53 protein-coding genes (1 of these 53 running past the window's edge) are annotated in these 57,671 nt (G+C 71.1%); 46 read left to right on the top strand and 7 right to left on the bottom strand.

Annotation, left to right across the window (positions count from 1 at the left end; genetic code table 11):
* Nucleotides 1–239, bottom strand: partial view of a hypothetical protein gene (locus ACWCXX_RS29330; protein ID WP_451132410.1) — the 5' end (the start) only. 1,432 nt of this gene lie to the left of the window's left edge; only the first 239 of its 1,671 coding nucleotides appear in the window; its start codon is at nt 237–239; the stop codon falls past the left edge of the window.
* A 146-nt stretch (nt 240–385) separates the two neighbouring features.
* Entirely contained in the window at nt 386–2,611 is a 2,226-nt protein-coding gene (locus tag ACWCXX_RS29325) for an elongation factor G-like protein EF-G2 (protein WP_451132409.1), read from the bottom strand.
* 261 nt (nt 2,612–2,872) lie between these two features.
* On the opposite strand from ACWCXX_RS29325, the gene pgsA reads away from it, so the two are divergent.
* From pgsA to ACWCXX_RS29250, 15 genes are all read left to right on the top strand, one after another.
* On the top strand, nt 2,873–3,544 hold the full coding sequence (gene pgsA, locus ACWCXX_RS29320) for a phosphatidylinositol phosphate synthase (RefSeq protein ID WP_451132407.1): 672 nt from the start codon (nt 2,873–2,875) through the stop codon (nt 3,542–3,544).
* On the top strand, nt 3,541–4,476 hold the full coding sequence (locus ACWCXX_RS29315) for a phosphatidylinositol mannoside acyltransferase (protein WP_451132405.1): 936 nt from the start codon (nt 3,541–3,543) through the stop codon (nt 4,474–4,476). Before pgsA ends, ACWCXX_RS29315 begins: the two co-directional genes overlap by 4 nt.
* On the top strand, nt 4,473–5,633 hold the full coding sequence (locus tag ACWCXX_RS29310; RefSeq protein WP_451132403.1) for a glycosyltransferase family 4 protein: 1,161 nt from the start codon (nt 4,473–4,475) through the stop codon (nt 5,631–5,633). Before ACWCXX_RS29315 ends, ACWCXX_RS29310 begins: the two co-directional genes overlap by 4 nt.
* A 195-nt stretch (nt 5,634–5,828) precedes the next feature.
* Nucleotides 5,829–6,326 carry a hypothetical protein gene (locus tag ACWCXX_RS29305; protein ID WP_451132418.1) on the top strand — a complete coding sequence of 166 codons (498 nt, stop codon included), beginning with the start codon at nt 5,829–5,831 and terminating at the stop codon, nt 6,324–6,326.
* 171 nt (nt 6,327–6,497) lie between these two features.
* Complete coding sequence (pdxS, locus tag ACWCXX_RS29300; RefSeq protein ID WP_451132401.1) at nt 6,498–7,418, top strand: pyridoxal 5'-phosphate synthase lyase subunit PdxS; 921 nt, start codon at nt 6,498–6,500, stop codon at nt 7,416–7,418.
* Between the two features lie 6 nt (nt 7,419–7,424).
* Entirely contained in the window at nt 7,425–8,018 is a 594-nt protein-coding gene (gene pdxT, locus ACWCXX_RS29295) for a pyridoxal 5'-phosphate synthase glutaminase subunit PdxT (protein ID WP_451132399.1), read from the top strand.
* A gap of 60 nt (nt 8,019–8,078) precedes the next feature.
* Nucleotides 8,079–8,831, top strand: coding sequence for a YebC/PmpR family DNA-binding transcriptional regulator (locus ACWCXX_RS29290; RefSeq protein ID WP_451132397.1), 753 nt, complete (start codon nt 8,079–8,081; stop codon nt 8,829–8,831).
* Between the two features lie 160 nt (nt 8,832–8,991).
* A complete protein-coding gene (gene ruvC, locus ACWCXX_RS29285) occupies nt 8,992–9,552 on the top strand; it encodes a crossover junction endodeoxyribonuclease RuvC (RefSeq protein ID WP_451132395.1) in 561 nt (186 codons plus the stop codon).
* The gene (gene ruvA / locus ACWCXX_RS29280) at nt 9,549–10,175 is read left to right on the top strand and encodes a Holliday junction branch migration protein RuvA (RefSeq protein ID WP_451132393.1); all 627 of its coding nucleotides are present in this window, start codon (nt 9,549–9,551) and stop codon (nt 10,173–10,175) included. Before ruvC ends, ruvA begins: the two co-directional genes overlap by 4 nt.
* Before the next feature lie 82 nt (nt 10,176–10,257).
* Entirely contained in the window at nt 10,258–11,331 is a 1,074-nt protein-coding gene (gene ruvB / locus ACWCXX_RS29275) for a Holliday junction branch migration DNA helicase RuvB (protein ID WP_451132391.1), read from the top strand.
* A 166-nt stretch (nt 11,332–11,497) separates the two neighbouring features.
* Nucleotides 11,498–11,965, top strand: coding sequence for a preprotein translocase subunit YajC (yajC, locus tag ACWCXX_RS29270; RefSeq protein ID WP_451132389.1), 468 nt, complete (start codon nt 11,498–11,500; stop codon nt 11,963–11,965).
* 147 nt (nt 11,966–12,112) lie between these two features.
* The gene (gene secD, locus ACWCXX_RS29265; RefSeq protein ID WP_451132387.1) at nt 12,113–13,870 is read left to right on the top strand and encodes a protein translocase subunit SecD; all 1,758 of its coding nucleotides are present in this window, start codon (nt 12,113–12,115) and stop codon (nt 13,868–13,870) included.
* Nucleotide 13,871: 1 nt separating this feature from the next.
* Nucleotides 13,872–14,960 carry a protein translocase subunit SecF gene (gene secF, locus ACWCXX_RS29260; RefSeq protein ID WP_451132385.1) on the top strand — a complete coding sequence of 363 codons (1,089 nt, stop codon included), beginning with the start codon at nt 13,872–13,874 and terminating at the stop codon, nt 14,958–14,960.
* Nucleotides 14,960–15,511, top strand: coding sequence for an adenine phosphoribosyltransferase (locus ACWCXX_RS29255; RefSeq protein WP_451132383.1), 552 nt, complete (start codon nt 14,960–14,962; stop codon nt 15,509–15,511). The genes secF and ACWCXX_RS29255 overlap by 1 nt, the downstream gene beginning before the upstream one ends.
* A 170-nt stretch (nt 15,512–15,681) precedes the next feature.
* Nucleotides 15,682–18,255 carry a RelA/SpoT family protein gene (locus tag ACWCXX_RS29250; protein WP_451132381.1) on the top strand — a complete coding sequence of 858 codons (2,574 nt, stop codon included), beginning with the start codon at nt 15,682–15,684 and terminating at the stop codon, nt 18,253–18,255.
* 234 nt (nt 18,256–18,489) lie between these two features.
* On the opposite strand, the gene ACWCXX_RS29245 is transcribed toward ACWCXX_RS29250, so the two are convergent.
* Both ACWCXX_RS29245 and ACWCXX_RS29240 read right to left on the bottom strand, forming a co-directional pair.
* Nucleotides 18,490–19,719 carry a DUF349 domain-containing protein gene (locus ACWCXX_RS29245; RefSeq protein WP_451132379.1) on the bottom strand — a complete coding sequence of 410 codons (1,230 nt, stop codon included), beginning with the start codon at nt 19,717–19,719 and terminating at the stop codon, nt 18,490–18,492.
* A gap of 199 nt (nt 19,720–19,918) precedes the next feature.
* Nucleotides 19,919–20,707, bottom strand: a complete 789-nt coding sequence (locus tag ACWCXX_RS29240; protein ID WP_451132377.1) for a peptidylprolyl isomerase — start codon at nt 20,705–20,707, stop codon at nt 19,919–19,921.
* Between the two features lie 149 nt (nt 20,708–20,856).
* On the opposite strand from ACWCXX_RS29240, the gene ACWCXX_RS29235 reads away from it, so the two are divergent.
* From ACWCXX_RS29235 to ACWCXX_RS29220, 4 genes are all read left to right on the top strand, one after another.
* Entirely contained in the window at nt 20,857–21,543 is a 687-nt protein-coding gene (locus tag ACWCXX_RS29235) for an MBL fold metallo-hydrolase (RefSeq protein WP_451132375.1), read from the top strand.
* Nucleotides 21,544–21,558: 15 nt separating this feature from the next.
* Nucleotides 21,559–22,839: a histidine--tRNA ligase gene (gene hisS, locus ACWCXX_RS29230; RefSeq protein WP_451132373.1), complete on the top strand. Its 1,281-nt coding sequence runs from the start codon at nt 21,559–21,561 to the stop codon at nt 22,837–22,839.
* Nucleotides 22,840–23,390: 551 nt separating this feature from the next.
* The gene (locus tag ACWCXX_RS29225; RefSeq protein ID WP_451132371.1) at nt 23,391–24,026 is read left to right on the top strand and encodes a vitamin K epoxide reductase family protein; all 636 of its coding nucleotides are present in this window, start codon (nt 23,391–23,393) and stop codon (nt 24,024–24,026) included.
* A 69-nt stretch (nt 24,027–24,095) separates the two neighbouring features.
* Entirely contained in the window at nt 24,096–25,478 is a 1,383-nt protein-coding gene (locus ACWCXX_RS29220) for a replication-associated recombination protein A (protein WP_451132369.1), read from the top strand.
* 21 nt (nt 25,479–25,499) lie between these two features.
* Here the strand turns inward: ACWCXX_RS29220 and ACWCXX_RS29215 are convergent, their stop codons facing one another.
* Entirely contained in the window at nt 25,500–26,201 is a 702-nt protein-coding gene (locus ACWCXX_RS29215) for a DUF2470 domain-containing protein (RefSeq protein WP_451132367.1), read from the bottom strand.
* A 188-nt stretch (nt 26,202–26,389) separates the two neighbouring features.
* On the opposite strand from ACWCXX_RS29215, the gene rpsD reads away from it, so the two are divergent.
* Complete coding sequence (gene rpsD / locus ACWCXX_RS29210) at nt 26,390–27,004, top strand: 30S ribosomal protein S4 (protein WP_072484525.1); 615 nt, start codon at nt 26,390–26,392, stop codon at nt 27,002–27,004.
* 15 nt (nt 27,005–27,019) lie between these two features.
* On the opposite strand, the gene ACWCXX_RS29205 is transcribed toward rpsD, so the two are convergent.
* Nucleotides 27,020–29,209: an ATP-binding protein gene (locus ACWCXX_RS29205; protein WP_451132365.1), complete on the bottom strand. Its 2,190-nt coding sequence runs from the start codon at nt 29,207–29,209 to the stop codon at nt 27,020–27,022.
* A 222-nt stretch (nt 29,210–29,431) separates the two neighbouring features.
* Here ACWCXX_RS29205 and ACWCXX_RS29200 point away from each other — a divergent pair, with 222 nt between their 5' ends.
* The 13 genes from ACWCXX_RS29200 (at nt 29,432) to nusB (ending at nt 42,776) form a co-directional block, all read left to right on the top strand.
* Complete coding sequence (locus ACWCXX_RS29200; protein WP_451132363.1) at nt 29,432–29,869, top strand: DUF948 domain-containing protein; 438 nt, start codon at nt 29,432–29,434, stop codon at nt 29,867–29,869.
* A gap of 7 nt (nt 29,870–29,876) precedes the next feature.
* Nucleotides 29,877–30,239, top strand: coding sequence for a DUF6167 family protein (locus tag ACWCXX_RS29195; RefSeq protein ID WP_451132361.1), 363 nt, complete (start codon nt 29,877–29,879; stop codon nt 30,237–30,239).
* The gene (gene alaS, locus ACWCXX_RS29190) at nt 30,239–32,908 is read left to right on the top strand and encodes an alanine--tRNA ligase (protein ID WP_451132359.1); all 2,670 of its coding nucleotides are present in this window, start codon (nt 30,239–30,241) and stop codon (nt 32,906–32,908) included. Before ACWCXX_RS29195 ends, alaS begins: the two co-directional genes overlap by 1 nt.
* Before the next feature lie 17 nt (nt 32,909–32,925).
* Nucleotides 32,926–33,390 (top strand): Holliday junction resolvase RuvX, encoded by a 465-nt coding sequence (ruvX, locus tag ACWCXX_RS29185; protein ID WP_451132416.1) that lies wholly within the window; start codon nt 32,926–32,928, stop codon nt 33,388–33,390.
* Nucleotides 33,391–33,486: 96 nt separating this feature from the next.
* Nucleotides 33,487–35,241, top strand: coding sequence for an endolytic transglycosylase MltG (gene mltG / locus ACWCXX_RS29180; protein ID WP_451132357.1), 1,755 nt, complete (start codon nt 33,487–33,489; stop codon nt 35,239–35,241).
* Entirely contained in the window at nt 35,228–36,064 is an 837-nt protein-coding gene (locus ACWCXX_RS29175) for a shikimate dehydrogenase (RefSeq protein WP_451132355.1), read from the top strand. The genes mltG and ACWCXX_RS29175 overlap by 14 nt, the downstream gene beginning before the upstream one ends.
* A gap of 146 nt (nt 36,065–36,210) precedes the next feature.
* A complete protein-coding gene (gene aroC, locus ACWCXX_RS29170) occupies nt 36,211–37,395 on the top strand; it encodes a chorismate synthase (RefSeq protein WP_451132353.1) in 1,185 nt (394 codons plus the stop codon).
* The gene (aroB, locus tag ACWCXX_RS29165; RefSeq protein ID WP_451132351.1) at nt 37,392–39,038 is read left to right on the top strand and encodes a 3-dehydroquinate synthase; all 1,647 of its coding nucleotides are present in this window, start codon (nt 37,392–37,394) and stop codon (nt 39,036–39,038) included. The genes aroC and aroB overlap by 4 nt, the downstream gene beginning before the upstream one ends.
* Nucleotides 39,035–39,475 carry a type II 3-dehydroquinate dehydratase gene (gene aroQ / locus ACWCXX_RS29160; protein WP_451132349.1) on the top strand — a complete coding sequence of 147 codons (441 nt, stop codon included), beginning with the start codon at nt 39,035–39,037 and terminating at the stop codon, nt 39,473–39,475. The genes aroB and aroQ overlap by 4 nt, the downstream gene beginning before the upstream one ends.
* A 130-nt stretch (nt 39,476–39,605) precedes the next feature.
* On the top strand, nt 39,606–40,427 hold the full coding sequence (locus tag ACWCXX_RS29155; protein ID WP_451132347.1) for a Pro-rich N-terminal domain-containing protein: 822 nt from the start codon (nt 39,606–39,608) through the stop codon (nt 40,425–40,427).
* A gap of 190 nt (nt 40,428–40,617) precedes the next feature.
* Nucleotides 40,618–41,724 (top strand): M24 family metallopeptidase, encoded by a 1,107-nt coding sequence (locus tag ACWCXX_RS29150; protein WP_451132345.1) that lies wholly within the window; start codon nt 40,618–40,620, stop codon nt 41,722–41,724.
* 51 nt (nt 41,725–41,775) lie between these two features.
* Nucleotides 41,776–42,342, top strand: coding sequence for an elongation factor P (gene efp, locus ACWCXX_RS29145; RefSeq protein ID WP_283850645.1), 567 nt, complete (start codon nt 41,776–41,778; stop codon nt 42,340–42,342).
* 2 nt (nt 42,343–42,344) lie between these two features.
* On the top strand, nt 42,345–42,776 hold the full coding sequence (gene nusB / locus ACWCXX_RS29140) for a transcription antitermination factor NusB (protein ID WP_451132343.1): 432 nt from the start codon (nt 42,345–42,347) through the stop codon (nt 42,774–42,776).
* 180 nt (nt 42,777–42,956) lie between these two features.
* Here nusB and bldD read toward each other — a convergent pair whose 3' ends face one another.
* Nucleotides 42,957–43,457, bottom strand: a complete 501-nt coding sequence (gene bldD / locus ACWCXX_RS29135) for a transcriptional regulator BldD (RefSeq protein ID WP_014044812.1) — start codon at nt 43,455–43,457, stop codon at nt 42,957–42,959.
* A gap of 221 nt (nt 43,458–43,678) precedes the next feature.
* Between bldD and pyrR the strand changes: the two genes are divergently transcribed.
* From pyrR to metK, 13 genes are all read left to right on the top strand, one after another.
* Nucleotides 43,679–44,263, top strand: coding sequence for a bifunctional pyr operon transcriptional regulator/uracil phosphoribosyltransferase PyrR (gene pyrR / locus ACWCXX_RS29130; RefSeq protein WP_451132342.1), 585 nt, complete (start codon nt 43,679–43,681; stop codon nt 44,261–44,263).
* Nucleotides 44,264–44,353: 90 nt separating this feature from the next.
* Nucleotides 44,354–45,331, top strand: a complete 978-nt coding sequence (locus ACWCXX_RS29125; RefSeq protein ID WP_451132340.1) for an aspartate carbamoyltransferase catalytic subunit — start codon at nt 44,354–44,356, stop codon at nt 45,329–45,331.
* A gap of 2 nt (nt 45,332–45,333) precedes the next feature.
* Nucleotides 45,334–46,620 carry a dihydroorotase gene (locus ACWCXX_RS29120; protein ID WP_451132338.1) on the top strand — a complete coding sequence of 429 codons (1,287 nt, stop codon included), beginning with the start codon at nt 45,334–45,336 and terminating at the stop codon, nt 46,618–46,620.
* On the top strand, nt 46,617–47,198 hold the full coding sequence (locus ACWCXX_RS29115; protein WP_451132336.1) for a PH-like domain-containing protein: 582 nt from the start codon (nt 46,617–46,619) through the stop codon (nt 47,196–47,198). Before ACWCXX_RS29120 ends, ACWCXX_RS29115 begins: the two co-directional genes overlap by 4 nt.
* Complete coding sequence (gene carA / locus ACWCXX_RS29110; protein WP_451132334.1) at nt 47,195–48,337, top strand: glutamine-hydrolyzing carbamoyl-phosphate synthase small subunit; 1,143 nt, start codon at nt 47,195–47,197, stop codon at nt 48,335–48,337. Before ACWCXX_RS29115 ends, carA begins: the two co-directional genes overlap by 4 nt.
* A complete protein-coding gene (carB, locus tag ACWCXX_RS29105) occupies nt 48,330–51,638 on the top strand; it encodes a carbamoyl-phosphate synthase large subunit (protein WP_451132332.1) in 3,309 nt (1,102 codons plus the stop codon). Before carA ends, carB begins: the two co-directional genes overlap by 8 nt.
* A 64-nt stretch (nt 51,639–51,702) precedes the next feature.
* Nucleotides 51,703–52,812, top strand: coding sequence for a quinone-dependent dihydroorotate dehydrogenase (locus tag ACWCXX_RS29100; RefSeq protein WP_451132330.1), 1,110 nt, complete (start codon nt 51,703–51,705; stop codon nt 52,810–52,812).
* Nucleotides 52,809–53,648, top strand: coding sequence for an orotidine-5'-phosphate decarboxylase (gene pyrF / locus ACWCXX_RS29095; protein ID WP_451132328.1), 840 nt, complete (start codon nt 52,809–52,811; stop codon nt 53,646–53,648). Before ACWCXX_RS29100 ends, pyrF begins: the two co-directional genes overlap by 4 nt.
* 245 nt (nt 53,649–53,893) lie before the next feature.
* Nucleotides 53,894–54,217, top strand: a complete 324-nt coding sequence (locus ACWCXX_RS29090) for an integration host factor (protein ID WP_014157387.1) — start codon at nt 53,894–53,896, stop codon at nt 54,215–54,217.
* Between the two features lie 38 nt (nt 54,218–54,255).
* Nucleotides 54,256–54,873: a guanylate kinase gene (gene gmk / locus ACWCXX_RS29085; protein ID WP_451132326.1), complete on the top strand. Its 618-nt coding sequence runs from the start codon at nt 54,256–54,258 to the stop codon at nt 54,871–54,873.
* A 152-nt stretch (nt 54,874–55,025) separates the two neighbouring features.
* Entirely contained in the window at nt 55,026–55,298 is a 273-nt protein-coding gene (rpoZ, locus tag ACWCXX_RS29080) for a DNA-directed RNA polymerase subunit omega (RefSeq protein ID WP_003970369.1), read from the top strand.
* 132 nt (nt 55,299–55,430) lie between these two features.
* Entirely contained in the window at nt 55,431–56,633 is a 1,203-nt protein-coding gene (coaBC, locus tag ACWCXX_RS29075; RefSeq protein ID WP_451132324.1) for a bifunctional phosphopantothenoylcysteine decarboxylase/phosphopantothenate--cysteine ligase CoaBC, read from the top strand.
* A 240-nt stretch (nt 56,634–56,873) separates the two neighbouring features.
* The coding region (gene metK / locus ACWCXX_RS29070) for a methionine adenosyltransferase (RefSeq protein ID WP_451132322.1) at nt 56,874–57,671 on the top strand (798 nt) is incomplete at its 3' end.

Here is a 57,671-nt window from a genome sequence, read left to right as displayed (position 1 = left end):
TGGACGGCGCGGGAGAACGCCTCGCCGAGATTGGGCTTGAAGTAGTCGGCCTTGATGAACTTGGAACGGCCCGCTTTCACTTCGGACTTGTGCCACTCGCTGTTGGCTTCAAGGATCTTCTCCACCGGGCTGTCGCGGTACGCGGCGGAGGCGAGGGCGTTCGTCGCCACCGCCTGCCCGCCCGAGCCCTGGAGCGGGATCTGCGCTCCGGGAGAGAAATCGAATCCGTCGTTGGCCACTGTCGCCCCCACTCGCCGCCAAGAACCGCTCCTGCGGCTGTTTCCCAACTGCCGTGCCCGGCACACCTTCTGAGCTGGGACCAAAGCGTATCGTCCGGATCGGTGCGCCGCTGGCACCTGTGGACAAAGGTGGCCGGCCGTGCTGTTCAGACATGGCTCGGGTCGTTCTCCCGGCCCTCCCTGAGACGTTCCGCGAGCTGCGGGGGCATCGCCTCGTGCCGGGCGTACGCCCGGTCGAAGCGGCCGGCGCCGTGGGAGAGGGACCGCAGGTCGACGGCGTACCGGCCGATCTCCAGTTCGGGCACCTCGGCCCGTACGAGGGTGCGTCCGGAGCCGGACTGTTCGGTTCCGATCACTCGGCCGCGGCGGCCGGACAGGTCGCTCATCACCGGCCCGACGTAGTCGTCGGGGATCAGCACCCGGATCTCGTCGACCGGTTCCAGGAGCTGGATGCGGGCGTCCGCGGCGGCCTCGCGCAGGGCCAGCGCGCCCGCCGTCTGGAACGCGGCGTCGGAGGAGTCCACCGAGTGGGACTTGCCGTCCCGCAGGGTGACGCGCACGTCGACGAGCGGATGCCCGGCCGCGACCCCGCGGGCCGCCTGGGCACGCACGCCCTTCTCCACGGAGGGGACGAACTGCCGGGGCACCGCCCCGCCGACCACCTTGTCGACGAACTCGACGCCCGACCCGGCGGGCAGTGGTTCCACGTCGATCTCGCAGATGGCGTACTGGCCGTGGCCGCCGGACTGCTTCACGTGCCGGCCGCGCCCGGTGGACGGGGCGGCGAACGTCTCGCGGAGCGCCACCTTGTGCGGCACGGCGTCGACCTGGACGCCGTAGCGGTTGCGCAGCCGGTCCAGCGCCACGTCCTGATGGGCCTCGCCCAGGCACCACAGCACCACCTGATGGGTGTCCTGGTTCTGCTCCAGGCGCATGGTCGGGTCCTCGGCGACCAGCCGGGAGAGCCCCTGGGAGAGCCTGTCCTCGTCCGCCTTGCCGTGCGCCTCGATGGCGAGCGGCAGCAGCGGGTCGGGAGTGGTCCAGGGGTCCAGCAGCAGGGGCAGGTCCGGGTCGGAGAGGGTGTCCCCGGTCTCGGCGGTGCCCAGCTTGGCGACACAGGCCAGGTCCCCCGCGATGCACGCGGTCAGCGGGCGCTGCTGCTTGCCGAAGGGAGTGGAGAGCGCGCCGACGCGTACCTCGGCCTCGTGGAAGGGACGGGCCTCGTGGGCGGGGTCGGTGAGACCGTGGCCGAACACGTGGACGGTCTCGTCGGGGCGCAGGGTGCCGGAGAAGACGCGTACGAGCGAGACCCGGCCGACGTACGGGTCGGAGGACGTCTTGACGACTTCGGCGGCCAGCGGCCCGTCCGGATCGCAGGCCAGGGCCGGGCGCGACGCCCCGTGCAGGGGAGTGACGCCGGGCACCGGGCGCTCCGGCGGGGTCGGGAAGCCACTGGTGATCAGGTCCAGGAGCTCGACGGTGCCGACGCCCGCGCCGGCGCCGTCGGCCGCGGGGGCGGCGGCGAGCACGGGGTGGAAGGTGCCGCGGGCGACGGCGCGCTCCAGGTCGTCGACGAGGGTCGCGACATCGATCTCGGCCCCGCCGAGGTAGCGGTCCATCAGGGTCTCGTCCTCGCTCTCGGCGATGATCCCCTCGATGAGCCGGTCGCGGGCTTCCCGGAGCGGTGCCCGCCGGGCCTCGTCGGGCGGCTTCTCCTGCCGTTCGCCCGAGGAGTAGTCGAAGACCTGCCGGGTGAGGAGCCCGGTGAGTCCGGTGAGCGGGGCGTGCCCGTCGGGCCCCTCGGGACCGTGGAGGGGCAGATGGAGCGGGAGCACGGCGTCGGGGTCGTCACCGCCGAAGATCTCGCCGCAGATCCCGGTCATTTCGTCGAAGGAGGTGCGCGCCGTGTCGAGGTGCGTGACGACGATCGCGCGCGGCATGCCGACGGCCGCGCACTCCTCCCACACGGCACGGGTGGCACCGGCCACCGCGTTCGCCTCCTGGGCCGCGGAGACGACGAACAGAGCGGCGTCCGCCGCCCGCAGACCGGCCCTGAGCTCCCCGACGAAATCGGCGTAGCCGGGCGTGTCCAGCAGATTGATCCGGCACCCGGCCCACTCGACGGGGACCAGGGAGAGCTGTACGGAACGCTGCTGCCGGTGTTCGATCTCGTCGTAGTCGGAGACGGTGGTGCCGTCCTCGACCCGGCCGGCCCGGTTGACCGCCCCCGCGGTCCGTGCCAGGGCCTCGACGAGTGTGGTCTTCCCGGAACCGCTGTGGCCGACGAGCACCACGTTCCGCAGGGACGAGGGCCGGTCGGCCGTCGTCGCCCCGCCGGCGGCCCCGGTGTGCGCGCGTGTCCTGTCACCCATGATGTGCCTCCCGGATGGTGGCGCCGGACGGAAGGACCGGCGCGGGGTGGGGAGAGAAGTCACGGGCACGGGGAGCCGCCGCGGCGGCCACGACGACACCCGCGGTAATTCGAGCTTTCCACTCGGGCCGGAATGCGTCCATACAACGTCCCCGCCCCCCTGCCGCCCGGGTGCCCGGACGGTGGAGCCGGGTGGGCGTGACTACGATGGGCCAGCCGGTGGCCGAAGGGGCCGCTCGGCCCACCGACCCTCGGGAAGGCCATGCTGAACAAGTACGCGCGTGCATTTTTTACGCGTGTCCTCACACCGTTCGCCGCACTGCTCCTCCGTCTCGGCGTGAGCCCTGACGCGGTCACGCTGATCGGTACGGCCGGAGTGGTGGCGGGTGCGCTGGTCTTCTTCCCGATGGGGGAGTTCTTCTGGGGCACGATCGTCATCACGATCTTCGTCTTCTCCGACCTCGTCGACGGGAACATGGCCCGGCAGGCCGGCATCTCCAGCCGCTGGGGCGCGTTCCTGGACTCGACGCTGGACCGGGTCGCCGACGGGGCGATCTTCGGCGGCTTCGCGCTCTGGTACGCGGGCAGGGGCGACGACAACGCGCTCTGCGCGGTCGCGATCTTCTGCCTGGCCAGCGGCCAGGTGGTCTCGTACACGAAGGCGCGCGGCGAGTCGATCGGGCTGCCGGTCGCCGTCAACGGGCTCGTGGAGCGCGCCGAGCGGCTGGTGGTCTCGCTGGTCGCGGCCGGGTTCGCCGGCCTGCACAAGTTCGGGGTCCCCGGCATCCAGGTGCTGCTGCCGATCGCGCTGTGGATCGTCGCCGTGGGCAGCCTGGTGACGCTCGTGCAGCGGGTCGTGACCGTGCGCCGCGAGTCCGCCGAGGCCGACGCCGCCGAGGCCGCTGCCGCGCAGGGGAGCGGGGCCACCCAGTGAGCGACGCACCGGGGAACGAGCGGACCGGGCTGCGCGACCGGCTGACGGACGGCCTGTACGGGCTCGGCTGGGCCGCAGTCAAGAAGCTTCCCGAACCGGTCGCCCGGTCCCTCTTCCGGACCATCGCCGACCGGACGTGGAAGCGGCGCGGCAAGGGAGTGCTGCAGCTGGAGGCGAATCTGGCGCGGGTCCTGCCCGAGGCGTCCCCGGCCCGGCTGGCCGAGCTCTCCAAGGCCGGCATGCGCTCGTACATGCGCTACTGGATGGAATCGTTCCGGCTGCCCGCCTGGAGCCCGGAACGGATCAAGGCGTCCATAGAGGTGACCGACGCGCACCGGCTGACCGACGGTCTGGACACCGGCCGCGGCGTCATCCTCGCCCTGCCGCACCTGGCGAACTGGGACCTGGCCGGCGCCTGGGTCACCACCGACCTCAAGGTGCCCTTCACCACGGTCGCCCAGCGACTGAAGCCGGAGACCCTGTACGACCGGTTCGTCGCCTACCGCGAGGGGCTCGGCATGGAGGTCCTGCCGCACAGCGGCGGCGCCGCCTTCGGCACCCTGGCCCGGCGGCTGCGCTCGGGCGGGCTGATCTGCCTGGTCGCCGACCGCGACCTGTCGGCCTCCGGGGTCGAGGTGTCCTTCTTCGGCGAGACCGCGCGCATGCCCGCGGGCCCGGCGCTGCTCGCCCAGCAGACCGGTGCGCTGCTGCTGCCGGTGACGCTCGGCTACGACGACACGCCCGTGATGAAGGCGCGCATCCACCCGCCGGTCGAGGTGCCCGCCGCGGGCGACCGCACGGAGAGGACGGCCGCGATGACCCAGGCCCTGGCCGACGCCTTCGCCACCGGGATCGCCGAGCACCCGGAGGACTGGCACATGCTGCAACGGCTCTGGCTCGCCGACCTGGAGCCCCGGGAGGACCGGCCGTGAAGATCGGCATCGTCTGCCCGTACTCCTGGGACGTGCCCGGGGGCGTGCAGTTCCACATCCGCGACCTGGCCGAGCACCTGATCCGGCTGGGGCACCAGGTGTCGGTGCTGGCCCCCGCGGACGACGAGACGCCGCTGCCGCCGTACGTGGCGTCGGCCGGCCGGGCCGTACCCGTCCCGTACAACGGCTCCGTGGCCCGGCTGAACTTCGGCTTCCTCTCCGCCGCCCGGGTCCGCCGCTGGCTGCACGACGGCACCTTCGACGTGATCCACATCCACGAACCGACCTCGCCCTCGCTCGGGCTGCTCGCCTGCTGGGCCGCGCAGGGACCGATCGTGGCCACGTTCCACACCTCCAACCCGCGCTCCCGGGCCATGATCGCGGCGTACCCGATCCTGCAGCCGGCCCTGGAGAAGATCAGCGCGCGGATCGCGGTGAGCGAGTACGCGCGCCGCACCCTGGTCGAGCACCTGGGCGGCGACGCGGTCGTCATCCCGAACGGCGTCGACGTCGACTTCTTCGCCGCGGCCGAGCCCAGGGCCGAGTGGCAGGGGGCGACGATCGGCTTCATCGGGCGCATCGACGAGCCCCGCAAGGGCCTGCCCGTCCTGATGCGGGCCCTGCCCGCGATCTTCGAGGCGCGCCCGGACGCCAGGCTCCTGGTGGCGGGCCGGGGCGACGAGGAGGAGGCCGTCGCCTCGCTGCCCGGGAAGATGCGCGAGCGCGTGGAGTTCCTGGGCATGGTGAGCGACGAGGACAAGGCCCGGCTGCTGCGCAGCGTCGACGTGTACGTCGCCCCCAACACGGGTGGCGAGAGCTTCGGGATCATCCTGGTCGAGGCCATGTCGGCCGGTGCCCCGGTCCTCGCCAGCGACCTGGACGCGTTCGCGCAGGTCCTGGACCAGGGCGCGGCGGGCGAGCTCTTCGCCAACGAGGACGCGGACGCGCTGGCCGAGGCCGCGATCCGGCTGCTCGGCGACCCGCGGCGCCGCACGGAACTGAGCGAGCGGGGAGCCGCCCACGTGCGGCGGTTCGACTGGTCGACGGTCGGGGCGGACATCCTCGCGGTGTACGAGACGGTGACGGGCGGCGCGGCCTCGGTGGCGGCCGACGAACGCCCGGGGCTGCGCGCCCGGCTCGGCCTGGCACGGGAATAGGGTTTTCCGTTCGGACCGGGCCGCGCGCCGGGGCCCGTACGGTGCTCCGCCGTGCTGCCGTCCGGCGCGCTGTCGTACGACCGGGGCCGTCCGCGCCGGACTGCGGGCGGTCACACCGTGTGCGCACCGGCGGTAGCCTTGCCGCCCGTGATCGAAACCCTCATCTGGATCGCCGTCGCGGTCGTCGCGACCGGCATGTACCTCAGCTGGACCGCCGGACGGCTGGACCGGTTGCACACCCGTATCGACGCCGCCCGCGCCGCCCTCGACGCGCAGCTCCTGCGCCGTGCATCGGTCACCCAGGAACTGGCCACGTCCGGTGTCCTCGACCCGGCCGCTTCCATCGTGCTGTACGAGGCCGCGCACGCCGCCCGCCAGGCGGAGGAGGAGAACCGCGAGGTCGCCGAGAGCGAGCTGAGCACCGCGCTGCGCGCGGTCTTCGGCGAGGCGGCGCAGGTGGAGGCGGTGAAGGAGGTCCCCGGCGGCGAGGAGGCGGCACTGGAACTGGCCGCCGCCGTGCGCCGCGTCCCGATGGCCCGGCGGTTCCACAACGACGCGGTGCGCGCGGCGCGCGCGCTGCGCCGCCACCGCAAGGTGCGGTGGTTCCGGCTGGCCGGCCACGCCCCGTTCCCGCTCGCCTTCGAAATGGACGACGAACCGCCGGTGGCCCTCGCGGACCGCCCCGTCGGCTGAGCCGCCATCGTCCCTCCCGCGCGTGACCGGGGCCACATCCCGGTCCGTACACGTGCAAAACGATCCACCGGCCTCCTATTGGCCCTTGTCGTGGACTGCTCCCGGAGAGTTTGCTCAGCTCTGCGCCAACCAGCGCTTTTCGGCAACTTTTTCTCCGAGTGAGGTCGCTCCATGTCCACGCTTCCCTCCACCCCGCAGTCCGCCGACTCCCCGGCCACCGGAACCGCCCGCGTCAAGCGCGGCATGGCCGAGCAGCTCAAGGGCGGCGTGATCATGGACGTCGTCGACGCCGAGCAGGCGAAGATCGCCGAGGACGCGGGCGCCGTGGCCGTCATGGCCCTGGAGCGGGTTCCGGCCGACATCCGCAAGGACGGCGGCGTGGCCCGGATGTCCGACCCGAACATGATCGAGGAGATCATCGAGGCCGTCTCCATCCCGGTGATGGCGAAGTCGCGCATCGGCCACTTCGTCGAGGCCCAGGTCCTGCAGTCCCTGGGGGTCGACTACATCGACGAGTCCGAGGTCCTCACCCCGGCCGACGAGGTCAACCACAGCGACAAGTTCGCCTTCACCACGCCGTTCGTCTGCGGCGCCACCAACCTGGGCGAGGCCCTGCGCCGGATCGCCGAGGGCGCGGCCATGATCCGCTCGAAGGGGGAGGCCGGCACCGGCAACGTCGTCGAGGCGGTCCGCCACCTGCGCCAGATCAAGAACGAGATCGCCCGGCTGCGCGGCTACGACAACAACGAGCTGTACGCCGCCGCCAAGGAGCTCCGCGCCCCGTACGAGCTGGTCAAGGAGGTCGCCGAGCTCGGCAAGCTGCCCGTGGTGCTGTTCTCCGCCGGTGGTGTCGCCACCCCGGCCGACGCCGCGCTCATGCGTCAGCTCGGCGCAGAGGGCGTCTTCGTCGGCTCCGGCATCTTCAAGTCCGGCGACCCGGCCAAGCGCGCCGCCGCGATCGTGAAGGCCACCACGTTCTACGACGACCCGAAGATCATCGCGGACGCCTCCCGGAACCTGGGCGAGGCCATGGTCGGCATCAACTGCGACACCCTGCCCGAGGCCGAGCGCTACGCCAACCGCGGCTGGTAAGCACCGATGAGTGACACCCCTGTGATCGGAGTCCTGGCGCTCCAGGGCGACGTACGGGAACACCTGATCGCCCTGGCCTCGGCGGACGCCCTGGCCAGGCCGGTCCGGCGTCCCGAGGAACTCGCCGAGGTCGACGGCCTGGTCCTGCCCGGCGGCGAATCCACCACGATGTCCAAGCTCGCCACCCTGTTCGGCATGCTGGACCCACTGCGCGAGCGGGTCCGCGCCGGCATGCCGGTCTACGGCACCTGCGCCGGAATGATCCTGCTGGCCGACAAGATCCTCGACCCGCGCGCGGGCCAGGAGACGATCGGCGGGATCGACATGATCGTGCGCCGCAACGCCTTCGGACGGCAGAACGAGTCCTTCGAGGCCGCCGTCGAGGTCGCCGGCGTCGAGGGCGGCCCGGTGGAGGGCGTCTTCATCCGCGCCCCCTGGGTGGAATCGGTCGGTGCGCGCGCCGAGGTGGTGGCGGAGCACGACGGGCACATCGTCGCCGTACGTCAGGGAAACGCCCTGGCCACGTCATTCCACCCGGAATTGACCGGAGACCACCGCGTTCACGCGTTGTTCGTGAACATGGTGCGCGCAGTCGGCTGACTCGATCCCGGTAGGATCTCTCGGGTTCGAATCGTTTTTGGTGACGCGAAGGAGAAGGCAGTGTCCGGCCACTCTAAATGGGCTACGACGAAGCACAAGAAGGCCGTGATTGACGCCAAGCGCGGCAAACTCTTCGCGAAGCTGATCAAGAACATCGAGGTCGCCGCCCGTACCGGCGGTGCGGATCCCGATGGAAATCCGACCCTTGTGGACGCCATCCAGAAGGCGAAGAAGAGCTCCGTACCGAACAAGAACATCGACTCCGCGGTCAAGCGCGGCGCCGGTCTCGAAGCGGGCGGCGTCGACTACCAGACGATCATGTACGAGGGCTACGGTCCGAACGGCGTCGCGGTGCTCATCGAGTGCCTCACCGACAACCGCAACCGTGCCGCGTCCGACGTGCGGGTCGCCATGACCCGCAACGGCGGTTCGATGGCCGACCCGGGCTCGGTCTCGTACCTCTTCAACCGCAAGGGCGTCGTGATCGTCCCCAAGGGCGAGCTGACCGAGGACGACGTCCTGGGCGCCGTCCTCGACGCGGGCGCCGAGGAGGTCAACGACCTCGGCGAGACCTACGAGGTCGTCAGCGAGGCCACCGACCTGGTCGCGGTCCGCACCGCGCTCCAGGAGGCCGGGATCGACTACGACTCCGCCGACGCCAACTTCCTGCCCACCATGCAGGTCGAGCTGGACGAGGAGGGCGCGCGCAAGATCTTCAAGCTGATCGACGCGCTGGAGGACAGCGACGACGTGCAGAACGTCTTCGCCAACTTCGACGTCTCGGACGAGGTCATGGAGAAGGTCGACGCCTGAGCCGGGCTCAGCGGCACAGCCTTCGCGGACGGGCCGGCGGGGAACACACCCCGTCGGCCCGTCGCATTGTCGGCCCGTCGCACCGTCGGTGCGAGGCATTGTCAGTGCAAGCGGATAGCCTGCGGGAACAGTTGAACGATTGGCGCGGAAGGGGCGTCCCATGCGGGTACTCGGCGTAGACCCGGGGCTGACCCGGTGCGGTGTCGGCGTGGTCGAGGGCGTCGTCGGCAGGCCCCTGACGATGCTCGGCGTCGGAGTGGTGCGCACCCCGACCGACGCGGAGCTCGGTCACCGGCTGGTCGCCATCGAGCGCGGCATCGAGGAATGGCTCGACGAGCACCGGCCGGAGTTCGTCGCCGTGGAGCGGGTCTTCAGCCAGCACAACGTGCGTACGGTGATGGGCACCGCCCAGGCCAGTGCCGTCGCCATGCTCTGCGCGTCCCGGCGCGGCATACCGGTCGCCCTGCACACCCCCAGCGAGGTCAAGGCGGCCGTGACCGGCAGCGGCCGCGCCGACAAGGCACAGGTCGGCGCGATGGTCACCCGGCTGCTGCGGCTCGATGCCCCGCCGAAACCGGCCGACGCGGCGGACGCCCTCGCCCTCGCCATCTGTCACATCTGGCGCGCCCCCGCCGTCAACCGCCTCCAGCAGGCACAGGCGGCCGGCACCCGGCGCGCCCCCCGTACATCCGCGGTTCCCGTCCGGAAGGTCCCCCGATGATCGCCTTCGTCCGTGGCCCCGTGGCCGCCCTCGCCCCGACCGCGGCCGTGATCGAGGTCGGCGGCGTCGGCATGGCCGTCCAGTGCACGCCGAACACCCTCGCCGGCCTCCGGATCGGCACGGAGGCCAGACTCGCCACCTCCCTCGTCGTACGGGAGGACTCGCTCACCCTCTACGGCTTCGCCGACGACGACGAGCGGCAGATCTTCGAGCTGCTCCAGACCGCCAGCGGGGTCGGCCCCCGGCTCGCCCAGGCCATGCTCGCCACCCACAGCCCGGACGCCCTGCGCACCGCGGTCGCCACCGGCGACGAGAAGGCGCTCACCGCAGTCCCGGGCATCGGCAAGAAGGGCGCGCAGAAACTCCTCCTCGAACTGAAGGGCAGACTCGGCGAGCCCATCGGCACCCACAGCGGCCGGCAGGGCATCGGCACCGCCGTCACCTCCTCCTGGAGCGACCAGCTCCAGGCCGCCCTGATCGGCCTCGGCTACGCCACCCGCGAGGCCGACGAGGCGGTCGCCGCCGTCGCCCCGCAGGCCGAGGCGGCCCTCGCCGAGGGCGGACAGGCCCCCGTGCCGCAGCTGCTGCGCGCCGCACTGCAGACCCTCAACCGCGCACGCTGACCGGAGCGCGACACCCCGGGGACACCCCGACGCCGGGCCGGGCACCGCACGGCACCGAACCATCCGAGGCGGGACAGACCACATGAACTGGGACGAGACCGGACCCGACATCGACGAGCGGCTCGACGAGCGCCTCGTCCGGGCCGACGCGGACGGCGAGGACACCGCGGTCGAAGCGGCCCTGCGGCCGAAGGACCTCGACGAATTCGTCGGCCAGGAGAAGGTGCGCGAACAGCTCGACCTGGTCCTCAAGGCGGCCAGGGCCCGCGGCGCCACCGCCGACCACGTCCTGCTCTCCGGCGCCCCCGGCCTCGGCAAGACCACCCTCTCCATGATCATCGCGGCCGAGATGGGCGCACCGATCCGGATCACCTCGGGCCCCGCCATCCAGCACGCCGGCGACCTCGCCGCGATCCTCTCCTCCCTCCAGGAGGGCGAGGTCCTCTTCCTCGACGAGATCCACCGCATGTCGCGCCCCGCCGAGGAGATGCTCTACATGGCGATGGAGGACTTCCGGGTCGACGTAATCGTCGGCAAGGGCCCCGGAGCCACCGCCATCCCGCTGGAACTGCCGCCCTTCACCTTGGTCGGCGCGACCACCAGGGCCGGACTGCTGCCGCCGCCGCTGCGCGACCGCTTCGGCTTCACCGGCCACATGGAGTTCTACACCCCCGTCGAACTGGAACGCGTCATCCACCGCTCCGCCCGCCTGCTCGACGTGGAGACGGACGCGGACGGCGCCGCCGAGATCGCCGGACGCTCCCGCGGCACCCCCCGCATCGCCAACCGGCTGCTGCGCCGCGTCCGGGACTACGCCCAGGTCAAGGCCGACGGACGGATCGACCGCCCGGTCGCCGCCGCGGCCCTCGGGGTGTACGAGGTCGACGCCCGGGGCCTCGACCGGCTGGACCGGGCGGTGCTCGAAGCCCTGCTCAAGCTCTTCGGCGGCGGCCCCGTCGGGCTGTCCACCCTCGCGGTCGCGGTGGGGGAGGAGCGCGAGACGGTCGAGGAGGTCGCGGAGCCCTTCCTGGTCCGGGAAGGACTGCTCGCCAGGACGCCGCGCGGGCGGATCGCGACTCCCGCGGCCTGGGCGCACCTCGGTCTCGTGCCCCCGCAGCACGGCGGAAAGGGACAACAGGGCCTGTTCGGGGCGTGAAGTGTCACAGGTTGGCCGAAGCAGGAACCACGGCGCGGCGTCGGGCGTTGTTCCATCGATGCGGACTCGCTTAGACTCCGCCGATGCCGCCCTTAGCAGGTCGGTGTGCCCACCCCCGTAGATACAGGCCGCCCTCCAGCGCGGTCGTGCGAAGGAAACTCGTCCCGTGAATCCCGTGACTCTCCTCCCCTTCATCGTGCTCATCGGGGCCATGTTCCTGATGACGCGGTCCGCCAAGAAGAAGCAGGCGGCCGCAGTCCAGATGCGCAACGAGATGCAGCCCGGCACCGGCGTCCGGACGATCGGGGGGATGTACGCCACCGTCAAGGCGGTTCACGACGACACGGTCCTCCTCGAGGTCGCGCCCGGCGTGCACGCCGTCTACGCCAAGAACGCCGTCGGTGCCGTCCTCGACGACGAGGAGTACAACCGCATCGTCCACGGCGACGACGCCCTCGACGGCGCGATCGTGCCGGACGACGCCTCCTCGCTGACCGAGGCCGACGAGGCCGCCTCGGACGACGCCGCGATCGACCTGGAGAAGAAGGCCGGGGCCGACGACGCCGAGCCGACGGACGCCAAGTCCGACAAGAAGGCCGAGGGCAAGGCCGACGGCGAGGCCGACGCGAAGTAGTCCACGAACCGGGGAGTGTCGTGGGCCCACCGGCGTCCGGCACTCCCCGGACCGTGCGATCTTCTGCGGGGGCGGGTCCCCACTACACTTCGTGGCCGCTCGGGCGCGTACCCGCCGCGGGGCGGTTGGACAGGGAGAAACGAGAAGGTGGCAGCACCGAAGAAGAGCCGGGGAGCCTCCGGCGGTCAGGGCAAGCCGGGGCGTTCCCTGGCTCTGATCCTGATCGCCATGGTCGCGCTCACCGGCGGGATGTTCCTGGCTGATCAGCCGACTCCGCGGCTCGGCATCGACCTGGCGGGTGGCACGTCCATCACGCTGGAGGCGAAGAGCGAGCCGGGCCAGGAATCGGCGATCAACAAGACCAACATGGACACGGCGGTCCAGATCATGGAGCGCCGTGTCAATGGTCTCGGTGTCTCCGAGGCCGAGGTCCAGACACAGGGCGATCGCAACATCATCGTCAACATCCCCAAGGGCACGAACTCCGCCCAGGCCCGTGAGCAGGTCGGTACCACCGCCAAGCTCTACTTCCGGCCGGTGCTGACCGTCGCCCAGGGCGTGCCCACCCCGGAGCCCAGCACCTCGCCGTCCGGCAAGCCCTCCCCGTCCGCCAGCCCGAGCGTCTCGGCGTCGGAGGGCGCCACCGCGACGGACAAGGGCAAGTCCTCGGCGTCGCCGAGCGCGAGCGCCACCACCCAGGGCCGCGCGGTCACCGGAGCCCTCAAGGCCGACTCCACGCCGAGCCCGAAGGGAAGCGCCTCGCCGAAGGCCGACGCCTCGCCGTCGCCCTCCGCAGGGGGCGAGGCCGCCGCCGCCAAGCTGCAGAAGCAGTTCGCGGCGCTCGACTGCACCAGCAAGGAATCCCGCTCCAAGGCCGCGCAGGGCGTCAAGCCCACCGACAGCGCGGTCGCGTGCAGCTCCGACGGTGCCGAGAAGTACGTCCTCGGCCCGTCCGAGGTGTCCGGCACCGAGGTCGACAGCGCCAAGGCCAACTTCGACCAGCAGCGCGGCATGTGGATCGTCCAGATGGAGTTCACCGACAAGGGCTCCAAGCAGTTCCAGAAGATCACCGGCAAGCTCTCCCAGCAGCAGCCGCCGCAGAACCAGTTCGCCATCGCGCTCGACGGCGAAGTCGTCTCGGCGCCCTCCGTCCGCACGACGCTGAGCGGCAGCGCCGAGATCTCCGGCAGCTTCACCCAGCAGTCCGCCGAGGACCTGGCCAACGTGCTCTCCTACGGTGCGCTCCCGCTCTCGTTCAGCGAGCAGAGCGTCACCACCGTCACTGCCGCGCTCGGCGGCGAGCAGCTCCGGGCCGGCCTGATCGCCGGTGCCATCGGGCTGGCCCTGGTGGTCATCTACCTGGTCGTCTACTACCGGGGCCTCGCGTTCATCGCCCTCCTGAGCCTGCTGGCCTCCGGCATCCTGACCTACACGCTCATGTCGCTGCTCGGCCCGGCCATCGGCTTCGCGCTGAACCTCCCGGCGGTCTGCGGCGCCATCGTCGCCATCGGTATCACCGCCGACTCCTTCATCGTGTACTTCGAACGGGTCCGGGACGAGATCCGCGAGGGCCGTACGCTCCGCCCGGCCGTCGAACGCGCCTGGCCGCGTGCCCGCCGCACCATCCTGGTCTCCGACTTCGTCTCGTTCCTCGCCGCGGCGGTGCTCTTCGTCGTCACCGTCGGCAAGGTCCAGGGATTCGCCTTCACGCTGGGTCTCACCACCCTGCTCGACGTGGTCGTGGTGTTCCTCTTCACCAAGCCCGTCATGACGCTGATGGCCCGTACGAAGTTCTTCTCCGGCGGTCACCCGTGGTCCGGCCTGGACCCGAAGCGGCTCGGCGCCAAGCCGCCGCTGCGCCGCTCGCGCCGTGTCAACGCCCCCACTGACCCGAAGGAGGCGTGAGATGTCGCGACTCGGCACCATCGGCGCCCGTCTCTACCGCGGCGAGGTCGGATACGACTTCATCGGCAAGCGCAAGATCTGGTACGGGGTCTCGGTCCTGATCACCATCACGGCCATCGTCGGCCTGGTGGTCAGCGGACTCAACATGGGCATCGAGTTCAAGGGCGGGGCGGTCTTCACCACCCCGAAGACCAGCGCCACCGTCTCCGAGGCGGAGGACCTGGCGACGGAGGCCTCCGGCCACCAGGCGATCGTCCAGAAGCTCGGCAACGGCGGCCTGCGCATCCAGATCACCGAGGTCGACACCGCCAAGTCGGACCAGATCAAGGAGCAGCTCTCCAAGGACCTCGACGTCCCCGCGGAGAAGATCGCCGCCGACCTGGTCGGCCCCAGCTGGGGTGAGCAGATCGCCAACAAGGCCTGGACCGGCCTCGGCATCTTCATGGTCCTCGTGGTGATCTACCTGGCCATCGCCTTCGAATGGCGCATGGCCATCGCGGCCCTGATCGCGCTGATCCACGACATCACCATCACGGTCGGCGTCTACGCCCTGGTCGGCTTCGAGGTCACCCCGGGCACCGTGATCGGTCTGCTGACGATCCTCGGCTACTCCCTGTACGACACCGTCGTGGTCTTCGACAGCCTCAAGGAGAGCACGGTCGGCATCACCAAGCAGACCCGCTGGACCTACAGCGAGATCGCCAACCGGTCCATCAACGGCACGCTGGTGCGCTCCATCAACACCACCGTCGTGGCACTGCTGCCGGTCGCCGGCCTGCTCTTCATCGGCGGCGGCGTACTCGGTGCGGGCATGCTGAACGACATCTCGCTGTCGCTCTTCGTCGGCCTCGCCGCCGGTGCGTACTCCTCGATCTTCATCGCCACCCCGCTCGTCGCCGACCTCAAGGAACGCGATCCGCAGATGAAGGCCCTGAAGAAGCGGGTCCTCGCCAAGCGCGCGGCAGCCTCCGCCAAGGGCGAGACCGCCGACGGCGAGCCGTCGGACGACGACCCGGCCCCCGCCGCCGCGGTCGTCGGCCAGCGCCAGCAGCCCCCCAGGGGCCACGGCCGGACCTCGGGGAAGCGCTGATGAGCAGCACCGTCGAAAGCACCCGTGAGATCCTGCTCAGCCGGATCCGCGACGTGCCGGACTACCCGAAGCCGGGCGTGATGTTCAAGGACATCACCCCGCTGCTCGCGGACCCGACGGCGTTCACGGTCCTCACCGACACCCTCGCGGAGCTGTGCGTACGGCACGGCGCCACGAAGGTCGTCGGCCTGGAGGCCCGCGGCTTCATCCTGGCCGCCCCGGTCGCGGTCCGGGCCGGGCTCGGCTTCGTCCCCGTCCGCAAGGCGGGCAAGCTGCCCGGAGCCACGCTCAGCCAGGCGTACGAGCTGGAGTACGGCACCGCCGAGATCGAGATCCACGCGGAGGACCTGTCCGCCGACGACCGCATCATGGTCATCGACGACATCCTCGCGACCGGCGGCACCGCCGAGGCATCGCTGGAACTGATCCGCCGGGCCGGCGCCGAGGTCGCGGGCGTCGCGGTCCTCATGGAACTCGGCTTCCTGGCCGGGCGCGCCCGGCTGGAGCAGGGGCTGCGCAGCGCTCCGCTGGAAGTCCTGATCACGGTCTGAGCCGCACCGGACCGTACGCGGCGAGGTTTCACGCACACAAGGACGGACCCCCGGGAACAACCGGGGGTCCGTTCCGTGTTGTGGTGGGTCTCACGGTCCCCGGGGGAGGACCGGCCACAGGGTCGATACGATGGCCTTTCCGGGTATCCGGATCCGCACGAGGAGCGCTCTTGCCAGACGAGGCCCAGCCAGTCGCCGCCCCGCAGCCCGACAAGCCCGCGGCGGCCCCCGTCACGCCCGGGAAGAAGCAGCCCGCGGACAAGCCGAAGCCCCCGGCTCCCGAGCCCGGACCGGGGCGGGACCGGGCGGGCGCGTCGGCGTCCGGGACCGCGTCCCCCGCGCAGCCGGTCGCGCCGGCGCCCCCGGCCGCGTCCGCCCCGAAGCCCCCGGCGAAGCCCGCGGCCAAACCGGTTCCGTCGAGCGCGTCCACGACCCGTTCCGGCGGCTCGTCCAACCGGGTACGGGCCAGGCTCGCCCGCCTCGGCGTGCAGCGCTCCAGCCCGTACAACCCGGTGCTCGAACCGCTGCTGCGCATCGTCCGCGGCAACGATCCCAAGATCGAGACCGCCACACTGCGCCAGATCGAGCGCGCCTACCAGGTCGCCGAGCGCTGGCACCGCGGCCAGAAGCGCAAGAGCGGCGACCCGTACATCACGCACCCGCTCGCCGTCACGACCATCCTCGCCGAGCTGGGCATGGACCCGGCGACACTGATGGCGGGGCTGCTGCACGACACGGTCGAGGACACCGAGTACGGCCTGGACACCCTGCGCCGCGACTTCGGCGACCAGGTCGCCCTGCTGGTCGACGGCGTCACCAAGCTGGACAAGGTCAAGTTCGGCGAGGCCGCCCAGGCCGAGACGGTGCGCAAGATGGTCGTCGCGATGGCCAAGGACCCCAGGGTCCTCGTCATCAAGCTCGCCGACCGCCTGCACAACATGCGCACCATGCGCTACCTCAAGCGGGAGAAGCAGGAGAAGAAGGCCCGCGAGACCCTCGAGATCTACGCCCCGCTGGCGCACCGGCTGGGCATGAACACCATCAAGTGGGAGCTGGAGGACCTCGCCTTCGCGATCCTCTACCCCAAGATGTACGACGAGATCGTCCGTCTCGTCGCCGAGCGGGCCCCCAAGCGCGACGAGTACCTCGCCATAGTGACCGACGAGGTCCAGGCCGACCTGCGGGCCGCCCGGATCAAGGCCACCGTCACGGGACGGCCGAAGCACTACTACAGCGTCTACCAGAAGATGATCGTGCGGGGCCGGGACTTCGCCGAGATCTACGACCTGGTGGGCATCCGCGTCCTCGTCGACACCGTCCGCGACTGCTACGCGGCGCTCGGCACCGTCCACGCGCGATGGAATCCGGTACCCGGCCGGTTCAAGGACTACATCGCGATGCCCAAGTTCAACATGTACCAGTCGCTGCACACCACGGTGATCGGTCCCAGCGGCAAGCCCGTCGAACTCCAGATCCGCACCTTCGACATGCACCGCCGCGCCGAGTACGGCATCGCCGCGCACTGGAAGTACAAGCAGGAGGCCGTCGCGGGCGCCTCCAAGGTGCGCACCGACGTCCCCAAGAACACGGGCGGCGGCCGGAGCCAGGACACCGTCAACGACATGGCGTGGCTGCGCCAGCTCCTGGACTGGCAGAAGGAGACCGAGGACCCCGGCGAGTTCCTGGAGTCGCTGCGTTTCGACCTCTCCCGCAACGAGGTCTTCGTCTTCACGCCCAAGGGAGACGTCATAGCGCTTCCTGCGGGCGCCACACCGGTCGACTTCGCGTACGCGGTGCACACGGAGGTCGGCCACCGGACCATAGGAGCCCGGGTCAACGGGCGGCTCGTACCGCTCGAATCGACCCTGGACAACGGCGACCTGGTGGAGGTCTTCACCTCCAAGGCGGTCGGCGCCGGGCCCTCCCGGGACTGGCTGGGCTTCGTCAAGTCGCCCCGCGCCCGCAACAAGATCCGTGCCTGGTTCTCCAAGGAACGCCGCGACGAGGCGATCGAGCAGGGCAAGGACGCCATCGCGCGGGCCATGCGCAAGCAGAACCTGCCGATCCAGCGCATCCTGACGGGCGACTCCCTGGTCACCCTCGCCCACGAGATGCGCTACCCCGACATATCGTCCCTGTACGCGGCGATCGGCGAGGGCCACGTCGCGGCCGCCGGGGTCGTGCAGAAGCTGGTCCAGGCGCTCGGTGGCGAGGACGCCGCCAACGAGGACATCGCCGAGAGCTCACCGCCCTCGCGCGGCCGCAACAAGCGCCGCTCCAACGCCGACCCGGGCGTGGTCGTCAAGGGCGTCGAGGACGTCTGGGTGAAGCTGGCCCGCTGTTGCACCCCCGTCCCCGGCGACCCGATCATCGGTTTCGTCACCAGGGGCAGCGGCGTCTCCGTGCACCGGGCCGACTGCGTCAACGTCGACTCGTTGTCGCAGCAGCCGGAGCGGATCCTGGACGTCGAGTGGGCACCGACCCAGTCCTCGGTCTTCCTGGTCGCCATCCAGGTCGAGGCGCTGGACCGGTCGCGGCTGCTGTCGGACGTCACCCGCGTCCTGTCCGACCAGCACGTCAACATCCTGTCGGCGGCCGTACAGACCTCCCGGGACCGGGTGGCCACCTCGCGCTTCACCTTCGAGATGGGCGACCCGAAGCACCTCGGCCACGTACTGAAGGCGGTACGCGGCGTGGAGGGCGTCTACGACGTCTACCGGGTGACCTCGGCCCGCAGACCCTGACCCACGGCCCTCCGGCAACCCTCCGCACACCGCGCGGAGGGCTGCCGTCCGTCGTGACCGGCACGGTGCGGGGCGTCCGTCATGGGCGACCCCCTGCGCGGGGAGCCGCAGTCCTGCCCGGCAGACACCGCGCCGTACGGGCCGGCTCGGACAGGCCGAAGGGCCCCCGTCCGTGACAGGGGCCCTCGGGACCGACGCACTACGCGCGGGGCGCGTGCCGCGCCGGAAGCGGGCTCAGCCGCCGAACTCCTCCAGGCCCTTCAGCGCCTGGTCGAGCAGTGCCTGCCGACCCTCCAGCTCCTTGGCCAGCTTGTCGGCACGGGCGTTGTTGCCCGCGGCACGGGCCGTGTCGATCTGCGCACGCAGCTTGTCCACAGCGGCCTGCAGCTGACCGGTCAGACCCGCCGCGCGCGCACGCGCCTCCGGGTTGGTCCGCCGCCACTCCGACTCCTCGGCCTCCTGGAGCGCCCGCTCCACCGCGTGCATCCGCCCCTCGACCTTCGGGCGGGCGTCGCGCGGCACATGGCCGATGGCCTCCCAGCGCTCGTTGATGGCCCGGAACGCGGCCCTGGCCGCCTTCAGGTCCTTCACCGGCACCAGCCGCTCGGCCTCGACCGCGAGCTCCTCCTTGAGCTTGAGGTTCTCGCCCTGCTCCGCGTCCCGCTCGGCGAAGACCTCGCCGCGGGCGGCGAAGAAGACGTCCTGGGCACCGCGGAAACGGTTCCACAGATCGTCCTCGGCCTCGCGCTGGGCACGGCCCGCCGCCTTCCACTGCGTCATCAGCTCGCGGTAACGGGCGGCCGTGGCCCCCCAGTCCGTGGAGCCGGAGAGCGACTCGGCCTCGGCGACCAGCTTCTCCTTGGCCTTGCGGGCCTCCTCGCGCTGGGCGTCCAGCGACGCGAAGTGGGCCTTGCGGCGCTTGGAGAACGCCGAGCGGGCATGCGAGAAGCGGTGCCACAGCTCGTCGTCGGACTTGCGGTCGAGCCGCGGCAGCCCCTTCCACGTGTCGACGAGCGCACGGAGCCGCTCGCCCGCGGAGCGCCACTGCTCGCTCTGCGCCAGCTCCTCGGCCTCGGCGACCAGAGCCTCCTTGGCACGCTTCGCCTCGTCGGTCTGCTTCGCCTTCTGGGCCCTGCGCTCCTCGCGCCGCGAGTCGACCGCCGCGACGAGCGCGTCGAGCCGCTTGCGCAGCGCGTCGAGGTCACCGACGGCGTGGTGCTCGTCCACCTGCGCACGCAGGTGCTCGATGGCGGCCGTGGCGTCCTTCGCCGACAGATCGGTGGTCTTCACCCGCCGTTCGAGGAGGCCGATCTCGACCACAATGCCCTCGTACTTGCGCTCGAAGTAGGCCAGAGCCTCCTCGGGGGAACCCGCCTGCCACGATCCGACGACCTGCTCGCCGTCGGCTGTCCGCACGTACACGGTGCCGGTCTCATCGACACGGCCCCACGGGTCGCTGCTCACAGCGCCTCCTCCACCTGATGCCCGCGAGAGGGTTCGCCCCCCTGGCATCGTCCACAGTTTCCTGGGGCGGGCAGCGCCCGCCCTGCACAACGCCAATCTAGGCGACCGGCCGCCCGGCTGTCCGCACTCAGCGCGGCCGAAAAAAATCCGTCCCGCGCTCGTCGTCACCGCCCGGCCCGGTCCGGCCGCCCCGACCGGATCACGACTTGTCGACGGCGGCCTTCGAGATGTCCACGGCCTTCTTCGGCGCACCGTCGGCGGCACCGCCCGCCACGCCCGCCGCGCCGATGTCCTTGACGGCCTTCAGCGAGGCCTCGTCCATCGTGCCGAACGGGGTGTAGGTGGGCGGCAGCTTGCTGTCCTTGTACACCAGGAAGAACTGGCTGCCGCCGGTGTGCGGCTGGCCGGTGTTCGCCATCGCCACCGTGCCCGCCGGGTAGGTCACCGTGCCGTCCGCACCCGCCTTGCCCAGCGCGGTCAGGTTCTCGTCCGGGATCGTGTAGCCGGGACCGCCCGTGCCGTCGCCCTTGGGGTCACCGCACTGCAGGACGAAGATGCCCTGCGTGGTCAGCCGGTGGCACTTCGTGCCGTCGAAGAAACCCTTGTCGGCCAGCGACTTGAAGGAGTTCGTGGTGTGCGGGGTCTTCGCCGCCTTCATCGTGAACGCGAGGTCGCCCTGGCTCGTCTTGAGCGACATCGTGTACTCGGCCTTCTTGTCGACCTTCATCGCAGGCTCGGGCGCACTGCTCTCGCGCGGCGACGCCGAGGCCGACGGGCTCGCGCTCGCGGCCGCGTCGGTCTTGTCCTTCTTGTCGTCGTCGCCCATGGCGAGATAGGTGCCCGCCGCGACGACCGCAACCACGGCCACCGAGGAGGCGATGACGATCGACAGCCGCTTCGTCCTGCGGCGGGCCTCCTCCCGGCGCTGCTGCTGCCGCTCGAACTTCTCCCTGGCGAGCTGCCGCCGCCGCTGATCGCTGCTGACCACCGGGTGATCTCCTTGTAGGTCGTCTGTATGGGGCCTGGGCTGCCCGTACCGTATATGGGTTAGCTGTGGAATGAGGAGCGCCGGTAGGCTCTGAACTGCCGCGACCTTCTCAGTCGCCATCCGTTGTCGGACGACCATTAAGGACGATCGTGCTCATTGCCGGGTTCCCCGCAGGGGCCTGGGGGACCAACTGTTATCTGGTCGCCCCGGCCGCCGGTGAGGAATGCGTGATCATCGACCCGGGCCACCAGGCCGCGGCCGGAGTCGAGGAAGCGCTGAAGAAGCATCGGCTGAAGCCCGTCGCCGTCGTACTGACCCACGGCCACATCGACCACGTCGCATCGGTCGTCCCGGTGTGCGGCGCGCACGACGTCCCCGCCTGGATCCACCCCGCGGACCGCTACATGATGAGCGACCCGGAGAAGGCCCTCGGCCGTTCCATCGGGATGCCGCTCATGGGCGAGCTGACGGTGGGGGAGCCGGACGACGTCCAGGAGCTGAGCGACGGCGCGCTCCTGAAGCTGGCCGGTCTGGAATTCGGTGTCGCGCATGCGCCCGGCCATACCAAGGGGTCGGTGACGTTCAGGATGCCCGAGGCCGCGGATGTTCCGCAGATCCTCTTCTCGGGCGACCTGCTCTTCGCCGGCTCCGTCGGACGCACCGACCTGCCCGGCGGCGACCACGCCGAGCTGCTCGAGTCGCTGGCCCGGGTGTGCCTGCCGCTCGACGACTCGACCGTGGTGCTGTCCGGCCATGGCCCCCAGACGACCATCGGCCGTGAGCGTGCCTCCAACCCGTTCCTGAACGGCTTGGACGCGCCCCGACGAGGAATGTGACGAGAGAAAAAAATCGTGAGCACCTTCAAGGCCCCCAAGGGCACGTACGACCTGACTCCGCCCGACTCCGCCAAGTACCTCGCGGTGCGCGAGGCGCTGGCCGCGCCCCTGAAGAACTCCGGGTACGGCTACATCGAGACGCCCGGCTTCGAGGACGTCGCCCTCTTCTCCCGCGGCGTCGGCGAGTCCACCGACATCGTGACCAAGGAGATGTACACCCTCACCACCAAGGGCGGCTCCGAGCTCGCGCTGCGCCCCGAGGGCACCGCCTCCGTGCTGCGCGCCGCGCTGGAGGCCAACCTCCACAAGCTCGGCAACCTGCCGGTGAAGCTCTGGTACTCCGGCTCGTACTACCGCTACGAGCGCCCGCAGAAGGGCCGCTACCGGCACTTCTCGCAGGTCGGCGCCGAGGCGATCGGTGCCGAGGACCCGGCGCTGGACGCCGAGCTGATCATCCTGGCCGACCAGGCGTACCGCACGCTGGGCCTGCGCGACTTCCGCATCCTGCTCAACTCGCTGGGCGACAAGGAGTGCCGCCCCGTCTACCGGGACGCCCTCCAGGGCTTCCTGCGCGAGCTCGACCTGGACGAGGAGACCCGCCGCCGCATCGAGATCAACCCGCTCCGGGTCCTCGACGACAAGCGGCCCGAGGTGCAGAAGCAGCTGGTCGGCGCCCCGGTGCTGCGCGACTACCTGTGCGACGCCTGCAAGGCGTACCACGAGCAGGTGCGTGATCTGCTCTCCTCGGCGGGCGTGGCGTACGAGGACGACGAGAAGCTCGTCCGCGGTCTCGACTACTACACCCGCACCACCTTCGAGTTCGTGCACGACGGGCTCGGCTCGCAGTCCGCGGTGGGCGGCGGCGGCCGTTACGACGGGCTGTCCGAGATGATCGGCGGCCCGGCGCTCCCGTCGGTCGGCTGGGCGCTCGGCGTGGACCGCACGGTGCTCGCGCTGGAGGCGGAGGGCGTCGAGCTCGAACTGCCCGCCACCACCAGCGTGTTCGCCGTACCGCTCGGCGAGGAGGCCCGGCGGGTGCTCTTCGGCGTCGTCACGCAGCTGCGCCGCGACGGCGTGGCGGCGGACTTCGCGTACGGGAACCGCGGCCTCAAGGGCGCGATGAAGAGCGCGAACCGCTCGGGTGCGCGGTTCACGATCGTCGCGGGCGAACGGGACCTGGCCGAGGGCGTCGTCCAGCTCAAGGACATGGAGTCCGGCGAGCAGACGGCGGTGCCCCTGCCGGAGGCCGCCGACGCGATCCGCGAGCGCCTGGCCCAGGGCGTGTTTCGAAAATAGCGTCGTTCGCCCGGAGGGCGGGAGTCCGGCGACGGAGTTCGGTGTCATGAACGGCCGACCGGGGCATGTGCCCCGGTCGGCCGTTCATCGTCGTGCGAGGGCGTCGCCCAACCCGGGACGGGACGCCCTTTCCGTCCGCCCCGTCGTCAACTTCGCGTATGTGCATTCATACTGACGGGTGACTCTTGATCGGAGACGTCAACGGCGTTCGTTACCGGCCGGATTGGCGCCGGACCCCGGCGGGCGCCTCCGGGCGGGAGGTTCGCGGGGGTGTGCCCCCCGGATCCCGCCCGGTGCGGGGCTCCGGCTCCGTGGCCCGACGGACTCCCAGGTCCGGGCCGTTTCCCGGGGCCGCCGGGCGCGAGCCGCCCGCGGGTTCCGTGCTCCCGCCGCGCGTGCGGGGCGGGCCGGATCCTCCCGAGGACCCTGGTGCGCCGGGTCGGCCGGAAACGGACCGCGGGTACATCTTTATGTTCATCGAACAGAGAGACGGCACCCCGGTGCGGCACAATGACCGTGCCCAGCAGGCCACTCACTGATGGAACGGCGATATGACGACTGCAGCGGTTGACCATCCCTCCTCCGACCAGGACGAGGACGGCGGGACGAGGACCATCGGCGGCAGTCGGGCGCTCGCACTGCTGCTGGTGATCACGGGCGCTGCCGGACTTCTCGCCGCCTGGGTCATCTCGATCGACAAGCTCAAGCTGCTGGAGGACCCCAACTTCACACCGGGCTGCAGTCTCAACCCGGTGGTCGCCTGCGGCAACATCATGAAGAGCGAGCAGGCGACCGCCTTCGGCTTCCCGAACCCGATGCTCGGCATGGCCACCTACCCCGTGATCATCGGCATCGGGCTGGCGCTGCTCGCGGGGGCCCGCTTCCGCAGCTGGTACTGGCTCGGGATGAACGCCGGCACGCTGTTCGGCGTCGGCTTCTGCACCTGGCTCCAGTACCAGTCGCTCTACAACATCAACTCGCTCTGCCTGTGGTGCTGCCTGGCCTGGGTCGCCACGATCTTCATGTTCTGCTACGTCACCACGCACAACATCAAGCACCGGATCATTCCCGCGCCGAACTGGCTGCGCAACGGACTGACGGAGTTCCACTGGGTCCCGCCGGTCCTGTGGATCGGCATCATCGGCATGCTGATCCTGACCCGCTGGTGGGACTTCTGGACCAGCTGACCGGCCTGTGGTCCCCGCCGGACGACCGGCCCGGCGGGGATGTCGGTGCCGTGGCATAGGCTTCAAAACGTGGAGCCCGACCTCTTTACCGCAGCAGCCGAAGACCGCCAGGAGAACGACCCGTCCAGCAGCCCCCTGGCTGTCCGGATGCGTCCCCGCACCCTCGACGAGGTCGTCGGCCAGCAGCATCTGCTCAAGCCGGGCTCGCCTCTGCGTCGCCTCGTCGGCGAGGGCAACGGCGGCCCGGCGGGTCCCTCCTCGGTGATCCTCTGGGGCCCGCCCGGCATCGGGAAGACGACCCTGGCGTACGTGGTCAGCAAGGCCACCAACAAGCGCTTCGTCGAGCTCTCCGCGATCACCGCGGGCGTCAAGGAGGTCCGCGCCGTCATCGAGGGCGCCCGGCGCGCGACCGGCGGCTACGGCAAGGAGACCGTCCTCTTCCTCGACGAGATCCACCGCTTCTCCAAGGCGCAGCAGGACTCGTTGCTCCCGGCCGTCGAGAACCGCTGGGTGACGCTGATCGCGGCGACCACCGAGAACCCGTACTTCTCGGTCATCTCGCCGCTGCTGTCCCGCTCGCTGCTGCTCACCCTGGAACCGCTCACCGACGACGACCTGCGCGGCCTGCTGCGGCGCGCGCTGGCCGACGAGCGCGGGCTCGGCGGCGCGGTGACGCTTCCGGAGGACGCCGAGGCGCATCTGCTGCGCATCGCGGGCGGCGACGCCCGCCGGGCGCTGACCGCGCTGGAGGCCGCGGCCGGTGCGGCGCTGTCCAAGCAGGAGAACGAGATCGGCCTCCAGACCCTGGAGGAGACCGTCGACCGGGCGGCCGTCAAGTACGACCGCGACGGCGACCAGCACTACGACGTCGCGAGCGCCCTCATCAAGTCGATCCGGGGCTCCGACGTGGACGCCGCGCTGCACTACCTGGCCCGGATGATCGAGGCGGGGGAGGACCCCCGGTTCATCGCCCGCCGGCTGATGATCTCGGCCAGCGAGGACATCGGCCTGGCCGACCCCACGGCGCTGCCCACCGCCGTGGCCGCCGCCCAGGCGGTCGCCATGATCGGCTTCCCGGAGGCGGCGCTCACCCTGAGCCACGCCACGATCGCCCTGGCCCTCGCCCCCAAGTCCAACGCGGCGACGCTGGCGATCTCCGCCGCCCAGGAGGACGTGCGCAAAGGGCTCGCCGGCCCCGTCCCCGCCCATCTGCGCGACGGCCATTACAAGGGTGCCGCCAAGCTGGGGCACGCCCAGGGCTACGTGTATCCGCACGACGTCCCCGGCGGCATCGCCGCCCAGCAGTACGCGCCGGAAGCGGTCCGCGACAAGCACTACTACCGGCCCACGCGCTACGGCGCGGAGGCGCGCTACGCGGACGTGGTGGACAGGGTGCGCGAGCGGCTCGGTCGTACGGCCCCCGGCAAGGAGCCCGGTCCGGCCGAGGGCTGAGGCGGACCGGCCGCGCCCCGTTCAGCGCGCCGCCGCCCCGAAGAGGGTGCGCATGGCGTGGCTCAGCTCGACGACGTCCCGCACCGGCGCGGGGAATTCGAAGCGCGCGTCGTAGTACTGCCCCGCCGCCTCGCACAGCCGCACCCGCAGCCCGTACCGGTCCAGCGCCAGCGGGACGACCGAGGGCAGGTGCGCCGCACAGCGGCGGGCCGTCCGCTCGCCCAGCAGCCCGCACAGGGTTCGCAGCTGCTCGCCATGGGCCGCGTGCAGATGCTGGAGCAGTTCCGCCTCGTGCCCCGAGAGCGGGTCGGGGGCCGCGTCCCGCAGCTCGTCGGGCTCGACCTCCTGTGCGCCCCACAGGTCGTCGACGTACGCCTCGTCCGTCTCCAGCCGGAGCGTCGTGCGGTCGGGGCCCGAGGCGCCGGGCACGGCGGTCAGCCGGCCGGAGATCCACGCGCGGCCGCGGATGCGGTGCGGCACGGAGACCGGGGCGACGTCCGTGATCTCCAGCGCGGCGGACGGCTCGTCGCCCCCGGCGTGCGTCGCGGCCCGTACGACGGGGGAGCCCGCGGGCAGTTCGAGGAAGAGGTCCCCGTCCGGGCCCATGTTCCTGGCCAGGGGCATCAGGTGGTCCGAGGGCACATGGCGCAGCCCGGGAACGAGCAGTACGGCGGAGCAGGTATTCTGTACGAGAGTTCGTGTGCGCTCGGCTGCTGACGGCATCCGAGTGATTTCAAGCCCGCCGGGACGCGGCTGACCACGATCTGATCGGTCCTCCGTCGTATCGGCACCCCGAGGGGTGTCGACGCTGTCAGTGCTGTCCGTGATGTGACTGGTGTTCCCCGGGCGAGACATGCGATCTCCTCAACTAAGGTGAGCCTAACCTAACCTACAACGGAGGTCTGGAGAACGTGCCTAACCAGTCGCGTCCCAAGGTCAAGAAGAGCCGCGCGCTCGGCATCGCACTGACGCCGAAGGCCGTCAAGTACTTCGAGGCCCGCCCCTACCCGCCGGGCGAGCACGGCCGTGGCCGCAAGCAGAACTCGGACTACAAGGTCCGTCTGCTGGAGAAGCAGCGTCTGCGTGCCCAGTACGACATCAGCGAGCGCCAGATGGCGCGCGCCTACGACCGCGCCAAGAAGGCCGAGGGCAAGACGGGCGAGGCGCTCGTCGTCGAGCTGGAGCGCCGTCTCGACGCCCTGGTGCTGCGTTCGGGCATCGCCCGCACCATCTACCAGGCCCGTCAGATGGTCGTGCACGGTCACATCGAGGTCAACGGCGGCAAGGTCGACAAGCCGTCGTTCCGCGTGCGTCCCGACGACATCGTGATGGTCCGCGAGCGCAGCCGCGACAAGCACCCCTTCCAGGTTGCTCGTGAGGGTGGCTACGCCCCCGACGGCGAGACCCCGCGCTACCTGCAGGTGAACCTGAAGGCCCTGGCCTTCCGCCTTGACCGGGACCCGAACCGCAAGGAAATCCCCGTGATCTGCGACGAGCAGCTCGTCGTCGAGTACTACGCCCGCTGATCGGGCGCAGTCGCTTCACGAGCGTTCCGGCCCACCCCTCCCGGATGTACGGGAGGCGGTGGGCCGCCGCCTTTCCCCGGGGCCGGTCCGCGGTGCGGGGCACTGCGGCGGGTCCGCGGGGCCGTTCGCCAGCGCCCTGGCCACCACCGCGTCCAGATCCAGCAGCCCGCCCGCGCGCAGGGCCGCCTCGTAGGGGCCGTCGCCCAGCTCACGGCGGGCCAGCTGCTCGCAACGGAACCGGGGCTGCCCGTAGTACGCCGAGCCGAACAGCGGCAGCCCCACCGACGGCCAGATCCGGTCGGCGGCCCCCTGGAGCACCGCGGCCTCCGCGGTGTCGCCCTCCACCGCCGTCACCAGGGCCAGCAGCTCCAGGGCGAGCACCGAGCCGAGCAGGTCGTGGAAGGCGCGGCCGATCGCCAGACACTTCCCGAGCAGCTCCCGGGCCCGGTCCGACCGGCCCCGCTGCAGGGCCGCGAAGGCCAGCGTGTACAGCGCGTACGACAGGGCCCACTGTTCCCCGTGGTCCTCGCAGATCTCCCTGACCTCCTGGCAGATCTCGGCCGCCGTCTCCAGGTCCCCCTGGAAACCGACCACCGTCGCCAGCTCGATCCGGGCCCTCAGCACATTGCTGTTCAGCTCGCCGAGCTCCCGGTAGCGGCCGAGCGCGTCGTCCAGCAGCCGGTGCGCCCTGGCCATGTCGTCGGTGACGAGCGCCAGGCAGCCCATCTGGTGCACCGCGTACGCGAGCGCCGTGGAGTCACCGGCCCGCTCCGCCTCGTCCCGGCACTCCTGGAGCGCGGAGATCGCACCGACCGGGTCGCCCTGGAGCACGGCCACCTGCCCGAGCACCCACAGCGCCTTCAGCCGTGAGGAGTCGTACGCGGTCTCCTCCTCCAGCACGTGGTCCAGCCAGTGCCGGCCCTCCGCGAGCCGCCCGCAGCCCACCCAGAGGAACCAGAGGGTGCCGGCCAGATACTGCGCCAGATGGGCCTCGCCCGAACTCTCCAGCGAATACTCCATCGCCTGCCGCAGATTCGGCAGCTCGCTCTCGGCGCGGGCGGCCACCTCGGCCTGCCGCGGACCGAACCAGTCCAGTTCGCACCAGGTCGCGAGCCCCAGGAACCAGTCCCGGTGGCGACGGCGCAGCCGGTCCGCGTCGCCGGTCGCCGCCAGCCACTCGGCGCCGTACTCCCGCATCGTGTCCAGCAGCCGGTAGCGGGTGCCGTGCTCGGTGTCCTCGCGCAGCACGACGGACTGCGCCAGCAGCCCGGACAGCACGTCGAGCACCGACTCGGCCGGCAGATCCGCGCCACCGCAGATGTATTCGACGGACTCCAGATCGAACTGCCCGGCGAACACCGAGAGCCGGGCCCAGAGCAGCCGCTGTTCCGGGGCGCACAGCTCATGGCTCCAGCCGATGGCCGTGCGGAGGGTCTGATGGCGCGCCGGCGCGCTGCGGCTGGAGCCGGTCAGCAGCCGGAAGCGGTCGTCCAGGCGCTGGAGCACCTGCTCGGTGGACAGGGCGCGCAGCCGCCCGGCGGCCAGTTCCAGCGCGAGCGGGATTCCGTCCAGGCGGCGGCACAGCTCCCGGGTGATCGCGCGATTGCGGTCGGTCAGCCGGAACTCCGGCCGCACCGCGGCGGCCCGTTCGGCGAAGAGCCGCATCGCGTCCTCGTCCGTCATCGGCGGGAGCGGGAAGACGAGTTCCCCGTCCAGCTCCAGCGGCAGCCGCCCGGCGGCCAGCACTCGCAGGTACGGGGCCCGGCGCAGCAGCTCCCGCACCAGCCCGGCGCAGTCGTCCACCAGGTGCTCGAAGCCGTCGATCACCAGGAGGAGCCGGCGCGGGGCCAGGTGGTCGAGGAGGGCCGCACGGGGCGGCCTGCCGGTGTGATCGGTGAGCCCCAGGGCGTCCGCCAGGGCGTGTTCCAGCAGCTCGGGGTCGTGGACGGCGGAGAGCTCCGCCACCCGGACCCCATCGCAGTACCGTTTCTCCAGAAGCGCGGCGATTCTGGTGACACAGCGGGTCTTGCCCACACCGCCCACCCCGACCACGGTGACGAGCCGCGACTCGTCGAGCAGTCGGACGAGACCGGTGAGTTCGTTCTCCCGCCCCACGAAACTGCTCAGCTCCGCCGGGAGGTTTCCGGGGGCGGGAGAAGTGCTCGGATCGTGGGGGAACGGAAGGGGGCGGTGGGGGCGTCGCATGAAACACGCAGAGTACTGGCACGGAAGCTCTCCGTACAATCTCCTTATGACAACTCCCGCCTTTCGGGCCGGTAATGCGGTGCGGGGCGCGACCACCGGCGCGATAGGCTCAAGGGACGACGACCGGCTGCCGTGACAGCCGTCGCCGGACCGAACAGAGTCAGGCAGACAGTACAAAAACAGCGACAAGCTAGAGAGCGGTGCACTGTGTCCGGTGGAGAGGTGGCCGGGATCCTGGTGGCCGTCTTCTGGGCGATCCTGGTTTCGTTCCTCGCCGTCGTACTGGTGAGGCTGGCCCAGACGCTCAGGGCGACCACCAAGCTCGTGGCGGACGTGACGGAGCAGGCGGTTCCGCTGCTGGCCGACGCCTCCGCCACCGTGCGTTCCGCGCAGACCCAGCTCGACAAGGTCGACGCGATCGCGACGGACGTCCAGGAAGTCACCTCGAACGCCTCCGCGCTCTCCAGCACCGTCGCCTCGACCTTCGGCGGCCCGCTCGTCAAGGTCGCCGCGTTCGGCTACGGGGTCCGGCAGGCCATCGGCCGCAAGTCCGCTCCCGAGCCGGAGGCCGCCCGCCGGACGGTGATCGTCGGCCGCACCGTGCCGTCCGCGCGCGGCAGGAAGCGCGGGGGCAGAAGCCCCCGCGGATCGAAGGGCTGACGCAGCGATGTTCCGCCGTACGTTCTGGTTCACCGCCGGCGCCGCCGCCGGTGTCTGGGCCACCACCAAGGTCAACCGGAAGCTCAAGCAGCTGACCCCCGAGAGCCTCGCGGCGCAGGCCGCGGACAAGGCGATCGAGACCGGGCACAAGCTCAAGGACTTCGCCCTGGACGTCCGCGAGTCCATGGCCCGGCGCGAGGCCGAACTGGGCGAGGCACTGGGCCTGGAAGCACCGGTCGACCAGGACCTCCCGGTCCGGCGGCACTTCGCCGTCGAGGCCTCCGAGCCCGTCGGACCCGACAGGTCCCTCGGGGCCACCGAATACCGCAAGCTCCCCTACACGTCGTACAACCGGAATGAGGACCACTGATGGAGTCGGCTGAAATTCGTCGCCGCTGGCTGAGCTTCTTCGAGGAGCGCGGTCACACCGTCGTCCCTTCGGCGTCGCTCATCGCGGACGACCCGACTCTGCTGCTGGTGCCCGCGGGCATGGTCCCCTTCAAGCCGTACTTCCTCGGCGAGGTCAAGCCGCCCGCCCCGCGCGTCACCAGCGTGCAGAAGTGCGTCCGCACGCCGGACATCGAGGAGGTCGGCAAGACCACCCGGCACGGCACGTTCTTCCAGATGTGCGGCAACTTCTCCTTCGGCGACTACTTCAAGGAAGGCGCCATCGCGTACGCCTGGGAGGCCCTGACGACCTCCGTGGCGGACGGCGGCTTCGGCCTCGACCCCGAGCGGCTGTGGATCACGGTCTACCTCGACGACGACGAGGCCGAGCAGATCTGGCGCGACAAGATCGGAGTCCCGGCCGAGCGCATCCAGCGCCTGGGCAAGAAGGACAACTTCTGGTCCATGGGCGTCCCCGGCCCCTGCGGCCCCTGCTCCGAGATCAACTACGACCGTGGCCCCGAGTTCGGCGTCGAGGGCGGCCCGGCCGTCAACGACGAGCGGTACGTGGAGATCTGGAACCTCGTCTTCATGCAGTACGAGCGCGGCGCCGGGGACGGCAAGGAGGACTTCCCGATCCTCGGCGACCTGCCGTCGAAGAACATCGACACGGGTCTGGGCCTGGAACGCCTCGCCATGATCCTGCAGGACGTACAGAACATGTACGAGACCGACACCCTGCGCGTCGTCATGGACAAGGCCACCGAGCTCACCGGCGTCCGCTACGGCGAGGACCGGGGCAAGGACGTCTCCCTGCGCGTGGTCGCCGACCACATCCGCACCTCCGTGATGCTCATCGGTGACGGCGTCACCCCGGGCAACGAGGGCCGCGGCTACGTGCTGCGCCGCATCATGCGCCGCGCCATCCGCAACATGCGGCTGCTGGGCGCCACCGGGCCGGTTGTCAAGGACCTGGTCGACGTCGTGGTCGACACGATGGGGCAGCAGTACCCGGAGCTCATCACCGACCGCAAGCGCATCGAGACCGTCGCCCTCGCCGAGGAGGCCGCCTTCCTCAAGGCCCTCAAGGGCGGCACCAACATCCTCGACACCGCCGTCACCGAGACCAAGGCCGCCGGCGGCAAGGTCCTCGCCGGCGACAAGGCGTTCCTGCTCCACGACACCTGGGGCTTCCCGATCGACCTCACCCTGGAGATGGCCGCCGAACAGGGCCTCTCGGTGGACGAGGAGGGCTTCCGCCGCCTGATGAAGGAGCAGCGGGAGCGCGCCAAGGCCGACGCCAAGGCCAAGAAGACCGGTCACGCCGACCTGTCCGCCTACCGCGAGGTCGCCGACAACTCCGGCGCCACCGAGTTCACCGGCTACACCGCCACCGAGGGCGAGTCGACGGTCGTCGGCCTGCTCGTCGACGGCGTGCCCTCGCCCGCCGCCTCCGAGGGCGACGAGGTCGAAGTCGTCCTGGACCGCACCCCGTTCTACGCCGAGGGCGGTGGCCAGCTCGCCGACCGGGGCCGGATCCGGCTCGACAGCGGCGCCGTCATCCAGGTCCGCGACGTCCAGCAGCCCGTCCCCGGCGTCTCCGTCCACAAGGGCTCGGTGCAGGTCGGCGAGGTGACTGTCGGCGCGTCCGCCTACGCCGCCATCGACACCGCCCGCCGCCGCGCCATCGCCCGCGCCCACAGCGCCACGCACCTCACGCACCAGGCGCTGCGCGACGCGCTGGGCCCGACGGCCGCCCAGGCCGGTTCGGAGAACTCCCCGGGCCGCTTCCGCTTCGACTTCGGCTCGCCCGCCGCCGTACCCGGCACGGTCCTCACCGACGTCGAGCAGAAGATCAACGAGGTCCTCGCCCGCGAACTCGACGTCCAGGCCGAGGTCATGCCGATCGCCGAGGCCAAGAAGCAGGGTGCCATCGCCGAGTTCGGCGAGAAGTACGGCGAGCAGGTCCGCGTCGTCACCATCGGCGACTTCTCCAAGGAGCTCTGCGGCGGCACGCACGTCCACAACACCGCCCAGCTGGGGCTGGTGAAGCTGCTCGGCGAGTCGTCCATCGGTTCCGGCGTGCGTCGCATCGAGGCCCTCGTCGGCGTCGACGCGTACAACTTCCTCGCCCGGGAGCACACGGTCGTCGCCCAGCTCCAGGAGCTGGTCAAGGGCCGTCCCGAGGAGCTGCCGGAGAAGATCGCCGGCATGCTCGGCAAGCTGAAGGACGCCGAGAAGGAGATCGAGAAGTTCCGCGCGGAGAAGGTCCTCCAGGCCGCCGCCGGGCTCGCCGACTCCGCCCAGGACGTACGGGGCGTCGCCCTGGTCACCGGCCGGGTCGCCGACGGCACCTCGGCCGACGACCTGCGCAGGCTCGTCCTCGACGTGCGGGGCCGCATCCAGGGCGGCCGGCCGGCCGTCGTGGCCCTGTTCACCACTGCCAACGGCCGCCCGCTGACCGTGATCGCCACCAACGAGGTCGCCCGTGAGCGCGGACTCAAGGCCGGTGACCTGGTCCGTACGGCCGCCAAGACCCTCGGCGGCGGTGGCGGCGGCAAGCCGGACGTCGCTCAGGGCGGCGGCCAGAACCCCGAGGCCATCGGCGCGGCCGTGGCCGCCGTCGAGCGTCTCGTCACCGAGACGGCGTGACGACGGGAGTGACGGAGATGCGTCGCGGTCGCCGTCTCGCGATCGACGTCGGGGACGCCCGGATCGGGGTCGCCTCGTGCGACCCCGACGGGATCCTCGCCACACCGGTGGAGACCGTCCCGGGGCGTGACGTCCCGGCGGCCCACCGGCGGCTCGGGCAGATCGTCGAGGAGTACGAGCCGATCGAGATCGTCATCGGCCTGCCCCGGTCCCTCGGCGGCGGCGAGGGACCGGCCGCCGCCAAGGTCCGTCTCTTCGCCCAGGAGGTTGCCCGCTCGGTCGCACCCGTTCCGGTGCGCCTGGTGGACGAGAGGATGACCACAGTGACGGCCAGTCAGGGGCTGCGCGCTTCGGGCGTGAAGTCCAGGAAAGGGCGATCCGTCATCGACCAGGCTGCCGCTGTGGTGATCCTTCAGAACGCTCTGGAGTCCGAACGGGCGTCGGGCCGGCCACCGGGTGAAGGCGTCGAAGTGGTTGTCTGATCGCGATACGGTAACGTTCCGCGCGATGCGGCGGCGCCTTCGACAGGGGCCGCACAGCAAAGAGACGGAACGTCGTCTCGCGGCTCTAGGGGATCGATGACTGAGTATGGCCGGGGCTCCGGCTCCGAACCGTGGCATCCCGAGGACCCCTTGTACGGGGACCAGGGATGGGGAGGGCAGCAGTCCGCCCACGGCCAGGGCCAGTACGGCGGAGGGCAGCAGTCCCACCCCCAGGACCCGTACGCGCATCAGCAGCAGGTCCCGTACGCGCAGCAGCCGCAGCAGCAGGACCCGTACGCGCAGCAGCAGGACCCCTACGCGCAGCAGCAGCACTACCCGCAGCAGCCCGAGTACGGGGCCCAGCAGGACCCCTACGCGCAGCAGCTCCAGCAGCAGCCCCAGTACGACAACACCGGCTGGGACACCGGGCAGCAGGCCGGGGCGATGCCCTACGACGCGCAGCAGGTCGCCCCGTACGGCGGCGGGCAGGGCGGCTACGGCGAAACCTCCGACTACTACGGCACGCCGGAGGCGTACCCGCCGCCGCAGCCCCCGGGCCGTCGCGAGGCCGCTCCCCAGCAGGCCCCGCCGCAGAACTCCGACTGGGACCCTGAGGTCCAGCCGGAGGAGACCCACCCCTTCTTCACGGGTTCCGACGACCCCGACGGCAAGAACAAGGACGTCGAGGACGACGAGGAGCACGAGGACGACTCGCGTGCCTCCCGCCGCGGCGGCCGGGGCGGGAGCGAACGCCGGGGCGGCAAGGGCAAGAAGAAGAGCCGCAACGGCGTCGCCTGCCTGGTGGTCTCGCTGGTCCTGGTCGGCGGCCTCGGCGGGGCGACCTACTTCGGGTACTCGTACTGGCAGGAGAAGTTCGGCGCGGCGCCCGACTACACCGGCAAGGGCACCGGCGAGGTCGAGGTCGAGATCGAGAAGGGCGCCTTCGGCTACGACATCGGCAACATCCTGAAGGAGAAGGGTGTCGTCAAGAGCGTCGACGCGTTCGTCTCCGCGCAGAACGAGAACCCCAAGGGGAAGTCGATCCAGGCGGGCGTCTATCTGCTCCGCGAGAAGATGTCCGCGGCCGAGGCCGTGAAGATGATGGTCGACCCGAACAGCCAGAACCTCCTGGTGATTCCCGAGGGCACCCGCAACGCCGCCATCTACGAGATGGTCGACAAGAAGCTGAGCCTCAAGAAGGGAACGACCAAGGGGATCGCCAAGTCCGAGGCGTCCGATCTCGGCCTGCCCGACTGGGTGAGCGAGGGCAAGGACGTCAAGGACCCCCTGGAAGGGTTCCTCTTCCCGGCCGCCTATCCGGTCACCAAGGAGAGCAAGCCGGAGACCATTCTGAAGAAGATGGTCTCCCGCGCCAACGAGGAGTACGGCAAGCTCGACCTCGAGGCGACGGCCGAGAAGTACAAGCTGGACGGACCGTGGCAGGTGCTCACCGTCGCCAGCCTGGTCCAGGCGGAGGGGCTCACGCACGACGACTTCCGCAAGATGGCCGAGGTCGTGTACAACCGCCTGAAGCCGGACAACACGATCACGAACCGGAAGCTTGAATTCGACTCCGCGTTCAACTACCTCAAGAACCAGAGCAAGATCAAGATCAGTTCGAACGAGATCCGGACCAACCCGGACCCGTACAACACCTACTACCACGCGGGCCTTCCGCCGGGTCCGATCAGCAACCCGGGCGACGAGGCCCTGCGGGCGACGCTCAACCCGACCCGTGACGGGTGGATGTTCTTCATCTCGCTCGACGGCAAGAAGACCGACTTCACCAAGACGGCCGCCGAGCACGAGAAGCTCAACGACAAGTTCAAGGAAAAGCATGGTCTCGGCTGACCGGCGCCACCGTGCCGCCGTCCTCGGTTCGCCCATCGCGCACTCGCTCTCCCCGGTCCTGCATCGGGCCGCGTACGCCGAGCTCGGCCTCACCGACTGGTCGTACGAGCGGTTCGAGATCGACGAGGCCGCGCTCCCCGGGTTCGTCGAGGGACTCGACGCCACCTGGGCCGGGCTCTCGCTGACCATGCCGCTGAAGCGGGCGGTCATCCCGCTGCTGGACTCCGTCAGCGAGACCGCCGCCTCGGTGGAGGCGGTCAACACCGTCGTCCTCACCGAGGACGGCCGCCGGACCGGCGACAACACCGACATCCCGGGCATGGTCGCCGCGCTGCGCGAACGCGGGGTGGAGAAGACCGAGTCCGCCGCCGTCCTCGGTGCGGGAGCGACCGCCTCGTCGGCGCTCGCCGCACTGGCCGGGATCTGCGCGGGACCGGTCACGGCGTACGTCCGCAGCCAGGAACGGGGCCGGGAGATGCGCGGCTGGGGCGAACGCCTCGGCGTCGACGTCCGGATCGCCGACTGGGCGGACGCCGAACAGGCACTGCGGGCCCCCCTGGTCGTCGCCACCACCCCGGCCGGTGCCACCGACGCCCTGACCGCCGCCGTGCCGGACCGGCCGGGCACGCTCTTCGACGTCCTGTACGAGCCCTGGCCCACCGGGCTTGCCGCGGCCTGGGCGGCCCGATCCGGCGCAGTCGTCGGAGGTCTCGACCTCCTGGTGCACCAGGCGGTCCTCCAGGTCGAGCAGATGACGGGCCGCGTGCCCGCCCCGCTCGCGGCCATGCGACGGGCCGGGGAAGCGGCGCTCGCCGCCCGCTGAGGCCCCGCGCCCGCCGGTGCGATCCGTCCGTCTGCTGGACCGGCGACCGATTCGGGCCCCCGGCCGTGGGAGGATCGAGGCGGCGGGCCAGGGCCGCGCACCCGGTCGCGCCGTCGCAGTTCCAGGCGCGAGCATGAGGAGCACCGTTGAGCAGGTTGCGCTGGCTGACCGCGGGGGAGTCGCACGGCCCCGCACTCGTGGCGACGCTGGAGGGTCTTCCCGCCGGTGTCCCGATCACCACGGAGATGGTGGCGGACGCACTCGCCCGGCGGCGGCTCGGTTACGGCCGCGGTGCGCGAATGAAGTTCGAGAAGGACCAGGTCACCTTCCTCGGCGGGGTGCGCCACGGTCTCACCATGGGCTCCCCGGTCGCCGTGATGGTGGGCAACACCGAATGGCCCAAGTGGGAACAGGTGATGGCGGCCGACCCGGTCGACCCCGCCGAGCTGGCCGAGCTGGCCCGCAACGCCCCGCTGACGCGCCCGCGGCCCGGCCACGCCGACCTCGCGGGCATGCAGAAGTACGGCTTCGACGAGGCCCGGCCGATCCTGGAGCGCGCCAGCGCCCGGGAGACGGCGGCCCGCGTCGCGCTCGGCGCCGTCGCGCAGTCGTACCTCAAGGAGACCGCGGGCATCGAGATCGTCAGCCATGTCGTCGAGCTGGCCGCGGCGAAGGCGCCGTACGGGGTCTACCCGACGCCCGCCGACGTCGAGCGGCTCGACGCCGACCCGGTGCGCTGTCTGGACGCCGACGCGAGCAAGGAGATGGTCGCCGAGATCGACCAGGCCCACAAGGACGGCGACACCCTCGGCGGCGTCGTCGAGGTGCTGGCGTACGGCGTGCCCGTCGGCCTCGGCTCGCACGTCCACTGGGACCGCCGGCTGGACGCCCGGCTCGCGGGGGCCCTGATGGGCATCCAGGCCATCAAGGGCGTCGAGGTCGGCGACGGCTTCGACCTGGCCCGGGTCCCCGGCTCCAAGGCGCACGACGAGATCCTGGTCACCGAGGACGGCATCAAGCGCGCCTCCGGCCGCTCCGGCGGCACCGAGGGCGGCCTCACCACCGGCGAACTGCTGCGGGTCCGTGCCGCGATGAAGCCCATCGCGACCGTGCCGCGCGCGCTCGCCACCGTCGACGTCGTCACCGGCGAGCCCGCCAAGGCGCACCACCAGCGCTCCGATGTCTGTGCCGTTCCGGCCGCGGGGATCGTCGCCGAGGCGATGGTCGCGCTGGTCCTGGCCGATGCCGTCGCGGAGAAGTTCGGCGGCGACAGCGTGGCCGAGACCCGGCGCAACGTGCAGTCGTACCTCGACCACCTCCAGATCCGATGAGCGGCCCGCTGATCGTCCTCGTCGGCCCGATGGGCGTCGGCAAGTCCACGGTCGGGGAACTGCTCGCCGACCGCCTCGGCACCGGCTACCGGGACACCGACGCGGACGTCGTGGCCACGGCCGGCAAGCCGATCCCGGAGATCTTCTACGACGAGGGCGAGGAGCACTTCCGCGAGCTGGAGCGCCGGGCGGTGCGCACCGCCCTCGTCGAGCACACCGGCGTCCTCTCGCTCGGGGGCGGCGCCGTGCTCGACGCGACGACCCGCGCCCTGCTCGCCGACCACCCCGTCGTCTACCTCTCGATGGAGGTGGAGGAGGCCGTCAAGCGGGTCGGCCTGAGCACCGCCCGTCCGCTGCTCGCCGTCAACCCGCGCCGGCAGTGGCGCGAACTGATGGACGCCCGCCGCCATCTGTACACCGAGGTGGCACGGGCGACCGTCGCCACCGACAAGCGCACCCCCGAAGAGGTCGCCCAGGCGGTCCTCGACGCACTGGAACTGCCGGAGCGCACGGACGACCCCGTCGCCCCCGGCCGGGAGAGCACAGCCATGACCGAGCAGGGCCCCACCCGCATCCCGATCGCCGGCAGCGCGGGCACCGACCCGTACGACGTACTGATCGGCAGGCAGCTCCTCGGCGAGCTGCCCGCACTCGTCGGCGACCGCGCCAAGCGGGTCGCGGTGCTGCACCCCGAGGCGCTCGCCGAGACCGGCGAGGCGGTCCGCCAGGACCTGGCCGAGCAGGGCTACGAGGCCATCGCGATCCAGCTGCCCAACGCCGAGGAGGCCAAGACCGCCGAGGTCGCGGCGTACTGCTGGAAGGCGCTGGGACAGACCGGCTTCACCCGCACCGACGTGATCGTCGGCGTCGGCGGCGGCGCCACCACCGACCTGGCCGGATTCGTCGCGGCGACCTGGCTGCGCGGAGTGCGGTGGATCGCCGTCCCCACGACCGTGCTCGCCATGGTCGACGCCGCCGTCGGCGGCAAGACCGGCATCAACACCGCCGAGGGCAAGAACCTCGTCGGCGCCTTCCACCCGCCCGCCGGGGTCCTCTGCGACCTCGCGGCGCTGGACTCGCTGCCCGTGAACGACTACGTCAGCGGCATGGCCGAGATCATCAAGGCCGGTTTCATCTCCGACCCGGTGATCCTCGACCTCGTCGAGGCGGACCCGGAAGGCGCCCGTACGCCCGCCGGGCCGCACACCGCCGAGCTGATCGAACGCGCCATCAAGGTCAAGGCCGAGGTCGTCTCCAGCGACCTCAAGGAATCCGGGCTGCGCGAGATCCTCAACTACGGCCACACCCTGGCCCACGCCATCGAGAAGAACGAGCGCTACAAGTGGCGCCACGGCGCCGCCGTCTCGGTCGGCATGGTCTTCGCCGCCGAACTGGGCCGGCTCGCCGGACGCCTCGACGACGCCACCGCCGACCGGCACCGCTCCGTGCTGGAGTCCGTGGGACTGCCGCTGACCTACCGCGGCGACCAGTGGCCCAGGCTGCTGGAGAACATGAAGGTCGACAAGAAGTCCCGCGGCGACCTGCTGCGCTTCATCGTCCTCGACGGCCTCGGCAAGCCCACCGTGCTGGAGGGCCCCGACCCGGCCGTGCTGCTCGCCGCCTACGGGGAGGTGTCGGCGTGACCCGCCGGGTCCTCGTCCTCAACGGGCCGAACCTCGGCCGCCTCGGCTCCCGCGAGCCCGACGTGTACGGTGCCACGTCCTACGCCGGACTCGTCGACACCTGCCGGGAGCTCGGCAAGGAGCTCGGCTTCGACGTCGACGTCCGCGAGACCAACGACGAGGGCGAGCTGATCCGCTGGCTCCACGAGGCCGCGGACGGTTCAATTCCAGTCATTGTCAACCCGGGGGCGTTCACCCACTATTCGTACGGAATGCGGGACGCGGCGGCCCAGCGCACCGCCCCGCTGATCGAGGTGCACATCTCGAATCCGTACGCACGGGAGGAATTCCGCCATCATTCCGTGATCGCGCCGGTGGCGACGGGGACCGTGGCCGGGTTCGGCATCGGCTCCTACCGCCTGGCCCTGCGCGCCCTCGCGGACGAACTGACCGACTGACGGGCCGGACGGTATACCGGCCGATCGGGCACTGCGGACCGACCCCGGCCGTTGTCCTTGTGGCGACCGGGGACGGTACGGTTGCCGTCCCATCAGCGCCAGTTGCCTGTACGAGACGGAGTGGCACCGGATGCAGCACGCAGTGGGGGCTCCGCTGCCACCGCCCCAAGGCCCCGGGAGCGGGCCTGCCGGCTGGACGCAGCAGCCCCAGCACCCCGGCCACCCCGGTCCGCCGGGGCCGCCGCCCACCGCTCCTTTGGCGCCCCAGGGCTGGAGCGGGCCGGCGCCGACCCACGCCCCGGTGCCCCCCGGCAGGGAGACCACCGGGCACGTCCAGCTGCCGCCCGGCGGCCCCGTCCCGCTGCCCGCGCCGCCCGCCGAACCCGGCACCGGCAGCGCCACGCTCGCCGTCCTGCTGATCGGCCCCGCGGGCGCCGGCAAGACCACCGTGGCCCGGCTCTGGGCCAGCCGCCGCCGGGTCCCCACCGCCCACGTCAGCCTCGACGACGTCCGCGAATGGGTCTGCTCCGGCTTCGCCGACCCGCAGTCCGGGTGGAACGACAATTCCGAGGCGCAGTACCGCCTCGCCCGCCGCACCTGCGGCTTCGCCGCCCGCAACTTCCTCGCCAACGGCATCTCCTGCATCCTCGACGACGCCGTCTTCCCGGACCGGCCGGTCGTCGGCCTCGGCGGCTGGAAGCGCCACGTCGGCCCCGGACTGCTGCCCGTCGTCCTCCTCCCGGGCCTGGAGATCGTCCTGGAGCGCAACGCCGCCCGCAGCGGGAACCGCCGCCTCTCGGACGAGGAGGTCGCCAGGATCCACGGCAGGATGGCCGGGTGGTACGGCTCCGGGCTGCCGATCATCGACAACTCCACGTACGACGTGGAGACCACCGCCCGCGTCCTCGACGACGTACTCGCCCGGTCCATAGCCAGCCCCCCGGCCTGGTGAACCACTGCCGCCACCGGACGACGCCCGGCGCCCCGGTGCGCGGACCGGCCGGGCACAGGGTTCCCGATGCGTGCGGGGCTCCCGGTCCGCGCCGGACCTGACACGCACGGGTCCGCGACGCGTGCGCAACGGCTCCCCGGTCGGGTGCGCTGACCGAGCAGGCCGGTGCCACCACTCGTAGGCTCGTGACATGTCAGAGGTGTACGCCGTCCGCCGCGGGCTGCTCCGCGACCGGTGCGCCGCCGCAGGATCCGCGGCCGCCCTGGTCTCCCGACCCGCCAACGTCCGCTATCTCGCGGGCGGGGCGCCACCGGGTGCCGTGCTGCTGCTCGGGCCCGGCGGGGACGTCCTGTTCCGCCCCGATGCCCCGCCCGGAGGCCCTGCCGAGGGGCGTACCGACGACCGGTTGCGGGTCCTCCCGCTGCCGTCCTCCGACGGTGATCCGGCGGTGGCGGCCGCCGGTCTCGCCGCCTCCACGGGGGCGGAGTCCCTGGCCGTCGAGGAACACCACCTGACGGTCTCCCGCCACCGGGCCATGGGCTCGGCCGTGCCCCGGCTGCGGCTGACCGATCTGGGCACCACCGTCGAGCACCTGCGGGTGGTGAAGGACGAGGAGGAGATCGCCTGCCTGCGGATCGCCGCCGAGATCACCGACCAGGCCCTGGGCGAACTCCTCGAATCCATCCTGGTCGGCCGCACCGAACGCCATCTCGCCCTGGAGCTGGAGCGCCGACTGGTGGACCACGGCGCCGACGGTCCCGCCTTCCCCACCTCTGTGGCCACCGGCCCGAACTCCGGCCAGGGACGCCACCGGCCCTCGGACCGGCGGGTGGAGGAAGGAGATTTCCTCTCCGTCTGCCTCGGTGCGAACTACCGCGGCTACCGCTGCGAGATCGGCCGCACGTTCGTCATCGGCACGGCGCCGGCCGACTGGCAGATCGAGCTCTACGACCTCGTCTTCGCCGCTCAGCGGGCCGGACGCGAGGCCCTCGTGCCGGGCGCGGCCTACCGCGACGTGGACCGCGCGGCCCGGCACCTGCTGGACTCCGCGGGCCACGGCGGGGACCTCGCACCGTGGACCGGGCACGGAGTGGGACTCGAAATCGACGAGGACCCGCAGCTGACACCTGCGGCCATGGGTAAACTGGACGCTTGTGTGCCGGTCACCGTCGAACCGGGGGTCCACCTCCCGGGCCGGGGCGGAGTCCGGATCGATGACACGCTCGTCGTGCGCCCCGAGGCGGACGGCGGACCCGAGCTACTCACCATTACGACCAAGGAGCTGCTCGCGCTCTAGCGCGCATCCTCGGTCGTTCCACCAGCTTTCAGTCCAGGAGATTCCGCAACCGTGGCTTCCACGAACGACCTCAAGAACGGCATGGTGCTCAAGCTCGACGGAGGCCAGCTCTGGTCCGTCGTCGAGTTCCAGCACGTCAAGCCCGGCAAGGGCCCGGCCTTCGTGCGCACCAAGCTCAAGAACGTGCTCTCCGGCAAGGTCGTCGACAAGACGTTCAACGCCGGCGTGAAGGTCGAAACGGCCACCATCGACCGTCGCGACATGCAGTTCTCCTACATGGACGGCGACTACTTCGTCTTCATGGACATGGAGACCTACGACCAGCTCCACGTGGACCGCAAGGCCGTCGGCAGCGCTGCGAACTTCCTGATCGAGGGCTTCACCGCCTCCGTGGCGCAGCACGAGGGCGAGGTGCTCTACGTCGAGCTCCCGGCCGCCGTCGAGCTCGTCATCCAGGAGACCGAGCCGGGCGTCCAGGGCGACCGCTCCACCGGTGGCACCAAGCCCGCCACCCTGGAGACCGGCCACCAGATCCAGGTCCCGCTCTTCATCACCACTGGTGAGAAGATCAAGGTCGACACCCGCACCAGCGACTACCTCGGCCGGGTGAACAGCTAACCGTGGCCGCCCGTAACACGGCCCGCAAGCGCGCCTTCCAGATCCTCTTCGAGGCCGACCAGCGCGGCGAATCCGTGCAGACGGTCCTCGCGGACTGGGTGCGGCACTCGCGGACCGACAGCCGTCAGCCTCCGGTCACCGAGTACACGATGGAGCTCGTCGAGGGGTACGCGCAGTACGCGGACCGCATCGACGACCTCATCACGACCTACGCGGTGGACTGGGAGCTCGACCGCATGCCGGTCGTCGACCGCAACATCCTGCGGCTCGGTGCGTACGAGCTGATCTGGGTGGACGGAACCCCGGACGCGGTGGTGCTCGACGAGGCGGTTCAGCTCGCCAAGGAATTCTCCACCGACGAGTCGCCGTCCTTCGTGAACGGGCTGCTCGCCCGCTTCAAGGACCTCAAGCCGAAGCTCCGCCGGGAGCAGTGACCCGCGGCGGCGTTCAGCCGGCGAAGGGCCCATGGTCATCCGACCGTGGGCCCTTCGGCGTACGGTGCCCGGCCGCCGCCCGCGCACGAGGAACCGCGCACGAAAAAGCCGTGCCGGCACGGGCACCCGGAAGGGGGAACCCGCACCGGCACGGCGGTACGTTTCTTCGGCGGTGGGGCGTCAGCCCTCTTCGTGGGCGACGGCGCGGCGCGCGTCCGCGTCCAGCACACCCCAGCTGATCAGCTGTTCCGTCAGCACGGACGGCGACTGGTCGTAGATCACGGCCAGCGTGCGCAGGTCGTCCTGGCGGATCGAGAGCACCTTGCCGTTGTAGTCGCCGCGCTGGCTCTGGATCGTCGCCGCGTAGCGCTGCAGCGGACCGGCCTTCTCCGGCGGGACGTGGGCGAGGCGCTCCAGGTCCAGCACGAGCTTCGGCGGCGGCTCGGCGGCACCGCCGGGCGTCGTGCCCGGCAGGAGCTCCTGCACCGGGACCCCGTAGAAGTCCGCGAGCTCGGCGAGACGCTGCACCGTCACGGCACGGTCACCGCGCTCGTACGAGCCGACCACGACGGCCTTCCAGCGGCCCTGGGACTTCTCCTCCACGCCATGGAGGGAAAGGCCCTGCTGGGTGCGGATGGCACGGAGTTTGGCCCCGAGCTGTTTTGCGTATTCGCTGGACATAAGGCTCCCCGGACGCTGGAACATTCTGCGGCTCCGCCGCAGTGGCTGGTGACTCACTGTGAGGTTACGCAGCGTTACTTGGCTGCGTCAAGCCGAAAGGTCCGTACCGGCACCTCCCGGGGTGCCACCAGGGCTCCGCGCAAGCCCTGGTAACGTGTATGACGCAATTTCGACGTCCTTTAAGGTCCGTCCCGTGAGGCGGAGAAGGAGGTCCGTTTCTTATGGACGCACAGCATGAAGCCACCGGCAATGCGGCACGCCCCGTTCTGGAGGCTCCCGACATCGCCCGGGTACTGACCCGGATCGCCCACGAGATCGTCGAACGCGCCAAGGGCGCCGACGACGTGGTGCTCCTCGGCATCCCGACGCGGGGCGTCTTCCTCGCCCGTCGGCTGGCCGAGAAGCTGGAGGAGATCACCGGCGGAAAGATGCCGGTCGGCTCCCTCGACATCACCATGTACCGCGACGACCTGCGGCTGCGCCCGGCGCGCGCCCTGGCCCGCACCGACATCCCCGGCGAGGGCATCGAGGGCCGTCTGGTCGTGCTCGTCGACGACGTCCTCTTCTCCGGCCGCACGATCCGCGCCGCGCTCGACGCGCTGGGCGACATCGGCCGCCCCCGCGCCGTACAGCTCGCGGTCCTCGTCGACCGCGGCCACCGCGAACTCCCGATCCGCGCCGACTACGTCGGCAAGAACCTCCCCACGTCGCTGCGGGAGACGGTCAAGGTCCAGCTCGCCGAGGAGGACGGCCGCGACGCCGTGCTGCTCGGTGTCCAGCAGGCCTCCCCGGCGGAGGAGCAGTAGCCGCACCCCCCGTACGACGCCCTTCGAGCCCGTACGGCGGCTTCTGCACGCCCGCACGCCCTCACCCTCCATCCTCCGGAGAACACCCAGATGAAGCGCCACCTCATCTCGGCCGCCGACCTCACCCGCGACGACGCCGTCCTGATCCTCGACACCGCCGAGGAGATGGCCCGGGTCGCCGACCGGCCGATCAAGAAGCTCCCGACCCTGCGCGGCCGCACCGTCGTCAACCTCTTCTTCGAGGACTCGACGCGTACCCGCATCTCCTTCGAGGCCGCCGCCAAGCGCCTCTCCGCCGACGTCATCAACTTCTCCGCGAAGGGCTCGTCCGTGTCCAAGGGCGAGTCGCTCAAGGACACCGCGCTGACCCTGGAGGCGATGGGCGCCGACGCCGTCGTCATCCGGCACGGCGCCTCCGGCGCCCCGTACCGGCTCGCCACCTCCGGCTGGATCGACGGTGCGGTCGTCAACGCCGGTGACGGCACCCACGAGCACCCCACCCAGGCCCTCCTGGACGCCTTCACGGTGCGCCGCCGCCTGGTCGGGGCCGACAGCGGTCTCGGCCGGGACCTCGAAGGCCGCCGGATCACCATCGTCGGCGACATCCTGCACAGCCGGGTGGCCCGCTCCAACGTGCACCTGCTGAACACACTGGGCGCCCACGTCACCCTGGTGGCCCCGCCGACCCTCGTCCCCGTCGGCGTCGAACAGTGGCCGTGCGAGGTCAGCTACGGCCTCGACGAGGTGCTGCCGAAGTCCGACGCGGTGATGATGCTGCGTGTGCAGCGTGAGCGGATGAACGCCGCGTACTTCCCGACCGAGCGCGAGTACTCGCGCCGCTACGGCCTGGACGGCGACCGCATGGCGAAGATGCCCGAGCACGCCGTCGTCATGCACCCCGGGCCGATGGTCCGCGGCATGGAGATCACCGCCGAGGTCGCCGACTCCGACCGCTGCACGGCCGTCGAACAGGTCGCCAACGGCGTCTCGATCCGGATGGCCGTCCTGTACCTCCTGCTCGGCGGAGCCGAGCCCGCCGCCCCGTCCCGTACCGAGGAGAACAAGTAATCATGAGCAAGATCCTTATCCGCGGCGCGAAGGTCCTCGGCGGCAAACCCCAGGACGTGCTGATCGACGGCGAGACCATCGCCGCCGTCGGCACCGGCATCGAGGCCGCGGACGCGACCGTCGTCGAGGCCGGGGGCCAGATCCTGCTGCCCGGCCTGGTCGACCTCCACACCCACCTGCGCGAGCCGGGCCGCGAGGACTCCGAGACCGTCCTCACCGGGACGAAGGCGGCGGCCGTCGGCGGCTTCACCGCCGTGCACGCCATGGCCAACACCTTCCCCGTCGCCGACACCGCCGGCGTCGTCGAGCAGGTCTGGCGGCTCGGCAGGGAGTCCGGCTACTGCGACGTGCAGCCGGTCGGCGCCGTCACCGTCGGCCTGGAGGGCAAGAAGCTCGCCGAACTCGGTGCCATGCACGACTCGGCCGCCGGAGTGAAGGTCTTCTCCGACGACGGCAAGTGCGTCGACGACGCGGTGATCATGCGCCGCGCCCTGGAGTACGTGAAGGCCTTCGACGGTGTCGTCGCCCAGCACGCCCAGGAGCCCCGCCTCACCGAGGGCGCCCAGATGAACGAGGGCGTCGTCTCGGCCGAACTCGGTCTCGGCGGCTGGCCCGCCGTCGCCGAGGAGTCGATCATCGCCCGCGACGTCCTGCTCGCCGCCCACGTCGGCTCCCGGGTGCACATCTGCCACCTGTCGACCGCCGGCTCCGTCGAGATCGTCCGCTGGGCCAAGTCCAAGGGCTGGGACGTCACCGCCGAGGTCACCCCGCACCACCTGCTCCTCACCGACGAACTCGTCCGGTCCTACAACCCGGTCTACAAGGTGAACCCGCCGCTGCGCACCGAGGCCGACGTCCTGGCCCTGCGCGAGGCGCTCGCCGACGGCACCATCGACTGCGTCGCCACCGACCACGCCCCGCACCCGCACGAGGACAAGGACTGCGAGTGGGCCGCCGCCGCCATGGGCATGGTGGGCCTGGAGACCGCGCTCTCCGTCGTCCAGCAGACGATGATCGACACCGGCCTGATCGACTGGGCGGACGTCGCCGACCGGATGTCGTTCCGCCCGGCGGCCATCGGCCGTCTCGAAGGGCACGGCAGGCCCGTCTCGGCCGGGGAGCCCGCCAACCTCACCCTGGTCGATCCGGCTTACCGTGGTGTGGTGGACCCCGCGGGCTTCGCCTCCCGCAGCCGCAACACCCCGTACGAGGGGCGCGAGCTGCCGGGCCGAGTGACCCACACCTTCCTGCGGGGCCGTGCCACGGTCGTCGACGGGAAGCTCGCGTGACATCACCCACCCACCTGTACCTCCGGCTCGCCGCGGAGCAGAAGTCGGCCGAAGTGACCGACTGGCCCGCCCGCATCAGCTGGGTCGTCGGACTGCTCGTCCTCATCGCCTTCGTCTACTGGCTGATGCGCCAGGGATGGAAGTGGCGGGGGAACCTCCAGTCCGGCCTGCCGGAACTCGAAACCACGCCGGAAGGGTTCGGGGACGGTGAACAGCCGCTCACACTGACCGGCCGGTACCACGCCTCGACCACCGCCGGGCAGTGGCTCGACCGGATCGTCGCCCACGGCCTGGGCACCCGCAGCCGCGTCGAGCTCGCCCTGACCGACCGGGGCCTCGACGTCCGGCGCCCCGGCGCGGCCGACTTCTTCGTCCCGGCCGCCGCACTGCGCGGCGCCCGGCTCGACAAGGGCATCGCCGGCAAGGTCCTGCCCGAGGGCGGCCTGCTGATCATCACCTGGGCGCACGGCGACAAGCTGATCGACTCGGGCTTCCGCTCCGACCACTCGGCCGAACACCCGGCCTGGGTCGAGGCCATCGACCGACTCACCCGCACTACGGAAGGCACCGCACGATGACGATCTCCACCCGGGGAGCCGCCAAAGCTCCCGCCGTACTCGTCCTGGAGGACGGCCGCACCTTCCGCGGCCGCGCCTACGGGGCCGTGGGGGAGACCTTCGGCGAGGCGGTGTTCTCCACCGGCATGACCGGCTACCAGGAGACGCTGACCGACCCCTCCTACCACCGCCAGGTCGTCGTGATGACCGCCCCGCACGTCGGGAACACCGGCGTGAACGACGAGGACCCCGAGTCCGGCCGCATCTGGGTCTCCGGCTACGTCGTCCGCGACCCCGCCCGGGTTCCCTCCAACTGGCGCTCGCGCCGCTCGCTGGACGAGGAGCTGGAGCGCCAGGGCGTCGTCGGCATCAGCGGCATCGACACCCGCGCGCTCACCCGCCACCTGCGCGAGCGCGGCGCCATGCGCGTCGGCATCTTCTCCGGCGACGCGGTCGCCGACGAGGCCGCGCTGCTGGCCCGCGTCCAGGAGGCCCCCGAGATGGTGGGCGCCGACCTCTCCGCCGAGGTCGCCACCAAGGAGACGTACGTCGTCCCCGCGATCGGCACGAAGAAGTTCACCGTCGCCGCGATCGACCTCGGCATCAAGGGCATGACCCCGCACCGCATGGCCGAGCGAGGCATCGAGGTGCACGTGCTGCCCGCCACCGCCACCCTGGAGGAGGTGTACGCGGTCGAGCCCGACGGCGTGTTCTTCTCCAACGGCCCCGGCGACCCGGCCACCGCCGACCACCCGGTCTCCGTCATGCAGGGCGTCCTGGAGCGGAGGACCCCGCTCTTCGGCATCTGCTTCGGCAACCAGATCCTGGGCCGCGCCCTCGGCTTCGGCACCTACAAGCTGAAGTACGGCCACCGCGGCATCAACCAGCCCGTGCAGGACCGCACGACCGGCAAGGTCGAAGTCACCGCGCACAACCACGGCTTCGCCGTCGACGCCCCGCTCGACAAGGTGTCCGACACCGCCTTCGGCCGCGCCGAGGTCTCCCACGTCTGCCTGAACGACCAGGTCGTCGAGGGGCTCCAGCTCCTCGACCGGCCGGCCTTCAGCGTCCAGTACCACCCCGAAGCAGCTGCCGGCCCGCACGACGCCGCGTACCTCTTCGACCGTTTCGTCTCCCTGATGGAGGGCCAGCGTGCCTAAGCGCTCCGATATCCAGTCCGTCCTGGTCATCGGCTCCGGCCCGATCGTCATCGGCCAGGCCGCCGAGTTCGACTACTCCGGGACCCAGGCCTGCCGCGTCCTCAAGGCCGAGGGCCTGCGCGTCGTCCTGGTCAACTCCAACCCGGCGACGATCATGACCGACCCGGAGATCGCCGACGCCACGTACGTCGAGCCGATCACCCCCGAGTTCGTCGAGAAGATCATCGCCAAGGAGCGCCCCGACGCGCTGCTCCCCACCCTGGGCGGCCAGACCGCGCTCAACACCGCGATCTCCATGCACGAGAACGGGGTCCTGGAGAAGTACGGCGTCGAGCTCATCGGCGCCAACGTCGAGGCCATCAACAAGGGCGAGGACCGCGACCTCTTCAAGGGCGTCGTCGAGGCCGTCAACGCCAGGATCGGCCACGGCGAGTCCGCCCGCTCGGTCATCTGCCACTCCATGGACGAGGTGCTCGCGGGCGTCGACACGCTCGGCGGCTACCCCGTCGTCGTCCGCCCGTCCTTCACCATGGGCGGCGCCGGCTCCGGCTTCGCCCACGACGAGGACGAACTGCGCCGCATCGCCGGCCAGGGCCTGACGCTCTCCCCGACCACCGAGGTGCTCCTGGAGGAGTCCATCCTCGGCTGGAAGGAGTACGAGCTGGAGCTGATGCGCGACAAGAACGACAACGTCGTGGTCGTCTGCTCCATCGAGAACTTCGACCCGATGGGCGTCCACACCGGCGACTCGATCACCGTCGCCCCCGCGATGACGCTCACCGACCGCGAGTACCAGCGGCTGCGCGACATCGGCATCGCGATCATCCGCGAGGTCGGCGTCGACACCGGCGGCTGCAACATCCAGTTCGCCGTGAACCCCGACGACGGACGCGTCATCGTCATCGAGATGAACCCGCGCGTCTCCCGCTCCTCGGCGCTCGCCTCGAAGGCCACCGGCTTCCCGATCGCCAAGATCGCCGCCAAGCTGGCCGTCGGCTACACGCTCGACGAGATCCCCAACGACATCACCGAGAAGACCCCGGCCTCCTTCGAGCCGACCCTCGACTACGTCGTCGTCAAGGCCCCGCGCTTCGCCTTCGAGAAGTTCCCCTCCGCCGATTCCACCCTCACCACCACCATGAAGTCGGTGGGCGAGGCCATGGCGATCGGCCGGAACTTCACCGAGGCGCTCCAGAAGGCGCTGCGCTCGCTGGAGAAGAAGGGCTCGCAGTTCTCCTTCACCGGCGAGCCCGGCGACAAGGCCGCGCTGCTGGCCGAGGCGGTCCGCCCGACCGACGGCCGGATCAACACCGTCATGCAGGCGATCCGGGCCGGTGCCACCCAGGAGGAGGTCTTCGACGCGACGAAGATCGACCCCTGGTTCGTCGACCAGCTCTTCCTGATCAAGGAGATCGCCGACGAGCTGGCCGGCGCGGACGAGCTGGACCCCGCGCTGCTCGCCGAGGCCAAGCGGCACGGCTTCTCCGACGCCCAGATCGCCGACATCCGCCACCTGCGCGAGGACGTCGTGCGCGAGGTGCGGCACGCGCTGGGCATCCGCCCGGTCTACAAGACGGTCGACACCTGCGCCGCCGAGTTCGCCGCGAGGACGCCGTACTTCTACTCCAGCTACGACGAGGAGAGCGAGGTCGCGCCGCGCACCAGGCCCGCGGTGATCATCCTCGGCTCCGGCCCGAACCGCATCGGCCAGGGCATCGAGTTCGACTACTCCTGCGTCCACGCCTCCTTCGCCCTGAGCGACGCGGGCTACGAGACCGTGATGGTCAACTGCAACCCGGAGACCGTCTCCACCGACTACGACACCTCCGACCGGCTGTACTTCGAGCCGCTGACGCTGGAGGACGTGCTGGAGATCGTGCACGCCGAGACCCTCGCCGGGCCGGTCGCCGGGGTCGTCGTGCAGCTCGGCGGCCAGACCCCGCTGGGCCTCTCGCAGGCGCTCAAGGACAACGGCGTACCGGTCGTCGGCACCTCCCCGGAGGCCATCCACGCCGCCGAGGACCGCGGCGCCTTCGGCCGCGTCCTGGCCGAGGCCGGGCTCCCGGCCCCGAAGCACGGCACCGCCACCACCTTCGACGAGGCCAAGGCCATCGCCGACGAGATCGGCTACCCCGTCCTCGTGCGCCCCAGCTACGTGCTCGGCGGACGCGGCATGGAGATCGTGTACGACGAAGCGCGGCTCTCCTCGTACATCGCCGAGTCCACCGAGATCAGCCCCACCCGGCCGGTCCTGGTCGACCGCTTCCTCGACGACGCGATCGAGATCGACGTCGACGCGCTCTACGACGGCACCGAGCTCTACCTCGGCGGCGTCATGGAGCACATCGAGGAGGCCGGCATCCACTCCGGCGACTCCGCCTGCGCACTGCCCCCGATCACGCTCGGCGGCTTCGACATCAAGCGGCTGCGCGCCTCCACCGAGGACATCGCCAGGGGCGTCGGCGTCCGCGGACTGATCAACATCCAGTTCGCGCTCTCCGGCGACATCCTGTACGTCCTGGAGGCCAACCCGCGCGCCTCGCGCACCGTCCCCTTCACCTCGAAGGCGACCGCGGTCCCGCTCGCCAAGGCCGCCGCCCGCATCTCGCTGGGCGCGACCATCGCCGAGCTGCGCGAGGAGGGCCTGCTGCCGGCGAACGGCGACGGCGGCACCCTGCCGCTCGACGCGCCGATCTCCGTCAAGGAGGCCGTCATGCCGTGGTCGCGCTTCCGCGACATCCACGGCCGCGGCGTCGACACCGTCCTCGGCCCGGAGATGCGCTCCACCGGCGAGGTCATGGGCATCGACACGGTCTTCGGCACGGCGTACGCCAAGTCGCAGGCCGGCGCGTACGGCCCGCTGCCCACCAAGGGCCGCGCCTTCATCTCGGTCGCCAACCGCGACAAGCGCTCGATGATCTTCCCGGCGCGCGAACTCGTCGCCCACGGCTTCGAGCTGCTCGCCACCTCCGGCACCGCCGAGGTCCTCAAGCGCAACGGCATCAACGCCACGGTCGTGCGCAAGCAGTCCGAGGGCGTGGGCCCGCAGGGCGAGAAGACCATCGTCCAGCTGATCCACGACGGCGAGGTCGACCTCATCGTCAACACCCCGTACGGAACGGGCGGCCGTCTCGACGGCTACGAGATCCGTACCGCGGCCGTGGCCCGCTCCGTGCCGTGCCTGACGACGGTGCAGGCGCTCGCCGCCGCCGTCCAGGGCATCGACGCCCTCACCCACGGAGGCGTCGGCGTCCGCTCCCTCCAGGAACACGCGGAACATCTGACAGCGGCCCGCGACTAGCAGCCGACAGGGGGACACCGGAAACGGTGTCCCCCTCTCCGTGAGGACACCGAGGACACTCCCGATGTACAAGTTCTTCTTCCAGCTGGTCTTCAAGCGGATGGACCCGGAGCAGGCCCACCACCTGGCCTTCCGGTGGATCCGGCTCGCCGCCCGCATCCCCGTGCTCCGTACCTTCGTCGCCGCCGCGCTCGCGCCCCGGTACCAGGAGCTGCGCACCGAGGCCCTCGGCCTGCGCATGCACGGCCCCTTCGGCCTCGCCGCGGGCTTCGACAAGAACGCCGTCGCGATCGACGGCATGTCGATGCTCGGCTTCGACCACGTCGAGATCGGCACGGTCACCGGCGAGCCGCAGCCCGGCAACCCCAGGAAGCGCCTCTTCCGGCTCGTCGCGGACCGCGCGCTGATCAACCGCATGGGCTTCAACAACGAGGGCTCGACCGCCGTGGCCGCCCGGCTGGCCGCCCGCAGGCCGGTCTTCAGGACCACGGTCGGCGTCAACATCGGCAAGACGAAGGTCGTGCCGGAGGCCGAGGCCGTCGGCGACTACGTCAAGTCCACCGAGCGCCTCGCCGCCCACGCCGACTACCTCGTCGTGAACGTCTCCTCGCCCAACACCCCGGGCCTGCGCAACCTCCAGGCCACCGAGGCGCTCCGCCCGCTGCTCGGCGCCGTGCGCGAGGCGGCCGACCGGGCCGCCACCGGACGCCGCGTCCCGCTGCTCGTCAAGATCGCCCCGGACCTCGCGGACGAGGACATCGACGCGGTCGCCGACCTCGCGGTCGAGCTGGGTCTGGACGGCATCATCGCCACCAACACCACCATCGCCCGCGACGGCCTCGGCCTGAAGTCCTCGCCCTCCCTGACCGGGGAGACCGGCGGACTCTCCGGCGCGCCCCTCAAGGCGCGCTCCCTGGAGGTCATCGGACGCCTCTACGCGCGCGTGGGCGACCGGATCACCCTCGTCGGCGTCGGAGGCATCGAGAACGCCGAGGACGCCTGGCAGCGCATCCTCGCCGGTGCCACCCTCGTCCAGGGCTACAGCGCCTTCATCTACGAGGGCCCGTTCTACGCCAGGGCGATCCACAAGGGCCTGGCCGCGCGCCTGGCCGCCTCCCCGTACGCCACCCTCGCCGAGGCCGTCGGCGCGGAAACCAGGAAGGCCACCGCATGAGCCCCGAACCCTTCGGCGCACGACTGCGCCGTGCCATGGACACCCGCGGACCGCTCTGCGTCGGCATCGACCCGCACGCCTCGCTCCTCGCCTCCTGGGGCCTGGACGACGACGTCGCCGGGCTGGAGCGCTTCACCCGCACGGTCGTCGAGGCTCTGGCCGACCGGGTCGCCGTGCTCAAGCCGCAGTCCGCGTTCTTCGAGCGCTTCGGCTCGCGCGGCATCGCCGTGCTGGAGAAGGCCGTCGAGGAGGCGCGGGCGGCCGGCGCGCTGGTGCTGATGGACGCCAAGCGCGGCGACATCGGCTCCACCATGGGCGCCTACGCGGCGACCTACCTGCACCAGGACTCGCCGCTGTTCTCGGACGCGGTCACCGTCTCGCCGTACCTCGGCTTCGGTTCGCTGCGCCCGGCGCTCGACGCGGCGGCCGCCTCCGGCGCGGGCGTCTTCGTGCTCGCCCTCACCTCCAACCCGGAGGGCGCCGAGGTGCAGCGCGCCACCGCCGCCGACGGCCGTTCGCTGGCCCAGCTGATGCTGGACCACATGGCGGCCGAGAACGCGGGGGCGGCCCCGCTCGGCTCGGTGGGCGCGGTGGTCGGTGCCACGCTCGGGGACGCGGGGGCGGACCTGGCGATCAACGGGCCGCTGCTCGCCCCCGGCATCGGGGCGCAGGGGGCGACGGCCGCGGACCTGCCCGGCGTCTTCGGCGACGCGGTGGGCAACGTGGTGCCCAGCGTGAGCCGCGGCGTACTGAGCCGGGGGCCGGACGCGGCGGGGCTGCGGGCGGCCGCGGAGCGGTTCGCGGACGAGATCCGGACCGCCGTCTCGGACGGGTGAACGTGTCATGTAACAGCCTGTTGACTGTTTCCTGACCAAAAAACTCGGTTGTTATGCCTGAAATGTCCTGGTCGGCCAAGGCTGACCAGGACTTTTCGTTGGTTCTCGCTGACTCGGGCGGCCTTGGCCGCTAGTCTCCGTCGAGAGCCGACGTGCACAAGGTGTTCGTCGCTCACCCTGGTGCGGGGCGATCAGCGTCCTCACCGGTCCGTATCCGACAGATCGACATCCGAGGTGACGTAGGCGTGGCTCTTCCGCCCCTTACCCCTGAACAGCGCGCAGCCGCGCTCGAAAAGGCCGCCGCGGCTCGCCGGGAGCGGGCCGAGGTCAAGAATCGACTCAAGCACTCCGGCGCCTCCCTCCACGAGGTCATCAAGCAGGGCCAGGAGAACGACGTCATCGGCAAGATGAAGGTCTCCGCCCTCCTGGAGTCCCTGCCGGGCGTGGGCAAGGTCCGCGCCAAGCAGATCATGGAGCGGCTCGGCATCTCCGAGAGCCGTCGGGTCCGAGGTCTCGGCTCCAACCAGATCGCATCCCTGGAGCGTGAGTTCGGCGGCAGCGCCGCCTGACGTTCTCGGGCACCCCCGAGAACCTGGATAATCGCTCCATGGCTGCAACATCCCGGGGGACGTCCCCCGTACCCCCGGACGTACGTCCGCGGCTGACCGTGCTCTCCGGCCCCTCCGGGGTCGGCAAGAGCACGGTCGTCGCCCACATGCGCAAGGTCCACCCCGAGGTCTGGCTCTCGGTGTCGGCGACGACCCGCAGGCCGCGCCCCGGCGAGCGCGACGGCGTCCACTACTTCTTCGTGGACGACGGGGAGTTCGACAAGCTGATCGCCAACGGCGAACTGCTGGAGTGGGCCGAGTTCGCGGGCAACCGCTACGGCACGCCCCGCCGCGCCGTGCTCGACCGCCTGGAGGCGGGCGAGCCGGTGCTGCTGGAGATCGACCTCCAGGGCGCCCGGCTGGTCCGGCAGTCGATGCCGGAGGCCCAGCTGGTCTTCCTGGCCCCGCCGAGCTGGGACGAGCTGGTCCGCCGGCTCACCGGTCGGGGGACCGAGGCGCCCGAGGTGATCGAGCGCCGACTCGACGCCGCCCGGGTCGAACTGGCCGCCGAGGCCGAGTTCGACACGACGCTGGTCAACACCTCCGTCGAGGACGTGGCCCGTGAGCTGCTAACCTTGATGCTGGAGGCTTCCGGCCACCGCGCCGGCAACGACTGACGCACGACCGATCACGAGCCGATCGCAAGCCGAGTGCAGACCGATCGCCGACTGATCGCAGTGCGACACAACCGTGGCCGACCCGGGCAGCACGGCGGAACCCCGCACCGTCAAAGTTTTCTTTGATCTTTACCCCCTTCGGAAGGCAGAGAGTGTCCTCTTCCATCACCACGCCCGAGGGCATCATCAACCCGCCGATTGATGAGCTCCTCGAGGCCACCGACTCGAAGTACAGCCTCGTGATCTACGCCGCCAAGCGCGCGCGCCAGATCAACGCGTACTACTCGCAGCTCGGCGAAGGTCTCCTGGAGTACGTCGGCCCGCTCGTGGACACCCACGTCCACGAGAAGCCGCTGTCGATCGCGCTCCGCGAGATCAACGCGGGCCTGCTCACCTCCGAGGCCATCGAGGGCCCCGCGCAGTAAGCAGGAATCGCACCTTCACCTCGGGCCCGGCCGCCACGGCAGCCGGGCCCGAAGTGTGTCCGGGGCGACGGCGGCGGAACGGACGCGGTGAGGCAGCATGGGGGTGTTCGTATCCGAGTGCGGGGAGACGCAGTGGACAAGCCGAAGGTCGTTCTTGGGGTCAGCGGGGGCATCGCCGCGTACAAGGCGTGCGAACTGCTGCGCCGGCTGACCGAGTCCGGACACGACGTGCGCGTCGTCCCGACCGGTTCGGCGCTGAACTTCGTGGGGGCGGCCACCTGGTCGGCGCTCTCCGGCCACCCGGTGTCCACGGAGGTCTGGGACGACGTCCACGAGGTGCCGCACGTCAGGATCGGACAGGGCGCCGACCTCGTCGTCGTCGCCCCGGCCACCGCCGACACGCTCGCCAGGGCCGCCCACGGTCTCGCCGACGACCTGCTCACCAACACCCTCCTCACCGCCCGCTGTCCGGTCGTCTTCGCGCCCGCCATGCACACCGAGATGTGGGAGCACCCCGCCACCCGGGAGAACGTCGCCACGCTGCGCCGCCGCGGCGCCGTCGTCATCGAGCCCGCCGTCGGCCGGCTCACCGGCGTCGACACCGGCAAGGGCCGGCTGCCCGATCCGGGCGAGATCTTCGAGGTCTGCCGCCGGGTGCTGGCCCGCGGACCCGTCGAACCCGACCTCGCCGGGCGCCACGTCGTGATCAGCGCGGGCGGTACCCGCGAGCCGCTCGACCCGGTGCGCTACCTCGGCAACCGGTCCTCGGGCAAGCAGGGCTACGCGCTGGCCCGTACCGCGGTCGCCCGCGGCGCCCGGGTCACCCTCGTCGAGGCCAACACCGGTCTGCCCGACCCGGCCGGGGCCGATGTCCTGCACGCCGGGACCGCCGTCCAGCTGCGCGAGGCCGTGCTGAAGGCCGCCGCGGACGCCGACGTGGTCGTGATGGCGGCGGCGGTCGCCGACTTCCGTCCCGCCGAGTACGCCACGGGGAAGATCAAGAAGAAGGACGGGCAGGAGCCCGCGCCCATCACGCTCGTCCGCAACCCCGACATCCTCGCCGAGGTGGCCGGCGAACGCGCCCGGCCGGGCCAGATCGTCGTCGGATTCGCCGCCGAGACCGACGACGTCCTCGCCAACGGCCGGGAGAAGCTCCGTCGCAAGGGCTGCGACCTCCTCGTCGTCAACGAGGTGGGGGAGCGCAGGACCTTCGGGGCGGAGGAGAACGAGGCGGTGGTGCTCGCGGCGGACGGCGGCGAGACCCAGGTGCCCCACGGACCCAAGGAAGCACTCGCCGACACGGTCTGGGACCTCGTGTCGGCGCGTCTGGGATGAAAATCTCGTCTCACGCCGCCGACCGGCCGAAACCCTGGAAACACGGGGGAAAACCCGTCTCCGAAGGCCGGTCGGCGGCCGTGGGGGGAACGTGGGGCGGGTCACAGAACTCCCAAGGAGCGAGACATGCTGTCCGCCGGGCGGAAGCGACCGATAAACTGATCCAGGACCGTGTCGGGCGCAGCTCCCGGCGGTCCGCCAAATGATCAGCCAGCAGCCGCTGCAACCCCAGGGAGCGATGTGTCCCGCCGTCTCTTCACCTCGGAGTCCGTCACCGAGGGCCACCCCGACAAGATCGCCGACCAGATCAGCGACACCATTCTCGACGCACTGCTCCGCGAGGACCCGACCTCCCGGGTCGCCGTCGAGACCCTGATCACCACCGGTCTGGTGCACGTCGCGGGTGAGGTCACCACCAAGGCCTACGCCGACATTCCGAACCTCGTGCGCAACAAGGTCCTCGAAATCGGCTACGACTCCTCGAAGAAGGGCTTCGACGGCGCCTCCTGCGGTGTCTCGGTGTCCATCGGCGCGCAGTCCCCGGACATCGCGCAGGGCGTCGACACCGCCTACGAGCAGCGCGTCGAGGGCGACGAGGACGAGCTCGACAAGCAGGGCGCCGGCGACCAGGGCCTGATGTTCGGCTACGCCTGCGACGAGACGCCCGAGCTCATGCCGCTCCCGATCCACCTCGCGCACCGGCTCTCGCGTCGGCTCTCCGAGGTCCGCAAGAACGGGACCATCCCGTACCTGCGCCCCGACGGCAAGACCCAGGTCACCATCGAGTACGACGGCGACAAGGCCGTCCGGCTCGACACCGTCGTCGTCTCCTCGCAGCACGCCAGCGACATCGACCTCGACTCGCTGCTCGCACCCGACATCCGCGAGTTCGTCGTGGAGCACGTGCTCGCGCAGCTGATCGAGGACGGCATCAAGCTGGACACCGAGGGCTACCGCCTGCTGGTGAACCCGACCGGTCGTTTCGAGATCGGTGGCCCGATGGGCGACGCCGGCCTGACCGGCCGCAAGATCATCATC

The organism is Streptomyces sp. NPDC001732 (assembly GCF_053596315.1).
This window is presented reverse-complemented; position numbering and strand designations above follow the sequence as displayed.

Excerpts from the sequence above, each read along its gene's own strand:
- gmk (WP_451132326.1), top strand. The coding sequence starts at position 54,256 with ATGGCTGCAACATCCCGGGGGACGTCCCCCGTACCCCCGGACGTACGT.
- ACWCXX_RS29155 (WP_451132347.1), top strand. The coding sequence starts at position 39,606 with ATGCAGCACGCAGTGGGGGCTCCGCTGCCACCGCCCCAAGGCCCCGGG.
- ruvX (WP_451132416.1), top strand. The coding sequence starts at position 32,926 with ATGCGTCGCGGTCGCCGTCTCGCGATCGACGTCGGGGACGCCCGGATC.
- ACWCXX_RS29195 (WP_451132361.1), top strand. The coding sequence starts at position 29,877 with ATGTTCCGCCGTACGTTCTGGTTCACCGCCGGCGCCGCCGCCGGTGTC.
- mltG (WP_451132357.1), top strand. The coding sequence starts at position 33,487 with ATGACTGAGTATGGCCGGGGCTCCGGCTCCGAACCGTGGCATCCCGAG.
- pyrR (WP_451132342.1), top strand. The coding sequence starts at position 43,679 with ATGGACGCACAGCATGAAGCCACCGGCAATGCGGCACGCCCCGTTCTG.
- ACWCXX_RS29175 (WP_451132355.1), top strand. The coding sequence starts at position 35,228 with ATGGTCTCGGCTGACCGGCGCCACCGTGCCGCCGTCCTCGGTTCGCCC.
- ACWCXX_RS29255 (WP_451132383.1), top strand. The coding sequence starts at position 14,960 with ATGAGCAGCACCGTCGAAAGCACCCGTGAGATCCTGCTCAGCCGGATC.
- ACWCXX_RS29100 (WP_451132330.1), top strand. The coding sequence starts at position 51,703 with ATGTACAAGTTCTTCTTCCAGCTGGTCTTCAAGCGGATGGACCCGGAG.
- pdxS (WP_451132401.1), top strand. The coding sequence starts at position 6,498 with ATGTCCACGCTTCCCTCCACCCCGCAGTCCGCCGACTCCCCGGCCACC.
- ACWCXX_RS29205 (WP_451132365.1), bottom strand. The coding sequence starts at position 29,209 with ATGCGACGCCCCCACCGCCCCCTTCCGTTCCCCCACGATCCGAGCACT.
- pyrF (WP_451132328.1), top strand. The coding sequence starts at position 52,809 with ATGAGCCCCGAACCCTTCGGCGCACGACTGCGCCGTGCCATGGACACC.
- alaS (WP_451132359.1), top strand. The coding sequence starts at position 30,239 with ATGGAGTCGGCTGAAATTCGTCGCCGCTGGCTGAGCTTCTTCGAGGAG.
- carA (WP_451132334.1), top strand. The coding sequence starts at position 47,195 with ATGACGATCTCCACCCGGGGAGCCGCCAAAGCTCCCGCCGTACTCGTC.
- ruvB (WP_451132391.1), top strand. The coding sequence starts at position 10,258 with ATGAACTGGGACGAGACCGGACCCGACATCGACGAGCGGCTCGACGAG.
- pgsA (WP_451132407.1), top strand. The coding sequence starts at position 2,873 with ATGCTGAACAAGTACGCGCGTGCATTTTTTACGCGTGTCCTCACACCG.
- bldD (WP_014044812.1), bottom strand. The coding sequence starts at position 43,457 with ATGTCCAGCGAATACGCAAAACAGCTCGGGGCCAAACTCCGTGCCATC.
- ACWCXX_RS29225 (WP_451132371.1), top strand. The coding sequence starts at position 23,391 with ATGACGACTGCAGCGGTTGACCATCCCTCCTCCGACCAGGACGAGGAC.
- ACWCXX_RS29305 (WP_451132418.1), top strand. The coding sequence starts at position 5,829 with ATGTACCTCAGCTGGACCGCCGGACGGCTGGACCGGTTGCACACCCGT.
- ACWCXX_RS29120 (WP_451132338.1), top strand. The coding sequence starts at position 45,334 with ATGAGCAAGATCCTTATCCGCGGCGCGAAGGTCCTCGGCGGCAAACCC.
- aroB (WP_451132351.1), top strand. The coding sequence starts at position 37,392 with ATGAGCGGCCCGCTGATCGTCCTCGTCGGCCCGATGGGCGTCGGCAAG.
- ACWCXX_RS29125 (WP_451132340.1), top strand. The coding sequence starts at position 44,354 with ATGAAGCGCCACCTCATCTCGGCCGCCGACCTCACCCGCGACGACGCC.
- ruvA (WP_451132393.1), top strand. The coding sequence starts at position 9,549 with ATGATCGCCTTCGTCCGTGGCCCCGTGGCCGCCCTCGCCCCGACCGCG.
- secF (WP_451132385.1), top strand. The coding sequence starts at position 13,872 with ATGTCGCGACTCGGCACCATCGGCGCCCGTCTCTACCGCGGCGAGGTC.
- ACWCXX_RS29215 (WP_451132367.1), bottom strand. The coding sequence starts at position 26,201 with ATGCCGTCAGCAGCCGAGCGCACACGAACTCTCGTACAGAATACCTGC.
- ACWCXX_RS29150 (WP_451132345.1), top strand. The coding sequence starts at position 40,618 with ATGTCAGAGGTGTACGCCGTCCGCCGCGGGCTGCTCCGCGACCGGTGC.
- ACWCXX_RS29325 (WP_451132409.1), bottom strand. The coding sequence starts at position 2,611 with ATGGGTGACAGGACACGCGCGCACACCGGGGCCGCCGGCGGGGCGACG.
- pdxT (WP_451132399.1), top strand. The coding sequence starts at position 7,425 with ATGAGTGACACCCCTGTGATCGGAGTCCTGGCGCTCCAGGGCGACGTA.
- ruvC (WP_451132395.1), top strand. The coding sequence starts at position 8,992 with ATGCGGGTACTCGGCGTAGACCCGGGGCTGACCCGGTGCGGTGTCGGC.